The following is a 57,671-nucleotide window of genomic DNA, read 5'->3' as shown; positions in this document are numbered from 1 at the left end:
ATGCCGGTTCCTGGTTCGGCGCTGAATTTAAGGGAGAACGCATTCCTGCCCTGGAAGAGCTGCTGGATTTGCTGCATGATCGAGACACCGTCCTCAATATCGAGCTGAAAAACGGCATCTTCTTCTACCCTGGTATGGAGGAAAAAGTCATCGCCGCCGTGCGGGAGTATGGCATGAGTGAACGTGTTGTGCTGTCAAGCTTCAACCATTATTCACTTGCCCACTGCAAGTCGCTGGCGCCGGAGATTCGCACCGGTATTTTATATGGGGAAGGTTTATACCGCCCTTGGGATTATGCGGCTTCCCTGCAAGCCGATGCGCTGCATGCCTATCATTACGCCGTGCTGCCGGAGTTTGTCACTGAAGCTACGGAGCATGGCATCGTGTATCATCCTTGGACTGTTAATGAGCCTGAGCGTATGAAAGCCTTGATCGAGGCCGGAGTTGCGGGAATTATTACCGATCACCCGGATGTGCTGGCCGGACTGCTGGCAGCCAAGGGAGTGTGATGATGTGAAAAAAGTCTGGCTGCTCGGCTTCGGCTTTTTCAGCATCAGTATTACTTGGAGCTTGTATAACGCGTTTGTTCCATTTTTTCTCGAAAAGTATGTGCACAGCGTAGCTCTAATCAGCTTCATGATGACCATCGACAACTATTTCGCGCTGTTTCTGCAGCCGTGGATCGGCAACCGGAGTGACCGGACGGCAACCCGTTTCGGACGCAGAATGCCTTATCTGATGATCGGAATGCCGCTGGCCGCTGTGCTGACGATGCTGATTCCGCTGCATACCGGACTGTTCACCCTGCTCTTGTTCATGATGCTGATGAACCTGGCTATGAGCCTGTACCGTTCGCCGACCGTTGCGCTGATGCCGGACATTACACCGGATGCCCAGCGTACGAAGGCCAACGGCCTGATTAACTTCATGGGTGGTGTCGGCTCGATTCTGGCTTTTGGCGTCGGTTCGTACCTCTATGATGCCAGTCCGGTGCTGCCGTTCGTCGTGGCCGGGGTGATTACACTGCTCTGCCTGTTCATTGTCTCGCATTTCATCAAGGAGGATCGGGATGGTGTGAATAACGTGGCGGGAAGATCTGATGCTGAGGGTAAAATGCTGCCTGAGGGCAGCGTTCTTCCGCTTGCTAAGCCATCGCGGATCTCCCTAAAGAAGCAGCTTGACCGAACGACTGTATTTCTGCTGGCAGCGATTTTTTTCTGGTTCGTGGCTTATCAGGGCGTGGAAACCCTGTTCACTCTGTACGGCAAACATCATCTCGGGCTCAGTGAAAAAGACGCTTCCTTCTCGCTGACCTTCTTTTCACTGGCCTTCGTGTTGTTCGCGATTCCGAGCGGCTGGCTGGGAGGACGGTTCGGGAAGAAAAAGATCATTATCACCGGTGTCTGCGGGCTAATGGTGGTGTTCTCCCTGGTCGGGTTCGCAGAGCATATAGTCGTTCTTCGTGGCCTGCTGCTGCTTGGAGGAATGTTCTGGGCCTGCATCAATATTAATTCCTATCCTTATGTCGTGGCTACTGGAGGCGAGGAGAGCATCGGCACGCGTACAGGCCTGTACTATCTGGTCTCGTCGCTCGCGGCTATCAGTTCTCCGCCCCTGCTGGGACTGCTTATTGATCTCACGGATTACTCCATCCTGTTCTATGCGGCAACCGTCAGCATGGCCTTCGCCTTGCTGTGCCTGCTCCTGATGAAGGGGCGTACCAGAGCCGTGAACACCGTCCATTCCAATAAAGCGTAGGAAGAAAACGGCGGACGCGGCTTCAACAACGGCATTTCTGCCGTTGTTCCTACGCTAACCTCCCGATGCGGCTTTAACAACGGCATTTCTGCCGTTGTTCCTGCGCTAACTTGCCGCTGCGGCTTCAACAACGGCATTTCTGCCGTTGTTCCTGCGCTAACTTGCCGCTGCGGCTTCAACAACGGCATTTCTGCCGTTGTTCCTGCGCTAACTTGCCGCTGCGGCTTCAACAACGGCATTTCTGCCGTTGTTCCTGCGCTAACTTGCCGCTGCGGCTTCAACAACGGCATTTCTGCCGTTGTTCCTACGCTACCCAGCCTCTGTGGCTTCAATAACGGCATTTCCGCCGTTGTTCCTGCGCTACCCAGCCGCTGCGGCTTTAACAACGGCATTTCTGCCGTTGTTCCTATGCTAACTTGCCGCTGCGGCTTTAACAACGGCATTTCTGCCGTTGTTCCTGCGCCTCCAGAAAGTCTTATCTTTTGTAAAAGCAAACGGCCACCCGCTCGCAGATTATTGCTCAAGCGGGTGGCCGGCTGTTTAGTTGGCTTTGGATCTGCTGACCAATTTGATCTGCTGGGTATGCGGCTCCTGCTTATGCACGGAATAACGGCCTTGCCCTAGCTGCTTCGCATTGTACATAGCTGAATCCGCTTCTTTCAACAGGCGCTGCCGGTCGATTCGGCCATGACTCATAGTAATCCCAATGCTGGCCGAGACGAACAATTCATGCCGCTCCAGCTTGTAATTGCGGGTCGTGCTCTCCAGAATCCGCAGCGCAAGCTGCTCTACTTCCTTGCGGCTGGTGCGCTTGGCAATGATCACAAATTCGTCCCCGCCGATCCGAAAAATATGCCGCTTGCCTTTGCTTGAGAATTGATTCAAGCTGCTGCCAACGGCCTGCAGCAGCAAATCACCCACATGATGCCCAAGCGAGTCGTTGATGGCCTTGAAACGGTTCAGATCGAGAAATAACACGGCGAGCTGCTCGTTTGGCTTGCAATGATCCCAGAAGTGATCCATCCCGTTCTTGTTCAATAATCCGGTCAAGGTATCCCGGTAGGCCAGTTCCTTCAGTTGCTCTCTCTCCGCCAGCAGCTGGCGCAGCCGGAAGATCAGGTACATCATCCCTGCAAGAGTCAGTGCATAAATCCCCAGGGCAAGTGAGGCGCTGCCCTTATCAGGTTCAAGCTCCGGGAGAGACTGCAGCCCCAGAAGGTGCATCACATACAGCCCCGCACCGGCAATAAGAATCATAAAGACCGTGAGCATAGCCTTGGCTTGTAGTGTTCTGCCGCCGAACTTCCGTGCCAGAATGAGAATACTATAGACAGTCAATGCTGCAACAAGCACCGAGAATACGGCCAGCATATAATTTCGCGCTTCCATTGTTCATTCGCACTTCCTTAACATAATCTGAATACCAATTACGCTTATTATCGGCAGGATCGGCGGCTTCTGACATAGAATGTGTGGGAATCTGCCACTTTTAATGTAGAAATCATCCTGGAATTTAGCCCTTCATATGCTCCACACAATTGTACAGCTCACAGGTCCAACCACTGTCTTCCTTGACAATATGGGTAATCGAAGTGTTATCCAGGAACTTGCTTACATCCAGCCCGGGGACAAGCCCTCTAAGGCTGCTGCGCAGAATGGCGCCGTGGCTGACGACAAGTATTCTTTTGCCGGGATGCCGTGCAGCTATTTCTTCGATCGCCTGACTGCCTCTGAGCTGGCCCGATTCGTCGCTTTCCAGCCCCACGTCCATAGTTCTCCACCCGCTGCCCCACCGCTCCACACGTTCGCTTTCGGTAGTCCCCTCAATCATTCCGCCGTACATTTCCCGCATTCCCGGGATCTGTCCCGCTAATGGAAGACCTAGCCGGGCTGCAATAACCTCTGCTGTCTGAACGGCCCTCAGCAGGTCACTAGAGTAAATAAAATCCCAATTCTCCCGGCTCAGACGTTCCGCAATGGCCGCCGCCTGGCGCAGCCCCTCTTCATCCAAAGGGTTATTCGTATGCCCCTGTATCCGGCCTTCTTTATTCCAAGCTGTGCTCCCATGTCTGATTAAGCCTATCGTTGTCATTTCGCTAACCCGCCTTTATAGATCAAGATAATTCACAAGCTGAGCTGTAATTTATACGTATATTCGAAAATTATAAACCATCGGCGAAGCAGATGCATACTGAAAGCTTGCTTTTTGTGATAAACAACATTGCACAGCAGGGCAATTGACGATTTTGGGCACACAGTTATATGATAAGAAAGCTTGAAATTTCTGCCACAAGTAAAAGGAGATTCTGTTCACAATGAAAAAAATGTCTGCACTCTTTCTGGCCTTCTTTACCATGTTTTCCGTTCTACCCGTAGTGCAATCCAGCACAGCTGCAGCGGCAGCGCCCAAAACAGCCGTCTATGTCGATAAGGACAATCACTCCTTCATCCCGCTGCGGTTCCTGAACGGCTTTGCCGGCATCCAGGCAGGAGTGGATGCCGCCGGCAAACAAATACAGATTACAAAAGGCGAGTCCTCACTGCTTCTGACTCCGGGCCAAGCGGCAGCCTCGGTCAATGGCGAATCTGCCACGCTGACCGAGCGGCCTTTTAGCAGCAACGGAACTACATATGTCCCCTTGTCTCTTGTCAGCAAGACACTGGGAATTCAACTAAATTGGAACAGAACTGCCGCTTCTCTCACTCTTGCCGCCGATGATGCCGCAGCCACTTTGCCCGTGTTAACCGGTACGCTTATTCAGTCAAGCACTCCAGCGGTGCTAAATGCTAAGCACACCTACAGGGTGGGCGGCAGATCCTTTTCCGTACAGACGGTAACGGTGTCCCTGCTACACCCTTCCCTTAAGCTGGATGTTGTCCTCGCCGGCAACACGGTCGGCAAGACGGAAGCGCTCGGCAGTATCGCCAAACGCAGCGGCGCTGTAGCCGCCATTAACGGCACCTATTTTAACGCATATACAAACAGTTCCTACAAGGTTCCTTACGGTTATATTATCAGCGGCGGGAAAATGCTGAAGGACAGTCCTGCCGACAAGCGGACAGTGTTTGCTTATGACAGCAATCTTCTCGCCGAGCTGATCCCGGGGAATAAATTCATGGACCGCTTCAACTCCGGTTCTGTTGTCGGAGCGCTTCAGGCCGGTCCCCGGCTATTGGTTGACGGCAAAGTAGCACTGAATGTTGCCGGTGAAGGCTTCAGGGACCCCAAAATTTTGACCGGCGGCGGCTCCCGCAGCGCGCTTGGCCTGACACGTGACCACAAGCTGATCCTCCTGACCTCCGGCGGAGCCACGATTCCGCAATTGGCCCAGATTATGAAGCAGGCCGGAGCGTATCAGGCAATGAACCTGGATGGCGGCGCCTCCAGCGGCCTGTTCTACAGCGGCAAATATTTGACCACGCCGGGACGGCTGATCAGCAACGCGCTGGTGGTCAAAACCAAATAACGGCATCAAGATCAGCAAGCCTCCATGAAACGGTCCTTTTGGCCGGACATGGAGGCTTTTTGCTATGGCAATACCCGATCCATCCGTTTCAGCTTTTGCAAGATTTCCCTTAAGCATGTTACTGTAGTTTGGACAAAGGAGTGAGATTATGGAAACCATCCTGATTGTTGAGGACGACGCCAAGCTGGCAGAACTGCTCGGCGCCTATTTGTCAAAATACGAATTTCATACGGTGGCTGTGGAGGATTTCAACAGGGTGCTGGAGACGTTTGAGCAAGCCGCGCCCAGTCTGGTGCTGCTGGATGTCAACCTCCCAAGATTCGACGGATTCTATTGGTGCCGCCAGCTTCGCAAATCCTCGCTTTGCCCCATTCTATTCATTTCGGCGCGCGACAGCGGCATGGATCAGGTAATGGCGCTGGAGAACGGTGGCGACGATTATATCACCAAGCCTTTTCAATACGAGGTGGTGCTGGCCAAAATCCGCAGCCATCTGCGCAGAGCCTACGGCTCTTATGCCCAAACCCAGGAGGAGCGAAAGGTGCAGACAGGCGATCTTACGCTTTTTCCTGAACGCTATACGATTCAGTATGCCGGACAGTCTGCCGAGCTGACCCAGAAGGAATCGGTTCTCCTCGAGGCGCTGCTGCTGAAGGAAGGGCGGGTTGTCACCCGCGAACAACTGCTGGATCTAATGTGGAAGGATCAGCATTTTATTGATGATAATACACTGAACGTCTACATTACCCGGGTTCGGCGGAAGCTCAAGGAACTGGGGCTGGGAGAGATTGTAGAGACGGTTAGAGGGGCCGGCTACCGGATAAGCCTACCCGGAGAAAACCCATGAAGCTGTTCCTCAAAGACCAGCGTCCGCTGCTGCTCTTCTACTTGGTACAGATGCTTCTGGTTCCGGTCCTGTACTATCTGTCGGGCGAATCCAGGCCTTTGTCTATCATTCTGTATGGAATGGCACTTAGTGCGGCGGTTCTTCTCCTCTATCTGGCGTACCGGTATATCCAGCACTACAAGCTGTATAACCGTCTAAGCCATCCAGACGCCGCTCCTGGTGAGCAGCCAGCGCCTCTCGGCGATGCCCCACTGCCTGAAGCGGTGGGAGAAGTGCTGCAACTTACCCACCGCCACTACCAGGAGCAGCTCCAGGAGCATATCCGCCGGATGGATCAGCATATTGTCTTCATCAACCGCTGGGTGCACCAGATGAAGACGCCGCTCTCCGTGATCCAGCTTACGCTGCAGGATCTGGACGAGAAGGAAGCAGCCAGCATCCAGGAGGAGCTGGAACGGCTGCGCAAGGGGCTTGAAATGGTCATTTACACCTCCCGGCTGGAGAGGTTTGCGGATGACTTCCAGGCTGAGGCCCTGCCGCTGCGCAGAATTGTGAGCGAAACGGTCGCCGAGAACCGCAAGCTGTTCATCCGCCGCGGAATTAAGGCGGACATCCGGGTGGATGCCGAACTCATAGTATACAGCGACACCAAATGGCTGATGTTCATGCTGACGCAAATCCTGGTCAATGCCGTGAACTATACCTCCGGTTCGGGCAAGACCGTTACTGTCTCTGCACAGCGCACAGATAAGGAAATCGTTCTTAGCATTCAAGATCAGGGGATCGGCATCTCGCCTGAAGATCTGAAGCGGGTCTTCAATCCTTATTTCACCGGCGAGCGCGGACGGCAATATCATGAATCGACCGGAATGGGCCTTTATTTGGTCCGCGAGATTTGCAGCCGGCTCGGCCACAAGGTTGAACTGGCATCCCGTCCGGGCGAAGGGACTACGGTTCGGATTACTTTTAGCGCGGTTTCTATATAAGTTGAACAACAGCGGCCGGAAGTCCAAACATTCCCCGCAGTTACGACCAGACCCCAATATGAAAATCTATAGTTCAATTTAAAAGGTTAGCTCAGGGCCGGATGGCTTCGGGCTGGCCTTTTTGTGCTGGCGATCTAAGATAACGCTGCCCCGCAGCCAGAATAAGGAATCAGAGGACAGGGGATAATATCCCCAAAGCACCCAGATTTCAGCAGAACGGAGGCGTTACGATGCCAAAAAAGCAGCAAATTGCCCGCAAGAGCACAAGTGATCCCGGAGAGGAGACCGTGCCTGCGCCGCTTCCTCTTGATCTTTCACTGGAGGTGAATCTGCAGGAGATCGGCAGGCTGATTGGCCAGAGCTCGGACGTTATTTTCCGCAGATTCACCAATGATTCGTTAAGCTCGCTCTCCCTGGTTTTTATATACATTGATGGTTTGGTCAATGCGGATGCGGTCAATCAGGCGGTGCTGCAGCCTTTGATGGAAAGGGCCACACAGAAGCGCACCGACATTACTCCCGAAGCTGCCTTCAGCATGATTAAGGATCAAATGCTGCCGGTTGGGGGCGTGAAAGAAGGCAAAACGCTGGAAGCGCTGCTGTCCATGCTGTTTGATGGCTACACGCTTATCTTGTTCAACGGACTCCAAACGGCACTGGCTGCCGATACCTCGGGCTGGGAGAAACGAAGCATCAATGAGCCGACCTCGCAGGGCGTCATCCGCGGTCCCAAGGAGGGCTTCACGGAGAACCTGCGGACAGGAACCGCTATGCTGCGGCGCAGACTCAAAACCTCTGATCTCAGAATCGAAGAGTATAAAATCGGACAGCGCACCCAAACCGGCATCGCCCTCGTGTATCTGCATGGCATCGCCAGCGAGCAAGTGCTTACGGAAGTCCGCCGGCGGCTGAATGCGATCAATACGGACAGTATTCTGGAGAGCAATTATATTGAGGAGTTCATCCAGGATGGGGGTCTGACACCCTTTCCGACTATCCAGAACACAGAACGCCCGGATGCGCTCGCGGGAGGCATTCTGGAAGGGCAGATTGGGATCATTATTGACGGTACTCCCTTTGCGCTGCTGGCGCCTTCTACCTTCTTCAACTTTTTTCAATCCAGCGAGGACTACTATCAGCGTTATGATATCTCCTCTTTCCTGCGGCTGATCCGGTACTCGGCATTCTTCGTATCCATGCTGCTGCCGGCAATATATATCGCCGTCACCACCTTTCACCAGGAAATGCTGCCGACCACCCTGCTGATCAGCCTCGCCGCCCAGCGTGAAGGCGTGCCGCTGCCAGCGCTTGTTGAGGCGCTGCTCATGGAGCTGACCTTCGATGTGCTGCGTGAAGCCGGGGTCCGCATGCCGCGGACCATCGGTCCGGCCATTTCGATTGTTGGCGCACTGGTGCTGGGCCAATCCGCAGTTCAGGCCGGTCTCGTCAGCGCGGCTATGGTTATTGTCGTTTCTTTTACCGCCATCTCCAATTTTGTTATTCCGTCTCTGGCCATCGCCAACTCGATCCGCTTAATCCGATTTGTCATGATGCTTATTGCCGCGACACTCGGCCTGTTCGGGATCATGTCCTTTTTGATGGTGCTGCTGATTCATATGGCGGGGCTGCGCTCTTTTGGCGTACCCTACCTTTCTCCGGTCGCACCAATGGTTCCTCATTACCTGAAGGATGTATTCGTCCGCGTTCCTCTGTGGAATATGACTATGCGCCCCAAGACCAATTTGGGTCAAGAAACGCGCAGACAAGGATCAGACCAAAAACCGGAAGGAGAGAATCCAGCTTGAACGGAAAAATCGGCACTACCCAGGCAGCCATGCTGGTCGCCAGTATAATCCTGCCGACTGCTGTTATCGTGCTTCCCCTGTCCATCAGCAGCTATGCGGAGCAAGACTCGCCGCTGGCCCTTCTTTTGTCGGCCCTGGTTGGGCTCGTCATTGCCGCGATTGTCGGTACGGCCATCCGGCATAATAAAGGCGCACCATTTCTGGACTGGATCGGCGAGAAAAGCTCGCCCATCATCGCCACTATCCTCGGCCTCTTCATGCTGCAGTTCTATCTGGATGCTACGTCGGTGATCCTGCGTGAATTCGTGAATTTCCTGAAGGATTATGTTCTCATCAATACCCCTGTCACGGTGACGACCCTCCTGATCGTGTTCATCAGCATTTATATGGTCAGACAAGGCCTTGAAGCCATTGCCAGGGTGAACATCCTCATCATACTGCTATATCTGTTCTTTGTGCCGCTGGCCATATTCGGTTTGTCCAATGAAATGAATGTACATCATCTGCTGCCGGTTTTCGACCATTCACTGGCGGAATTGACGCTGGCCAATACGGCATCCATTGCATTGATGTCTGAAGTAGCCGTGCTGCTGTTCCTGGCCCCTTATCTGAAAAATCCGCAGAAAGCCCGCGTTATAGGCTGGACCGGCATTCTCCTATTCTTGGGAATGATGATGTTTGTATTGATTCTAACGCTGATGGTATTTGGAGCAGAAATAATCAAGCTTAGCGTTTATCCGGGATTTTTAGCCGCCAGTATCGTCCATATTGGAAGATTTGTGGAGAATTTGGATATTCTCTTTGTCTCCTACTGGGTGCTTTCCTTCTACCTCAAGTTCTCGATTTTTCTGTTTGTTACCGTAGAGTGCTTCAAGCAAACCTTTCGAGTGAACAACAGCAAGCCATTTATCGGTGCACTGGGTCTGGTTATCGCTTTGGAGTGCCTGTTTACCTGGCAGAGCTCGGCCAAATTAAATCTCTACAACAAGGAAGGACATTTTCTGGTCTTTTGCCTGTTCAATGTGTTCGTTCCACTCGGGGCATTATTGCTAGGCCGGTTACATAAATTCAGATCCAAGGAAAAAGGGTGGAGAACATGAGCTTATGGAAGAAAACACTCTGTCTGCTGCTCTGTCTCCCTCTGTTGTCGACTCTGCTCAGCGGATGCTGGGATGACCGCGAGCTCACTGCGCTCGGTATTGTTTCCGGTACGGCATACGACTGGGAAGATGAGCAATGGAAAGCTACCTATCAGGTAATCACCCCCTCCTCCGGGGCGAGCAGCATGGGGGGCAGTACAAGCGGAAGCACAAGTTCTCCTCCGTTTATTACCTTTACAGTGAAGGGTAGAACGATAATGGAAGCTGTTGAAAAAACCAATCTGACTAGCACACGTGAGATGTTCTTCTCCCACTCCAGAATTACCGTACTGGGAGAAAGCCTGGCCAGGCATGGCGTGAATCAATTAATTGATATGTTTCTCCGCAAGCAGGATGCCCGGGAAACGGTATATGTATTTATTACCAAAGGCGAGGCCGGTAATATTCTGGATCAGCTTATGCAGATGACCAAGAATCAGGGAGCCGGCATTCAGTTAATGATTGAGCAGGAATCCCGGCTGCTCTCTTATTATCCCGGCACCCGGATGTTTGAGCTGGCAATGGCTCTTTCTTCCGATTCGGGAAGCGCGATCCTTCCCGAGATTCTGCTTACAGGGAATGAAATTATGGATAAGTCCGATGAAACCGCCCGTACGGATCTCCCTTCACGGCTGGCTCTAGGCAGGCTAGGCGTACTGAAGGGTGATAAGCTGGTAGGCTGGCTAACGCAGAAGCAAGCCTTCGGCTTATCGTTTCTGACGGGTAAAATTAAAAACGCTACGATTGCTTTCGCTTCCCGCCCCGGTACAAGTGACAAGACCGACGCCTCTTTTGTTCTTCAGCATTCAAGCACCTCCGTTCATCCCAAATGGGAAAAGGACCATTACATCTTGGATGTGGATATTAAGGGCAGCGGAGCGCTCCTCGAGCTTGGAAGCGTCATGGATCTGAATGACCGTGCCTCCATTACGGAAATGGAACAATCCATAGAACAGCAGGTGCTGGGGTTTGTCAACAACTCCTGGACGAAGGTTCGGGAGCTTGGGGCTGATGTCACTGGCTTTGCAGTGACAATTCACCGCAGCGACCGCAAGCGCTGGAAGCAAATCCAGAAGGATAAGAGCTGGGACAGCGTGTTCCAGAATATCGAAATCCGCCCCCATGTCTCAATGAAAATTTTACGGACAGGCCTCAGCAGCAAATCCTTCGAATCAGTTCACAAGAAATAAAGGAGCTGGCCCTATGAAAATAGCTATAATTCTTGGGCTTTATGGTCTCGCTTTCTGGCGGGGCTGCACCCTGCTGAACGGGAAGGGCCTCAGGGCACACAGGCTGTGGTTCGGCTGCATTATGCTCTACTGTGCCTATGTTAACATTTCAGGCATTACCGGAACTCCACATATAGGGGTGTCTACCCTGTATATAGCGTTCTTCCAGCCAGCCGGCAGGGCAATTATCAAATGGTTAGGAGGCTGATCTCCACTCATGCAAAAAAATGAACAGGTGTCTGCCCTGCAAATTTCGTTTATGATCATGCTGTTTGAGATCGGCAGCACGCCGCTGTTTCTGCTTGGCGGCAAAGCCAAGCAGGATTCCTGGCTGGTCATGTGCACCGGCTCTGCAGCCGGCTTCATCCTGCTTCTGCTCCTGATGTGGATTCAGCAGCGGTCTATGGATACCGACCTTATCGGCATGCTTCAATCTCATTTCGGGCGTATTGCTGGCTCCGTTCTCGGCGGAATCTACAGCCTCTATTTTGCCTACGAGTCCATGCGCAATGTCCGCGATTTAGGCGAGATGACGGCGATGACGATGCTGCCGAAGACCCCAATGGCTGTCACCATGCTGATTTTTATATCCATTGCGTTATATGCCATATGGAAAGGGACCGAAGTTATCTTTCGCCTGCCGGAGGTTCTCTTGCCGCTATTGCTTTTCTTTTATGGCCTGCTTATTGTGCTGCTTGGCATCATGGGTTCCTTGGACCTCAATCACCTGACCCCCGTTTTGGATGGCGGACTGCTGCCGATTATAAAGACCGCGCTGCCGGATGTTGTTTCTTTTCCCTTCGGCCAAATGATTGTGTTCTTAATGCTGTGGTCCTTGTGGGATAAGCCCGGTGTGCCTGTTAAAAACACAATAACCGCTTATCTTCTGATCAGTATTTTTCTGATTTTCATGAATGCCCTCAACGTTGCAGTCCTCGGACCGACGGTGGCTGGATTCAGCCAATTGCCCTTTTTGAAAATAGTACGCACCCTATCCAGTCTGAAGTTTATCGAACGCCTTGACATCCTGGTTACGATCCAACTCTTCATCGGCCTGCTGATCAAGATGATGCTATTCTACTTTTGTTCGGTGAAAGCAGTGGCAGAGCTGACCGGAAAACCGGCAAAATGGTGGGTATTTCCCGTGGGTGCGGTCATTTATGGCGCTTCCTTTCTGGAGAGAGACTACACGCAGCATATTGCCATCGGCCTGGGACCAAGCCTTAAGATTGATCCGATATTTCAGGTGGGCATTCCCCTGCTATTGGCGATTTCCATCCTCCTACGGAGCCGGTCTAAGCACTCCTCCTAAGTACGAACGTAACCTTAATCACGCTGTAAGGTAATGTTAAGGTAAAACCATAGCACCCCCAGTGCTCTTCCTGTAAACTCGGTAACAGAAGCGGAAACGGCTGCGGCCTGATAACAAGAATGGCACCCCTCGTTTCCGGCAGGAAGGAATGAATAGAATGAATGTACTTGAGGTTACCGCTCTGAATAAAGTATATCCGGGAAAAGTGCATACACAGGCTCTCACCGATATTCATCTCAGTATAGAGCAAGGTGAGTTCGTCGGGATTATGGGACCTTCGGGCAGCGGCAAAACCACTCTGCTCAACATGGTCTCCACTATTGACCAGCCCTCCTCGGGTGAGGTAAAGATCGGCGGAAGAAATCCCTATCTGATGAACAAGAAGGAACTGGCCCTGTTTCGCCGCAGACAGCTCGGCTTTGTGTTCCAGGACTTTAATCTGCTGGAGACCTTGACTGTGGCGGAAAATATCGTTCTGCCTCTGACCCTGGACAACCGCAAGCTGGCCGAAATGGACGCTCTGCTGCAGAAGGTCGCGTCCCGCCTGAATATCACAGATATCCTGAACAAGCGGACCTACGAAATTTCCGGCGGGCAGCGCCAGCGGACAGCCATTGCCCGGGCTATCATCACTCAGCCGGCAATTCTCCTGGCCGATGAGCCCACCGGTGCGCTGGATTCCAATTCCTCGCGGATTGTGATGGAATCGCTGGAGGATATCAACCGCAAGGAAGGCACTACACTGATGCTGGTTACGCATGATCCGCTGGCGGCGAGCTATTGCCACCGCATCGTCTTCATCAAGGATGGCAAGCTGGCGGCGGAAATTCATCGCGGAGACAACCGCCAGACCTTCTTCCAGAAGATTATCGACACACTTTCATTCTGGGGAGGGAACGGCCATGAGCTTTCCTCAATTCGCGTTTAACAATGTGCGGCGCAATTCGCGCGCGTATATGGCCTTTTTTCTCAGCAGTGCCTTTATGGTAATGATATTCTTTTCATATTCGGTGTTTATCTATCACCCGGGCGTCGCGTCTGTAACAATGGGAGCAAACTCAGCTGTCGGGATGAAGATCGCTTCATACATCGTGTTCATCTTTGCTTTCTTCTTCGTGCTCTACTCGATCAGCGCCTTTCTTAAATCGCGTAATCTGGAATTCGGTATTCTGATGATCCTCGGCGCACGTCCGGAGCAGATCAACCGGCTGATTCTGCTGGAAAATATGCTGATCGGCCTGCTGTCGATCCTGAGCGGGATGGCCGGCGGAATGCTGCTGTCCAAGCTGTTCCTGCTGCTCAGCACCACTGCGATCGGCATTGACGAGCTGCCCTTCTATTGGCCGGTGAAGGCGATGGTCCTTACTTCTGTTTGTTTTATTGCTCTTTTCCTGGTTAGTTCTGTCTTTACCCTGCTGTTCATCCGCAAAAACCAGGTGCTTGAGCTGCTGAAGGGCAGCGTCAAGCCGAAGAAGGAACCGAAGGTCTCCTGGCTGTTGTCGCTGCTCGGACTGGCCCTGCTGACTGCAGGTGCCGTCGCCATCCGCAGCCCGTTATCCCCTGCCTCTCTGCTGGCAGCGGCTGTCACCGGGATTCCCGGAACCTATTTTTTCTATTCGCAGTTGTCCGTGCTGGGCATGCGCCTCTTGAGAAAAAGCCGGAAAAGGCTGTGGCGCGGGACCAATCTGCTATGGATCTCCGAAATGGGCTATAAAATCAAGGACAACGCACGGATGCTGTTTCTTGTCACTGTCGTTACCTCGATGGCCTGTATGGCCGCCGGATTCCTGCTGTCGATCAGTCAAGCGAACAGATCAGCTTATATGAACAATCCCTTTGCAATTGCCTATACGGTTTATGATGGGAAGGATACTGACGCCGGGCTGCAGGAAATCCGCCGCACTCTGGATAAGGCTGGAGTCAAATATACAGAGGACAAGGCCCGGTTCATCTACGACTCGATCAAGGGAGAAGGCGGGAGCAAGCAGAACGGCGTTGAAATGATTCCGCTCACCCGCTTTAATCAACTGGCAGAGCAGTTGGATTATACCGGACTGCCTCCGCTGAGCGATGGTGAAGCTGCACTGTTTTTTGATCCGCAGCTTGTCTCCTTGAACTTTGATGCCGGCCAGAATGTAGTGTTATCCAATTTGAACGGGCAAAAGCTTGTGCTGGTGCAGGTTCAGAAGCCAAAGGTGATGCCGTTTGGCCCATACACCCGACCGTTACTGATTGTGAGCGACAGCTTGTATGACAAAGCTGAGGCCGCGTCGGACAGCTCCGCTCTGGTGGAGAATTACTTCTACACGATCCCGGCATGGGATAATGCACGGCTCAAAGCTGGTGAACCCGAGACTGTCATCTCAAGTGAACTGGCGCAGTGGAGCGTTAACAGAAATACAGCTCTAGACAACTGGGACACCTCAATCAGAGCCCGGGCGGATAGCTACATGGCTTCCAAGCGGAGCACCTCCATGATGAGTTTTATCGGGGTTTTTATAGGCTTGATTTTCTCGCTCTCGTCCGCCAGCTTCCTCTATTTCAAGCTGCATACGGAGCTGAACGCAGATATAAGAATGTATCATGCCCTGTCCAAGATCGGTCTGAGCGTCAGAGAAATGTCAGCCTCCGCCACCCGGCAGATCGCACTGCTATTCTATATTCCCATTCTGGTTGCTGTCATACAGACGCTGGTAGTCATTCGTCCGGTGCTGTACCAGATCCACATCCGGAATGTCGCCATGCCGGTCCTGGTTACGGCGGCTGCATTTTTGACCGTGCAGACCATTTATTTTATCATTGTTAGATCGCGTTATATTCACAGTCTGAAAAAAATGATGGTATAACACAGGAGGGAACTGCTAGAAGTATGTCCAAAGCCGATCATATGTTGTCCATTCTGTGGATGCTGCAGCAGCGCAGAAGAACCGCCGCAGAGCTGGCGGAGGAGCTGGAGCTAAGCGTGCGCTCGATCTACCGCTATATTGACGCGCTCTGCGCCAGCGGCGTTCCCGTGATTGCGGACGCCGGTCCGGGCGGCGGCTATAGCCTGCCGGAGCATTTCAGCGCGGCTCCGCTCTTCTTCGACGACGGGGAACGCCGGGCGCTTGTTCAGGCCTCCGCTTTCGCCCGGGGCAGCGGGTATCCTTATGTGGATGCCCTTGAAGGTGCGCTTGCCAAGCTCAAACGTTACAGCAATGCCGAACAGCAGCTACAGATGGAGCGCCACGGCAGCGGCCTGGAGACGCTGCATTCACCGGCTGCACCGCTTGAGCAGCTGCTGGAAGAGCTTGAGAGCTCCACTGCGGACAGCCTGACGCTAGAGATGGAGTACCGCAAAGGAAACGGCGATGCTCCTTCCACCCGCTGCATTGATCCTTACGGGCTGGTGCTGTGGAAGGGCCAGTGGTACTTGGCAGGCTTCTGCCATCAGCGCCAGCAGATTCGCAGCTTCCGTGTGGACCGGATCACCGGGCTGCAGCGGACAGGCGCAAGCTTCCTCCGCCCCGCCGGCTTCTCGGCGCGTGAATTTCTGCTGCAGAGCCTTCTGCCGGCCCAGGATAGAACGGAAGAGCTGATTCCCGTTGTCATCGAGGCTGCAGAGAGAGTACTAAATGAGCTATGCAGCCACTGGCTGTTCGGTCACACGCTGGAGCAGCGCAGCAGTGGAACGGCGCGGTTCCTGCTGGATGAAGCCACTGTGTACAGCTACGCTCCATACTTCCTCCTGCCTTACGGGAAGTCGCTGACAATCATTGAACCGGCAGCCTTGAAGCAGAAAATTGCTGCCGTAGCCACAGATATTGCAGCACATTATTCGGAATAATCCTCTTCCTAAGGATCACTGACCGTATCTGTCAGTGATCCTTTTGTATAGTGTAGACAGGTCTGAGACATACATGAAAAAGACACTTCCAGAGAGGAATGATTGAGATGAAAGAATTGAAATATGAGTTCTATATTGGCGGTACCCCAGCGCAGGTATGGAACAGTCTGGTTGCACCGGAGCAAGTTAAGCAAATCTATTACGGCAGCGTAATCCGCTCCAGCTTCAAAACAGGAGAACTGCTGGAATATGTCGGCCCGGGAGCAGACGGAGACGAAACCGTACATGTCTATGGCACGCTGCTGGAGTATGTTCCAGAGCAAGTCTTAAGCTTCATACACAAGGCTGGCCCTTCCTACCTTAAGGGGGAGGAGCCTTATGAATCCCGCATCACCTGGCAGCTCGAACCCGCTGGCGGCTGCACCAGGCTGACGCTGATTCACGATGACTGGCACCCGGACGACCCCTTATATGCAGCCAGCGACAGTGCCTGGTGGCAGATTCTGAGCAACATCAAAACACTGGTGGAGACCGGCCGAACGCTGGATTTTGGCAGCGGGGAATAGCAGGATGGTACTGATTTAACTTTTTTCCAAATATATTAAATTTAATTTATATTTTTAATATAGCGTGATATTAGCCGATAATCAGGTTTACAATCAAAAAAACAGTACATTAAAGCGTTTTTTTATACACGTTATATATTTGACATAAAACATGACACATAAATATAATCCCATTAATAATTATTTAAATATGTTAGGTTTAATGACGTATATGAATAATTATACATACTTAGGGGGGTTGAATTTATGTCATTATCCAAATCAATATGGCTAAAAACTGCTTTAACTGCTGGACTGGCTTTAGGTTCGCTTTTTCCAACTGTCACCATGTTTCCGGTCTCAAGCACCTATGCAGCAGAGGCTGTAGTCCAGGGAACCGTCGTATCTACTCAATCCGCAATCCAACTGCCCAAGGTACAGGTTATTGCAACCGGGGGCACCATCGCGGGCCAATCTGTTGATGAAACAAGCTTTCAAAATTACAAGGCAGGCACTTTATTAATCGAAGATATGGTTAAAGCGCTGCCCAATAAAGATCAAATCGCTGAAGTCTCCAGCTATCAATTTGGCAATGCGGGTTCCGGCTCCTACTCAATGCAGCAATTATATAGTCTTTCCTTAAAAGTCGATGAGGCGCTTAAGACACAGGATGGAGTCGTTGTAACTACAGGTACAGACACGATGGAGGAAATAGCTTATTTTCTTGATCTCACCGTACGCAGCCCCAAACCCGTTGTAATTACAGGCTCAATGCGCCCATGGACAGTTATCGGCAGTGACGCTCAGGCGAATTTATACAATGCCATCAAGCTGGCTGCAAGTGGAAAAACAAAGTATTTCGGAACCGTTCTGATGCTGAATGATGAATTCCATGCGGCAAGAGAAGTTACTAAAAGCAATGCTTACCGGACTGATACTTTTGAAACACCTAAGCTTGGGATGCTGGGATATATCGACGAAAAAAATATCCGCATCTACCGCTCCAATGCCAGATCACTCATGAGTGAAGATAAGTGGGCAACACCCTTTGATTTGAGTAAAATTTCACCATCCAGCCTGGCGAAGGTGGAAATTGCCTATGCTTATCAAGATGCCGGGGCTGGAGCAATCACAGGTTTTGTCGCGGACGGGGCAAAGGGAATTGTTACTGCCGGCACAGGCGCCGGGGGAATTTCCAAAGCAATGGGAGAAGCCCGGACGAAGGCGATTAAAGAGAAAGGTGTTATCTTTGTTGCAACAACCCGTACGGGTTCCGGCAGCAACTACACAAGCGCCGATGGCATTATTGCCGGAGACAACTTAAACGCCGCACATGCCCGCATTCTACTGATGTTAAGCCTTTCTTTCAGCAGCGATTTCAACACGATAAAAGGCTGGTTTGACACTTATGGGTCAGGTCAAATCGACACTGCGGGAAAATAACAGATTTTGAAACTATATGAAGAAAAACAAGCACCAGGCCCCTTAGAGGTCTGAGTGCTTGTTTTTTTCTTTCGCTATTATTCTTAATTTATTTTTCCCTAGGGAAACTTTTTTGTTGCCAGGACAAATTTATTCACGTATACTACTATTGTGGAATACTACAATAATCTAACCCTAGTGCACAATATATACTTATTTCTAAATATGAAAGTAGGAGATGTTATGGCTGGAGCTTCTATTCCGTTGTCGGAAGCGCTGAATGGCAACAAGCTTGTGATCACTGGCATCGAAGTGCAGGGGGTGCTGCGGAGAAGGCTGCTTGATCTCGGATTTGTGGTCGGCAATGCCGTTGAGGTTCTGCGGCGCAGCCCGCTCGGAGACCCTACGGCCTTTCGGGTAAGCAATACGACCATTGCCCTGCGCCGGGAGGAAAGTTCGCTGATCTACGGAGAAATCATTGGAGGTGAAGAAGGATGAGTCAATTCACTGTCGCTTTTGCAGGCAACCCCAATACAGGAAAAAGCACGCTCTTCAACCTGCTGACCGGCCTGCGCCAGCACACGGGCAACTGGGCGGGCAAAACCGTCATTACCGCCGAAGGCGAATTCACGCACAAGGGCCACGCCTACCGGGCGGTCGACCTTCCCGGCACTTATTCACTGTACTCCAATTCTGCCGATGAGGAGGCCGCGCGGGATTACATTATTTTCGAGCAGCCGGATGTGACGCTAGTAGTACTGGACGCAACTTCGCTGGAGCGCAATCTTAACCTTGCATTGCAAGTGCTGGAGATTACCGGGCGGACCGTGATCTGCGTCAATCTGATTGATGAGGCCCAAAGGCTGGGCATCACCATTAACCTGAAGGCCATTGCGAAGCGGCTGGGCGTCCCCGTTGTGGCGATTTCGGCCCGGAACAAAATTGGCATTGAAGCTCTGCTGGACCAGATCGAGCGTGTTGCCACCGGAGCATTCACAGCACCGCCGCTGCGCATCGCTTACAGCGATGAGATCGAACAGAGCATTGCCGAGCTTGCGCCTGTCGTGGAGCAGACGTTTGGTTCCAAATATCCGGCGCGCTGGATTGCCCTGCGGCTATTGGACGGTGATGACAGCCTGCTGGCCTCACTCAAAGCTAACATGAACCGCAAACCTATTCCCGAAGCAAAGGAGGCCATAAGTCATGGAGTCACCGCATGCCATTAAAGGAACGGACGCTATAGATTCCCTGCTGTCGGCAGCGAAAAAACTGGCGGACAAGGGCGCAATCCGGGATGAGATCGTCAGCGGCATTTATGGCGTATCGACGGAAATCTGCCGTGATGCCGTCACCTATCAGGACCAAAAGAAGCTCACCAGCACTTACAAGCTGGACAATATCGTAACCTCAAAAATATGGGGCTTCCCCATTATGCTTGCCGGTCTCGGCCTGGTGTTCTGGATTACGATTGCCGGAGCGAACTACCCTTCGAGCTGGCTCGCTTCCCTCTTCGGCTGGATCGAGGGTTATCTGAACGCCGGCTTTGAAGCGGTGAATGCCCCCTCCTGGCTGCATGGCGTGCTTGTGCTGGGACTGTACCGCGGAACCTCCTGGGTGATCAGCGTCATGCTGCCCCCTATGATGATTTTCTTCCCGGTGTTCGCGCTGCTGGAGAATTTCGGCTATCTGCCGCGCGTGGCGTTTAACATGGACCGGTTGTTCAAAAAATCCGGCGGCCACGGCAAACAGGCCTTAACGATGTCGATGGGCTTTGGCTGCAATGCCGCCGCCATTCTCTCCACCCGCATTATCGAATCGCCCCGGGAACGGATGCTGGCCATTCTGACCAATAATTTTGTTCCCTGCAACGGACGCTGGCCGACGCTGATTCTGCTATCCTCCCTGTTCATGGCCTCTGGTGCTGCAGCAGGTGCAATGCAAACTTTATCGACCGCCCTGGTGCTGATGGGAATCGTGCTTATCGGGATAGTCGTAACCTTGACTGTCTCCTGGGTGATGTCCAAGACCGCGCTGCGGGGAGTGCCGACCCATTACACTCTAGAGCTTCCGCCATACCGCCGCCCGCAAATCTGGAAGACCATACTTATCTCCTCCAAGGAAAAATCCCTGAACGTACTGACCAGGGCTATCGTTGTTGCCGCTCCTGCCGGAATTATCACCTGGATTCTCGGCAACGTATTCATTGGCGGGGACAGTGTACTTAATCATATGGCGGCTTTCTTTGATCCTTTTGCCGGGCTGCTCGGGCTGGACGGCTTCATTATTATGGCCTTTATCCTAGGGCTGCCGGCCAATGAAATTGTGCTGCCGATTCTCCTGATGGGCTATATGTCCTCCGGTGCAATGGTTGATGTCGACGGTCTGGGCAGCATTAAGGACATCTTTGTGAGCCACGGCTGGACCTGGCTGACCGCGCTTAACATGATGCTCTTCTCCCTGCTCCACTATCCTTGCGGCACCACGCTTATTAATATCTACAAGGAGACCCGCAGCATGAAATGGGCTGTGCTCTCCGCCGTCATTCCGCTTGCAATCGCTATTTCCGTAACCTTTGCCATTGCACAGGCGGCCCGCTTGTTCGGCTGGGTGTGATGCACAAAAAACTCCTTCGCAGCTCTTACTGTGAAGGAGTTTTTCATTTGCCCGATCAAAGCAGCCTCTCAATTTTACATCCCCTGCAGTCTGTTCGCAGAATCCTCATAATGCCCTGCCAGCCTTAACCTGAAAGTGGTTCTAACGCTTGGCGACAAGGCCTCCACCTGTAAAATAGCCGTGAGCAGCTCTTTATTCCGTATATCCTTATACATAGCGTCATTGACCATCGCAATAGAGATTTGCGCGGGATGGGATTTGGAGCGAACGAATGGACTCTCAATGCTAACCCACCCTTCCTGCAGAACACGCATGAGAAAACCGGTTCTTCCTGAATTTTGGAAAAGGAGCGGCAGCCCAGGGCTACCAAATTTTTTGGCCAGCTTATGACATGGGGGGCGGGGCTGGGTAACCTCAATCAATGCCTCCCCCCACATGAAAATATCGCCGATATGTATTTCCGATTCCCTCATCCCTTGTACTGTCAGGTTTTCTCCGAAGGAACCCAAGGGAAGCTCCCGGCATAACTCCTGCTCCCAGTCACCGTAATATTCTTCCGGATAAACGCAAATTGCTTTGTCCGGTCCGCCATGTCTGACTTTGTTAGCCTGTTCGTCCCCTTGCAAACCCAGAGCAGATAAGAACACCCGGTCTTGGGTTGATTTCTTCGTTATTGCAGACAAGACGCGTTTTCCTTCAAATTCAATCCACTCGGATTTTCCAATGTTCACAGAACAGATCCGCATTCCCATTCCACTCTCCTTACACCGCTGTATCCGCCTGCAGCTCCTTTTGCGCCAGAGCGACCTTCTGATTCTGTGCATTACGGATAAGCTGATAGATGGCCACGCCGCAGAGGACAAGCAAACCGGAGATGAGTGCAAACATTGCGCCCCCGCCGAACTGTTCAAAGATCACTCCGAAACAAATGGGGCCGAGAATTTTGGGAATCTGCATGTATAACCCAAAAATTGAATTGTATCTTCCTCTCATGCCTGCGGGAGCAGCGATAGAAACATACTTTTGCAAATGGATGATGCCGATAATTTCACCCACGGTGAAGATCAGCTCCGTTACCACCAATACGAGAAAAGATGTCGCAAATCCATAGCCCAGACTTACGATGGCAAACAGCACATAGCTGATCAATATCATGGACTGTGGCGATTTATTCTCCGTCTTCTTGGGAAGCCAAACCATCAGCAGAATAACAACAACAGAATTAATCGTCATCAGCCCGGCAAAGACGGAGGACGCATTGGAAAAGTTTGTTTTCAAATGCAGAGGAAGGGTTGTTTCCACCTGCGAATACAATAACCCCACAGGAATCGCGAGCAAGGTCAACAGGTACAGCAATCGGTGCTCCCGGTATGGAAGTCTGGCAGAATGGGCTGCAGGCTTATCCGCCAGAAAGGTATCCTTCGGGCGTGTCTCCGGCACCTTCCACCAAATGAGCAGAGCGAACAGAACGAATGAGGCCGAGCAAATGACGAAGATAACATTCTGGTTCAACAAATACACGGCCAGGCCCAGCAAAGGCCCCAGCGCACCGCCAACATTAACCGCGCCATGAATAAGGGCAAAGACCTCCGCACGTTTCTCCTCGGGAACAATATCAGAAATCTGCGCATTGGCTGCAGGCAAAAACATCGGCATGCCCATGCCTCCAAGCACAGAAATCAGAATAAGCATCCACAGCGTATCGGCAAATATGAAACCAAGCATGGACAAGGCCTGAATCGCAAGCGATACAAGCATAACCGGCTTGCGTCCGTAACGGTCAGCCAACCCTCCCCCCCAGAAGCTCAGCATAATTCCCGCCAGCGGCTGAAGACCTACAACCAGCAGAGGCATCAGCACAGTTCCGCCAAGCTTATCCGAGATATAGAAAATGAGAAAAGGCCGGATCATAAATGTAGTTAGCGCACACAATCCGGTTCCAAACACTCGAATCCATAGAATGGGGTCATGTCGTCTAAAATAAGAAAAAGTAAGCCGCATGGAAGAATCAACCTCTCTTCATTCTATTCAACGATGCCCATATGTCCGTTGCTCTCAAGCGACAGCTCCCAGGTGCGCAATTCATAATTCTCTTTGCCCGACAGGACGTAAGGGTCACGCTCTGCAATCTGCACAGCTTCTTCTCTGGACGTTGCGCGGATAATGACCATACCGCCGGCATAATCCGTAAACGGCCCGCACATTACCAGTTTGCCCTCCCGGTCAAGCTCCCGCAAATGGTTCACATGAGCGCGAATGAGCTCAATATCCATTTTTTCGTTCGTTGCATGGCTGAGCAAAATAACATAACGAATATCTTCATCTCTGGTAATATAGCTCATTTGTAACATTCCCCTTTTTTTTATTAAACTGTGATCCGGTCAGCAGATACTGGTGCAGAATGCAGCCAGCAGTGCGTATCTTCAGCCAAGTAGTCGTTATACAGGCCATAAGCCACTCCGCGGCAGCCCCCGCATTTTTCCCGGATTCCGCAGCTTCCGCAGTTTCCGCCCAGATTGCTCCGGTCACGCAATTGCTGGATGACAGGAGAGTTGTCCCAAATCTCCTTCAAGGGACGTTCCTTTACATTGCCTAAATGGACCGGAAGCATAACACAGGGAGTAACCCAGCCATCCGCAGAGATATAGCCTTGTGCCATCCCGGCCTGGCAGCCGCGAAAGCCCTCCTGGCAGGCCAAATCCGGATCGACCAGAGCCATTTGCGCCAAGTGGCTGCTGAACTTCATACGCCCTTTAAGCTGCTCTCTTTTATTCACCCATAACTCAGCCAAAGACTTCCACTGATCAGGAGGCAGATCCATGCTCTGGCTTCCCCGGCCTACCGGAACAAACTGGGAAAGGTTGAATAGATGTACGCCTTTGGATAGAGCAAATTCAATGACCTGTTCTGTGTGATGCACATTCTCCTTGTGGGGAGTAAAACAAAGATGCGTCTGGAGCCCTGACTCAAGCGAAGCATCAATGGCCCGCTCCACCCGGTTGAACAACCCCTTCAGCCCCCGCACTTCATCATGCGTCCGGCCTATGCCATCGAGGCTGATCTGAATGCGCTGAAGCCCTAGTGCTCTTAATTCCTTCGCTCTTTTCAGATCCAGATGCCAGCCATTGGTTCCCAGACCCACCTGCATATTATGATGAACGGCGAGTTTAAGGATGCTTTCGATATCCGGCCGAAGCAGCGGCTCCCCGCCCGATAAGGCCAAATCAATACAACCTATATCCGCCAGTTCTTCTATCAGGTGCAAGGCCCGTGCCGTATCCAGTTCGCCCGGAAGACAGGTTCCAGAGCTTGACGAGCAATGAATACAGTGGGCATTACACAGATTAGTAACCGACCAGACCATATGCACAGGATAGCGGAACCATTCCTCTACCATTTTTAGACCAGCTCCGTTTCTTGTAATTATCCGTATATTTCAAAGCATTCCCGGTTGCTAAAGTACAACGCGATTATATTCTGAACGTCTTCTACGCTTACCTGATCAATGAAGGTTAGAAGCTCTTCGAGAGGAATCATACGTCTATGGCGCATCCAGGCTTGGGCAATCGAGACCGAACGGCTGTGGGAGACGGAGGCATCCAGGGCCATTTGTGTTTTTACTTTTTGCTTGGCTCGGTTGAATTCGCGTGGTGTGATATTTCCATTCTCCATCTGGCTCAGCTCGGCCAGCAGCTTTTCCTTGATCCCTTCCAGCTCGGCAGTCTTTGCCAGCCCATAGATTTTGAACAGCCCCTTGCCTCCCAATACGGAGTAGACACAGGTGAGCTGCTGGGCGATTCCAGGGGCGACGATCACATTATAGAGCCTTGAGCCGATGTAATTATCGTCACCCAGCAGGGTACACAGCAAATGGACTGCATAATGCTCTTTATCTTCAAGCGGCGGGAGACTCCAGGCCCATACCGAGTAACCTAGCTCCGCACGCGCCCGCGAGAGGTTCACAACCGCAGGTTGTGCCATTTGAGTCTGTTCCAGACCAGCCGGAAGATTTGGCTCCTCCCAATTCTGTAACGCTTGCAGGCAGGATTCTAGTCCGCTGCATTTTTCCAGGCTGCCGGCAATCACCAGCAGAATATTGGAAGGGATATAATGCTGCCGGTGAAATTGTCTAAGCTCCAGAGAGCTAAGTTTTAGAATGTCCTCATCAAGGCCGATCAGCAGCTTGCCCAAGCGCCCGGGATACACAGATTGATGAAGCGCATGGGTGATTCTGCTCCTTGGTTCCTCTAACTGTCTTGATAATTCTTTGCGGATAATATTCTGCTCCAGACCAAAATCCTCTTCCCGCAAAAGCGGCTGCCGGATCATATCCATCAATGGAAAAAAGATTCCCGGCAACTCCTCAGGTGTGGAACGGCTGTAGTAGCAGGTATATTCCCACGTTGTAAAGGCATTCATAGTCCCTGCCATTTGAGTAAATTCGGGACTCAGGGTTCCCTTCGGATAAAGCAGCGATCCCCGAAACAGCAAATGCTCCAGCGCATGTGCGATCCCTGTCTGTTCCTCAGCCTCATGCCTTGCCCCGCTCAGTACAAAAAATCCGGCCGTCACACTTGCCATTGAAGGCATATCCTCCGTGATTACGTTCAGACCATTTGGATACTTCCACTGCGAATAGGCCATAACGTCCCCCTAATGATTCATTACTAGCGCTGAAGCGGATACCGGACCAAGCGTCACCACACCTATGTCTGCAGCCGGGGCGGCGTTCTGTAAAGCGGACTGAATAGCCTCCGGGGTAACCGAACTTATGGCTTCCTTCATGGCGGTTAATGTCCCGGGGTATCCCGGATACCATGCAGCGGTCAATAGTGTGTTCATCCTGGAAGCTGTGCTCTCCGATCTTAATACCATCTGGTTTAAAAGCTGGTTCTGGGCGGCCTTGACCTCCTCCCCGTTTATACCGTTGTTCCTGATTTGCTCCACTTCTTGAACGATGGCAGATGCCGCCCAGGATACGTTATTCGGTCCGGTGGCCAGATAAAAGGTCATGAGTCCCGTGTCCCGGAAGGACATTAAACTGCTGCGCACTTGATAGGCCAGCCCTTTTCGCTGCCGGATACTCTCAAAAAGTCTGGAGCCGTCTCCTCCGCCCAAGGCTTGCGACAACACAGCAAATGCGAAAAAATCAGGATGTCTGCACGATACACAGGGCAGCGCCGCCCCCAGATGAACGAGTCTGCCTTCCTGTTCTATGGAATACGCGCAGGATTGCCAATAAGGAGGTTCTTCCCGGGGAATACACAAGGAGTCTTGTACGGTAACGGCTTCTTCGAACGCATCCAGCAGCTTTTCCAGTCTGTCCTCTGAAATGCCTCCAACCACAGCAAGCACACAATTATTCGGAACGTATAGCCGTTTATAGACGCTTTTCACCTTGGGGAAATCCAGCTTCACTATATCTTCAACTAGGCCTACAGCTGACCGGCCGATGGTCTTGCCCCCGGACATTCGCTCACGCAATACATCCATTACGTACGCATTCGGTTCCTTCCGGCGTTTGCTTGAAAGAACTGCTGCATACTCCTTGCTGGCCGCAAAGGTCTCAGGGCTGGGTTCAAACTCCAGAATATCCTGCATAAACAGTCTGAAGACCGGCTCAAATTGATCACAAAGCACTGTAGTCCAGTGGCGTGTCCATTCTATATTGGAAGAGGTTTTCACATTAGCCCCGTAATCTGCCAAAATCTCAGCGCGATCCTCTTCCTTCTGTTCCCTTCGCCATATCCAATGTTCGAGAATCCGCGAGCTGCCTATTTCATCCTCCGCTTCAAGCCTTGCACCCGCACCCGCAAGCAGACCCAGCGATACTGTGTTCATCCCTGCTAACGGAAGATGAATAATGTTCAGTCCACTGCTTAACCTTCGGCAGGATGCTCTGCTCTGATCCATTGGCTGCCTCCTTTTTAAAAAGAACCTCCGGCAGCGCCCGAGGCTCCTTTCTTACTAAATTACTCTCCAGGCAATAACAGATAATTCCCCTAAATCTACAATATCCAGTTCTTGAATGGCTGCCAGCAAATCAGCGTCTTCCATCTCCGCCATGTTATCACGGGCGATGTCCCACAGCATTTCTCTGGTTGCTTCCATTTCCTCACCTCCTCTCCATAGAACTGATCAAGCTACCTTCAATAAGCCCCGTTTCAGCAGCTTCTGAAGTAATCCGTCCACTTCCCCGCGTCCCTCTTCACACTGGAAGGCTGGAATGGATTCCTCCACAAGCCCTGTAATTTCGGCAACCCGGGCAGGCTGCTCACACAGCTTCAGTATGGTATAGGCCAGACGGGACAACACATGGAGCTCGTCCGTAGCCGGGTTGTACACCACATACTTGCGGTTTTCCTCTTTGCGGGTAACAATACCTGCTGCGAGTGCTAGAACCGTATCCGAGGTTAAATTTGGCATCATCTTATCCCTCTCCTTCTACACTTGAACTGCTTCAGGAACTACCCAGCAATAAGGATCGCCCATTGAAGCATCGTTATGATAAGCCAATGCCGCCGAGCGGCATCCTCCGCAGATGAACTTATGCTCACAAGTGCCGCAGTTCCCTTCGTTTCTTGTCGTTCTGTCCCGGATATTCGCCAGAACCGGCGAGTGGCTCCATATTTCCTGGAAGCTCTTCTCACGCAAATTGCCTGCTGTGAGCGGTAAAGTCACGCAAGGGGTGACATCACCGTTAACCGTGATACGGGCCGTAACATAACCTGCGCCGCAGCCGATATATTGCGCTGCCTGCTCTGGCGGGAGCATCAAGGCTACACGGCAGTCATGCCAATATATTTTCAGCTTTCCGGCATATTCCTGCTGCATGGAGATCCACTCCACAATCACATCGCGAAGCTCATTCGGCGTAAGCGCCAATGCCTGATCCCCTCGTCCTGTGGGAATAAATTCGGAAAGGTTTACTCCATTTGCACCGAGTCTCGCGGCCAATTCTACGACCTTACGGCCATCCTTGAAATTAAGCCGGGTCGGCGTATACCCGACGGTTACATTAATTCCGTGCTTCACCAATGTTTCTATGGCTCTAACAGCTTTGTCAAACAGCCCTTTGACACCGCGCACCTGCTCATGCACCTCCGCCGTTGCTCCATCAATACTGACGCAAATCCCGGACACTCCCGCCTCGATGATCTTGCGGCACATTTCATCATCAATCACAGCTCCATTGGTGCCGATCGAAACCATCATTCCCTGTGACGAAGCACGGGAGGCGATGTCCATCCAGTCGGGCCTAAGCAGAGCTTCTCCCCCGGAGAGTCCAAGCAGAAGAACTCCGGCTTCAGCTAATTGATCGACTACGGAAAGAGCTTCTGCTGTGTCCAGTTCATCCGGGTGCCGGCGGCCTGCGCCTGAATAGCAATGCACACAAGTGGCGTTGCATAGAAGCGTAATCTCCCAAACCAGGTAGAACGGAGCTTTGAACTGATCCTGTATCGCTGCAATATTACTCATATTTTCCTCCCTCACCGGGTTCACTTGCTCCCGGCTTTCAATATGTGATCCTAAATTAACATATACTAGGAGTGGGAGAATCGTACATTTGAGGTATTTTTGAAAAAAATTAGGATATTAAGTCGCAAAAAGGATCATCCCCTCAGTCAACTACCGGGAGATGATCCTTTTCTTTGCCTATTAAATATTATTTAAGCAGCTCGGCAAAAAAGAGAGACACTGCTTCCTTCTGAGTGTGTACTCCAAGCTTGCTCAACAGATTACGGATATGGGTTCGGACCGTAGTATAAGAAATGTGCAGATCCATAGCAATCTGCTGCGCCGTCTGTCCTTTGGATAATAAGTCCAGCACTCTATTTTCTTGTGAGGTCAGCTTTTCGGTCAGGGAAAAAACCGCAGCCTGTTCAAGGGTTACCCAAATTAGCCGTTTATCGTAGCTGCTGGCCCGGATGCTTTTCAGTAAAGGAAACCTTACCGAACCTCGTTGAACATATACCCTGCGTGATCCATTGCAATTCTTCATATGCTGTGCAGCACTCAGAACCTGGCAGGTTTTACAGAGGCTGTTCCCGGTACAATCACTGAATAGATCGAGGGAACGGCAAGTCTCACCAACCGCTTGTGCGGCCGAAATACCAAGCAGCGTACCAATCTCCGAGCTCCATTGTAAGATATGACCCGTCTCATCAATGATAAAATAGCAGTCAGAAGTACGCTTGATCCAGCTCATATCCTCTACATCGGTGATGAAAGGCGCCTTGAGCTCACCCATCCCATTACCCCCAATCTCCAAAAAAATGGTTAGTGAAGTCCGTCTGGATGCAGATCCCATAAAGAAAAATTAATTGCATAATTTTCTATTTATTTGATTATAGCATTGCTTGCCAGCCTGTCAATTCTGATAGGGTTATGTAATTAAAAAGAAAGAGCCGGCCGGAGATCCGGCCAGCCCCATAGGCAAGAGAGGAGATTTCTCCTCTGGCCTGCCCTATTATTTTTTCACTTTGAAGCCATAAGCCTGCATAAGCTTGTCGAACACGGCAGTGTTTTCAAATACTCCAGTAAAGAGCTGGGCGTTTTTGCCCATAGCGGTAACCGGAATGTCAACTGCAGTATGGCCGGAGGTTGTCCAATCCACGACAAAGTTAGCTTTGGAATTGGCAATCGCAAAAGGACCGTCCTCTTTGGAGATGCCATCTCCTGATTCATCCTCAGCGTCTACCGGTTCAATGGAGAGTCCGCCTGTTTCATGATCGGCAAGCACCAGAACCAGGGTGTCCGGGTTCTTTTTGGCGAAATTTTTGGCGACCTGAACTGCTTTATCCAGCTCCTGGCCGGATTTGATCGTCATTTTGGCATTGTTTTTGTGGGCAAATTCATCCGTGCCTTCTTCCTCTACCATCAGGAAAAAGCCCTTTTTGTTCGTTGACAGCGTGTCAATCGCCTTCTGGGTCATCTCTGCGAGGGAAACTACAGGGTTGTAGATATCCCCTTTACCTTCTTCGTTCTGCTGGAACATTTCTTCGTTGGCGAACAGTCCGAGCAGCTTGCCGTTCTTGGCCTGCTTCAGACCATCCTTGGTCGATACGTAGTTGTATCCAAGCGATTTTGCTTTTTCAACCAGATTGCCCTGTGTTCCCTTGCTCTTCTCCGAAGGATCTTCAGCCGGTGCGTCCGGGAACTTGCCTGCTTCTCCGGCCGGATACCAGAAATCCTCGCCGCCGCCGAGCAGAACATCCACTTTACTCTTCGTCAAAAGCTGCAGCGCGATGTCGCTTTGCTTCGAGCGGTCTTCCACGTGTGCGCCAAAAGCGGCACCTGTAGCATCCGTAATCTGGCTGGTCGTTACCACGCCTGTGGATTTGCCGGCATTTTTGGCGTATTCCGCAATGGTGGCTACCGATTTTTTGTCGGCATCCATGCCGATTGCGCCGTTATATGTTTTCACCCCACTGGCATATGCCGTGGCTGATGCAGCCGAATCTGTAACAGGTACTGTAGAGCTCGTATGAATCAGACCCGCGTAAGGCATATCGTCCATAGCCAATGTGCCTTTTTCGCCTACAGTTGCCAGCCGAATCGCATTGCGTGCCGCCGTCCCCATCCCATCGCCAACGAAGAGAACAACATTCTTCGTCTGTGAGGTCGCTGCTTCTGCCTGTTTTGCAGGCTGTGTACTCACTACACCCGTAGCCAAAAGCGCACCTGCCGCAGTTACGGTTAACGCAGTCTTGAATCTATTCTTTTTCTGAGAACTCATATATACCCTCCTTAAGTTTGTTTTACTACCTCATACTAGAGTAAAAATATTAGGGGGATATTTTCTGGAAATCTATCTAATGTTAAACAGAGTGCGATATATGCAATGTTTGTAAAATGAATGCAAAATCTTACTTTTGCCGATGCGGATGTGCATCGGGGGATGGGGATTCCAGTTGTTCGGGAACGGAGGCGGGTTGGCGAGCGGAGGGGCCAAGGCTGGAGTGGGCTGGGATGTGGGGAAGCTGCGGCCGGAGGCGCTGGGGCGCTGGGAGGCTAAGGCCAGTGCGGGCTTGGACGTGGGGGAGCTGCGGCTGGAGAACGCTGGGACGCGCAGAGGCTGTAAACCAGAGCATGCTAGGACGCGGGGAAGCTGGGAACGGTGCGGGGTTGGGACGCGAATAGGCTGAGGCGGGAGCAGGCTGAGAGCAGGTAGACTAAGGCCAGAGCGGGATGAGGTGCGAGTAGGCTGAGACCGGTACGGGCTGGGACATGGGGAAGCTGCGGCTGGTGCGGGCTGGGACGTGGGGAAGCTGCGGCTGGAGAACGCTGGGACGTGCAAAGGCTATAAACCAGAACATGCTAGGACGCGGGGAAGCTGGGGACGGTGCGGGGTTGGGACGCAGATGAGCCAGGAGACACCCGGTAGACATCTGTTGTGAAAAATCTGACGGCTCACCCCGTTCTCCCTGCTCCCCCGCTGCTTAATTGCACTCTGTACACTTAAAATCAGCATTTGAAGACTAATATTACTTTTAATTGCAGTTCGTACAGCTAATGCACCGAAATATCGCCATACACCTGAGTTTAGGAGATTCTAGTTGCACAGAATACAATTAAAGCCCTGTTGGGCGCAGAATTGAGCAAAATAGTTGTACGAAGTACAGTTAAGCTTCTGAGAGAGCTGTTGATTCAGTCTGTATTACTAATCTATTGTATTTGATACATTAGATTGATCATCACAAGTTGTGAATATAGCTTCTGATGTATTTTGTGCAGTAGATTTTCGAGGAATCCTCACAAAATGGCTGTTTTCCGGAATTCTGCTGTATAAAGTGCAGTAGAATCGCTTTCAGCCCCCATTTGGCCTGATTCTGCTGTACAAAGTGCAGTAGAATTGGAGCTGAAAGAATATTGGGGGGCTTGGGGGGCTTGGGGGGCTTGGGGGGCTTGGGGGGCTTGGGCGACTTGGGCGGCTTGGGCGGCTTGGGCGACTTAGCCGCTTAGGTGCTTTGCACCCTTTACGCTCCTCCCACGCTTACGAAGCACAACCCTTCCGCCTGTCAAAACTCCCGCGCGAGCGCTGCAAGACGGCGCACCCCTTCGCGCAGCACGCCTTCGCTGGCGAAGGAGTAGCTGAGGCGCAGCCAGGACTTCATTTCCCCCAGCGGATCGAGAATTTCCCCCGGGACAAAGGAAATAGACTCCTCCATACAGCGGGCAAGCAGCGCGGTCGCGGAAATATGCTCCGGCAGCTTCACCCACAGGTTCAGCCCGCCTTGCGGCGGCATCCATTCCCAGCCGGTGGCAGCCAGCTCCTCCTCCACGATCTCCTTATGCACCTGGAGCGCGATCCGCAGCTTGCCGAGATGCTGCTGCAGGCGCGGCGTGGTGTAATAGTGCAGGAAGATTTTCTGATTCAGAATCGGCGTGCCGTTGTCCGCCAGCGATTTGGCGGTAATCAGCCGCTCCATAAAAGGATAGCGGCAGCCCACTGCACAGATCCGCAGGCCCGGAGCGACGTATTTGCTGAAGCTGCCGATATAGATCACCCAGCCCTCCGTATCATAGGCAAAAAAAGGCGGCGGCGGCTCCTCCTCAAAATACATATCGCGGAACGGATCATCCTCCACCAGCAGGCAGCGGTAGCGCTCCGCCAATTCGACCAGAAGCTTACGCTGCTGCGCCGGAACCGTGTAGCCGGTCGGATTGTGATGTGTCGGATTCATGTAGAACATCCGCGGCCGGTGCCTGCGCATCAGCTCCTCGACCTGCTGCAGATCATAGCCCTGCGGGGTGATCTCCACCGGCACCAGCCGCGCCCCAAGGTGCCGAAAGATATCCATAGCCACGCTGTACGTCGGCCGCTCCACCAGCACAGCATCCATCGGACCGAGCACAACGCCCGCGATCAAATTGATCGCCTGCTGACCACCCGAGGTAATCAGCAGCTCGCGCGGCGATAGCTGCAGCCGGTGCTGCTTCTGAAAATGGAGGCTAAGCGTCTCCCGAAGTTCTTCATCACCCTGCACGGAGGAATAGGTTCCCATCACCTTCGGGTAGAGGTCAAATACTTTTTTTACATACTCGGACAGGAACAGGTTGGGCAGCAGACCCGGATCAATCAGCGCCTGCGAGAACTGATAGCTTACGGGCATCCGCTGAATATCGGACATCGGGTTCGCCAGCACGTATGAGGCTACATTCGCCCCCTCTGCCGCCATGTCCGCCGTACTGCTGCCTTGGGCCACGTAATAACCGGATTTGTCTTTTACATACACCTTGCCGTCTTCGGTCAGCTCCCGGTAAGCCTTGAATACCGTAAGCCTATGGACCTTCAGCTCCTCGGCCAGCAGCCGGATCGACGGCAGCTTGTCATGAGGCTTCCATTCCCCGCGCTCCATCCGGTTCTGCATATACTGGTACACCTGGCGGAACAAAGGGTGGCTCTGTTCTGCACCTGCCGCTTTTTTCATAATTCTGCCGCTCCCTTCCACAATGACTGCACCTAGCAGATCCAAGTTCCGTCTTCATCAGCTTCTTCATAGTCCTATTGTACACCATATCGTATTTTAACTGTTCTGTTACCTGCAATCTGTTCTGTGTCCACCCCTATATGATGATTAACAAAATACTTCAACGACTGTCACACTACCATTACAAAGGGGAACTGAACATGATTATGCTCGCTTACTCGCTCGTCTGTCTTATTTTTGGCACCACCTTCCTGGCTATCAAAATCGGCGTGGACGCCGGTGCGCCTCCATTCTTCTCGGCGGGGTTGCGTTTTTTCATTGCAGGTGTCGTCCTCTTCCTCTTCATGGTTCTGAGAGGCAAAGCCAGCTTCGCACTGCTCCTGCGTAAAGAAATGCTCCTCACCGGCGCGACTCTGACCTTCGGAACGTTCTCCGCGCTGTATTGGTCCGAGCAATATGTCTCCTCGGGGTTCGCCGCCGTGCTGTCGGCTACCGGTCCGATGATGATTCTGCTGATGCAGACCGCTTTTCTCCGGCAAAAAGCTCCCGCCTACTCACTGATCGGCTGCATCATCGGCTTCGCCGGCGTATTGCTGCTGGTTCTGCCGGGCCTTGCAATGGACGTCTCCCCTCTGTGGGTTATCGGCTGCGCTGTCATCCTGATTGGTGAATGCGGCTACTCGGCGGGAGCGATCTACTCCAAAAAAGTAACCAGTACATTTTCCAGCGAGTCGCCCGTCGCCCTGAATGCCGCGCAGATGATGTACGGGGGAGCGTTGTTGTTCATTCTGTCCCTTTTCACAGAAAAGGTGCATCCTGAAGTGCTTCTGTCCTTCAAAACAGCCGGCTCCCTGCTCTACCTGACGGTTGTCGGCTCCATGGTTGCGCATACGCTATTTTACTGGCTGGTTGCAAAGACCAATCCCGTCTTTCCGTCCACCTGGCTCTATATCTCCCCGCCGATTGCGGTAGGTGTAGGTTTCCTGTTCTACGGGGAGACTGTTACCTGGATTAGTGTGCTTGGCGTCTTCACCATCATTGCCGGCACCATTCTTGTGAACGCTGGCGCACTGAAGCAACTGCTGTTCAAATCGAAGCGGAGCACCCCGATGGCACAACCAGCGGCAGATGCAGCTATTCCACGGAAACAGGTTTTGTAGGGCTGAGGCTGGTGCGGGGGTAGGGGGATGGCGCTGAAGGCTAGTGACCATGGGGCTCGCGCTAACAACGGTAGTTCTGCCGTTATTTTTGCGCAAACTGGCCTCTCTGCCTCTAACAACGGCGTTTCTGCCGTTATTTCCGAGTAAACTACCTCTCTGCCTCTAACAACCGCACTTCTGCCGTTAATTTTGGGCAAACTACCTGAAGATCCTTTAACAACGGCAGAAATGCCGTTATTTTCGAGTAAACCGGCCTCTCTACCTCTAACAACGGCGTTTCTGCCGTTACTTCAGTGAAAACCGACCATAGCCCTTCCAACAGCGGCACTTCTGCCGTTATTTCCCTGCAAACTGGTCTCAGCCCCTCCAACAACGGCAGTTCTGCCGTTGTTTTGGCCTGCGCCCCCAAGCGCGGTGCTATCGTAGCCTTCCCCGACTGCGGTATCCGCGACAACGGTAAAGTACTCTTTTACAAATAAGGTCCCTCGTATTCGCAGTGCACAGCATTTCCCCCGAAGCCAGCAACGGCTAATCCTCACCTGAGCATAGGCTGCTCGCTAAATATGGAATCCGTCTATTTTTCATCAAATAAATATATATGACGTATTATATGTTGCATTAGTGATCATTATTGCGTATTATATAAGCAAGTTAAGGGTTGTTAATCCTATTAAGACGTACGAATGAGAGGGGGAATCCGCGCACGGTGCTCCTTTTCTCTAGAAGGGCAGCCTGAATGTATTCGGAAAGTGGAGGGAACCTGTGATCGAACTGACATCCCGTCAACTGCAAATTATTGATATCGTGAAAAAAAGAGCGCCGATTACCGCCGAGCAAATTGCGGAACAGCTCAACCTCAGCAAGCCGACGATCCGCTCGGACTTGTCCGTGCTCGTTATGCTGGAGTACATTGACGCCAAACCGAAGGTCGGATATTTTCCCGGCAAAAAAGCCTCAGAACGCCTTGGTAACGGCTATCTGCTGCAGGAAACCAAGGTCAAGGACATTCAGAGCATTCCAATTATAATCCGCGAGACTACAACGATTCAGGATGCCGTGGTTACGTTGTTCCTGCAGGATGTCGGCACGCTGATCATCTGCGATAGCGAGGGCAAGCTGACCGGAGTGGCTTCGCGCAAGGATTTTTTGAAGGTTACACTGGGTAATCCCGGCGCGGTGTCCATGCCTGTGAGCATGGTGATGACCCGCCAGCCCAAGGTGGTGACGGTTTCTCCCGAAGATACGGTGCTTGATGCCGCGCAAAAAATGATTTTTCATGAGGTAGACAGTTTGCCTGTGGTCATTCCCGGCACTGTGGAAGAAGCAGGTCTGCGGCTGGATGTGGTAGGCCGGCTGACGAAAACTTCCATCGTCAAACTTCTCCTCGATCTCGAAGCCAAAGGATAACGGGAGGAATTCAAAAAGCATGGAGCCATCCTCACATTTCATTACAATATGCTCTGATTCTATAGGGGATACAGCGGAGGCTGTCGTGCAGGCCGTCATCCACCAATTCCAGAATCAGCGTGTCACGATCAGAAGATACGGCAATGTAAGACATGAAGACGAACTGCGGAAGCTGATGGAGGAGACTGCACAGTTGCAAGGCTTTGTCGCCTATACGCTGGTCCAGCCCGAGCTTCGGGAGATGATCCGTGAGGAAGCGGTGCGCCTCGACCTGCGGATTGTCGATATTATGGGCCCGATGATGCAAGCCTTCATTGACACCTTCGACGATGCGCCGCAGGCGCGGCCCGGGCTGCTGCACCAGCTCGACGAAGACTATTTCCGCCGGATCGAGGCGATTGAATTCACCGTCGCCTGTGACGACGGGCGTGATCTTGGCGCAATGCTGAAGGCGGATATTGTGCTGCTGGGCATGTCCCGCACCTCCAAGACTCCGCTCAGCATTTTCCTGGCCCACCGGGGCAAAAAGGTCGTAAACTATCCGATAGTCCCTGAGATCGGCCCACCCCAGCAGCTCATGAGCCTGCCGCCGAACCGGCTGATCGGACTTACCATGAAACCCGAGTACATGCTGACAATCCGCTCCGAACGGCTGAAGCAGCTCGGCCTTCCGGCTGGCTCACAGTACGCCAGTATGGAGCGCATTACAGAGGAGATGGAATACGCTGCGGCGCTCTTCGCCAAGCTGGGCTGTCCGGTCATTGACATCACCAACAAAGCCATTGAAGAAACAGCAGGCATAATTATGGGGCATATTTCCGATTCTCCGTAAGATTCGATTATTGTGGACTTGAACCAGCACAAAAAACATACTGGAGGGAAATCATATGGAACGCGAATTGGCACTGGAAATTGTACGGGTAACTGAATTAGGCGCCTTATCCTCCGCCCGCTGGATTGGCCGGGGCGATAAAAATGCTGCGGATGATGCAGCCACAACTGCCATCCGTTCCATGTTTGATTCCGTCTCCATTGACGGGACTGTGGTCATTGGCGAAGGCGAGATGGATGAAGCGCCGATGCTCTATATCGGGGAGCGCGTCGGGAACCGGAACGGCCCTTCGGTCGATGTTGCCGTTGATCCGCTGGAAGGCACAGAGGTGGTGGCCTGCGGTCTGCACAATGCGCAGTCTGTTATCGCTATTGCGGACCGGGGCAGCCTGCTGCATGCGCCCGACATTTACATGGAGAAGCTGGCCTGCGGGCCCGAGCTGGCCGGCAGGCTCAGCATCGAAGACCCGGCTGAGGTCACGCTGCGCAAAGCCAGCCTCATTACCGGCAAAGCGCTCTCCGAGCTGACGGTGATGGTCCTGGACCGCAAGCGGCATGAGAAGCTGATCGCCAGCCTGCGCGGGCTCGGCGTGCGCGTCAAGCTGATCGGCCACGGCGATGTGGCCGGAGCTATCGCTGCGGCGCTGCCGGACAGCGATGTTGATCTGTACATGGGCTCCGGCGGAGCACCCGAAGGCGTGCTCGCTGCCGCCGCGCTGAAATGCCTCGGCGGAGAGCTGCAGGGTAAGCTGCTGCCGGAGGGTCCCTTCGAGCTGCAGCGCTGCCTGATGATGGGGCTCGACAATCCGACACGCGTGCTGTCGATGGAGGATATGGTCGGCACCGGCGACGTCATCTTTGCGGCGACCGGTGTAACCTCCGGCGAATTCCTGAACGGAGTTCGCTTCATCGGCAAGGACCGCGCCGAGACCCATTCTGTCATTATGCGGGCGCAGAGCCGTACCATCCGTTACATCCGCAGCATTCATTTTCTGCCGGGCAAGGAAATCCCGCAAGTGGCTGCCAGCCATCAGAATGCCGCTCTGATCTGATCCAGCTCCGCTGAAAGCATGATATAGCTACTGCCAGAAAATCCAGCAAAGGGTTTCCCGGCGTCCGTCAAGACGCGGGAAGCCCTTTGTTTTATTTTCCATCCTCCATCCGCCCATCTGGCATTAAATAAAGACACATTTTTATCAAAAATCCCGAATTGAAGTCAGGTAATCTGACACTAATTTCACGATTTTTTTCCATTTGTTAAGCCTTTAGGAACATTGCACACAACCTCATTACAGAAGCTGCAAAAGGGACTATACTCCTCGTAAGATGTGTAAACAATATTCACACTAACAAGGAGGTACAGCGATGAATATGCGCTTGAAGGTGCTTAAAAAACACCTGCTGTTCTGCTGCAGCGAGCACTGCAATAATCAGGATGTGGAAGATGTCATACAGGAATTCAAGGAACAGCTCGTGGAGCAAGGCATCAATAAAACGGTCAAACTCAATAAAACAAGCTGTCTCGGACTGTGCGGCAACGGACCATTTGTGATTGTGTATCCCGACGGCATCTGGTATTACAATGTGACCACAGACGATGTGGCGCGGATTGTTGAAGAGCATCTGGTGAACGGTGAGCCGGTGGAAGAGCTGGTTATGCTGAAGATGGAAGCCTAAATTGGAAGCCTAGAACTGCCTCAAAAAATGCTCTTCCTCGCACAAAACCCATCTGCGTTAAACGCATTCTGCGCCAAGTCCCTCCCCGGCCCGCTCCTCCTGCTACTCCTTCCATTAAGTCCCATCCTCTGCCTGGGGGCCGGGACTTTTTGCAGACTTTGTATACTGCCCACCATAATGGTCCTGTTTCCCGCTCAAATGCTGCCGCCCTTTGATTAGAATGGCAGCGTTTGGGTTAATCAGCCTTGAAGATTCTATTGTATAATGGGGTATATGCGCATCTTGCGGAAGAACAACCTTATACCGAAAAGAGGCTGAAGCATGGCCATATTCAAATATAATTCAGAACGCCCCTTCCGGGGCAATCCCGATCTGCATCTGCATTATTGGGGACGTGAGCAGTGCGCTCCCGGACACAGCGTTGGCCCCGGCGTGCGCGACATTTACAAAATCCACTTCATTCACGAAGGAACCGGCAAAGTGGCTGTCGGAGAAGAAACCCACATTTTACAGCCTGGACAGGCCTTCCTGACTTATCCTCATATCGTCACCCATTATGCAGCGGACACGGATCAGCCCTGGACGTATTCATGGATTGCTTTTACGGGAGAAGAAATTGGTTACCTGCTGTCCAAAACCTCTCTCACACCCGAGCACCCCATATTCCCGATGGATGATCAGCTCATGCCCACTTTGTACGACCGGCTTACCCTTGCGGCAGACAACACGGACAGCCTTGATTTTCCGCTGAAAGCAATTATGTATGAGTTCTTTGCTCTGCTGCTGCGCACGGTTCCGGCGACGGCGGATATTTTCCCTATTCCTCGCCAAAAGAGCATCTACGTCGAGCAATGCCTCCACTATCTGCATGCCCATTACTGTGAAAATGTCACCGTGGAGATGATGTCCTCCTCCCTGAAGCTGGACCGCAAATATTTATCCGCGCTGTTCAAAAAGACCGTCGGCCTGCCGCCGCAGCAATATCTGCTCAATTTCCGTATCGCCAAAGCATGCGAACTGCTGACGGAGACGAGCTGTACGATCGGTGAAATCTCGCGGTCTGTCGGCTATCAGGACCCGCTGCTTTTTTCGCGCATGTTCAAGAAGGTCAAGGGCTGCTCCCCCAAGGAATACCGCATCCGCCATGCCAATAACGACATTGTTCTATAAAAATCTTCCTTGCTGACATACGTTTGCCGCCGCGCATCCGCTACAATAAGAGCGTAACCAGGATGTAAGCAGCGGGCGCTTTCGCGTGATTACTCTTGGTGATTACAACCTTTCATCTAGGAGGTAAAAAAATGTACAACGCTAATCCTGAACGTTATGCGAATATGAAATACAACCGTACCGGCCGCAGCGGCCTGCTCCTGCCGGCGATTTCGCTTGGCCTCTGGCATAACTTTGGCGGCAATGATGTGTTCGAGAACGGCCGCGCCATGATCAGACGCGCCTTCGATCTGGGCATCACCCACTTCGACCTTGCCAACAATTACGGACCTCCTGCTGGCTCCGCCGAAGAGAACTTCGGGCAGATTCTCCGAAAAGACTTCGCCGCATACCGCGACGAGCTGATCATCTCCAGCAAAGCCGGTTACTACATGTGGCCGGGCCCTTACGGTGAGTGGGGCTCCAAGAAATATCTCGTCGCAAGTCTCGACCAGAGCCTGAAGCGGATGGGGCTGGACTATGTGGATATTTTTTACCATCACCGCCCTGACCCGAATACACCGCTGGAAGAAACAATGGCCGCGCTGGATCTGCTTGTGCGCCAAGGCAAAGCGCTATATGTCGGCATCTCCAACTACAAGGCCGAGGAAGCGCGGGAAGCGGCACAGATTCTTCGCCGTCTCGGCACGCCTTGCCTGATCCATCAGCCGAATTATTCCATGATGTCACGCTGGATTGAAGACGGGCTGCAGGATGTGCTGGCTGAGGAAGGCATCGGCACCATCGCCTTCTCCCCGCTGCAAAAAGGCATCCTGACCGACCGCTACCTGAACGGAATCAGCCCTGATTCCCGCGCAGCCGGACCAAGCGTGTTCCTCTCCGAGAAGGAAATCACCCCCGAGGTTATCGGCAAGGTAAGCAAGCTGAATGAGCTGGCTGCCGCACGCGGACAGAAGATGTCACAGCTAGCCTTATCGTGGGTGCTGCGCGGCAGCAAGGTCACTTCGGCCCTGATCGGCGCGAGCAAGGTCAGCCAGATCGAAGACGCCGTGGCTTCCTTGAACGCACCGGAGCTCAGCGCGGACGAGCTGGAGCAAATCGAGACTATTTTGCGGGGATAAGCTGAACGATACACAGACAACGACGGCAATAGCGTCCGCACGGCTAACAAGCTGTAGCGGTACGCTATTGCCGTCTTTTGCTACGGATATAGACAGTAGGAAATTCCGATTCGTAATCTGGATCATATTGTTTTTCTCTATCTTTTTTGAATTATTTACACAATATGTTAAATATGGTACTATATAATTGAATGCGCTTACATTTTCATAACTGCCGCACGGCTTTGATTCTCAAGTGTGGTGCTGCAGTGCGGGAGAGGGGGAACTCACTCAGTTTTGAAAGGGGATACAAGGCCAAGAGAATTCACAAATCCAATCTAGGAGGAGAAGAAGAAATGATAAAAGGTTTAACTCGTATTGTAAGTCTGGCTTTGGCCGCTGCGCTGCTGGTGCCGACGATGTCCTATGCTGCACCCGAGACACAAGAGCAGAACAGCGCTGTTGTTGCGGCCGCCAGCGGCGCGGTAACCCCGGCTCCACAGGGATATGATGCTTACCGCCAAAATATTCCGCACGGGAACGTACAGCAGATCTCCTATTATTCCACAACAGTAGGCAAGTCAAGGAACGCGATGGTGTATACACCTCCGGGCTATACGCCTTCGAAAACCTATAACGTCCTCTACTTACTACATGGTATTGGCGGGGATCAGTATGAATGGCTCAATGGTATGAACCCCAAGAATATTCTGGACAACCTGTACTCCGAGAACAAACTGGAGCCGATGATTGTGGTATTCCCGAACGGCCGGGCCATGTGGGATGATCGTCCGATAGGCGATATTTATGCGCCGGACAAGGTAGCCGCCTTCGAGAAGTTTGAGTTCGATCTGATCAATGACCTCATTCCTTACATTGACTCCCATTTTCCAGTGTATACTGATCGGCAGCATCGCGCGCTGGCCGGCTTGTCGATGGGCGGCGGACAAACGCTGAACTTCGGATTGACCCATCTGGACAAATTCTCTTGGATCGGCGCGTTCTCGTCCGCTCCTAATACGAAGTCAGCATCGCAGCTCATCTCCAATCCGTCCCAGGTTACCAGCCAGCTGAAGCTGCTGTGGCTGTCATGCGGTGCTTCGGACGGTCTGCTGTGGGTCAGCCAAAATTTCCATAATAGCTTGAACAGCATGAACGTCCCCCACATGTGGTATCTGGATGTAGGCGGACACGAAGGAAAAGTATGGAGCAGCGGGCTGTATCAGTTCTCGCAGCGCATCTTTAAGTAAATATTACTCCCTTCGGCCTTGCCAACGACTACGGCCGCCCGCAGGCTCTGCTGATCATCTCCAGCAAAGACGGCAATAGAGTCCACACAGCTAACAAGCTGTAGCGCCGCTCTATTGCCGTCTTTTACTGCGGGAATGCTATAATATACCCAAAACTATATAAGATGAGCTTAAAAAGTTCATGAAAAGGGCAGAAGTGACGGAGGGAAGCAGATGAACAAGAACCGTTTAGGAAATTCCGATTTATATGTAAGTGCTATGGGTCTCGGCTGCATGTCCCTGGGGACTGACGAGGCTAAGGCAATTCCGATTATTCATGAAGCGCTTGAGCTTGGCGTCAACTTTCTGGATACCGCCGACCTCTATGATAGCGGGCGGAATGAAGAAATTATCGGGCAGGCGCTGCGCCGCCGCCGGGCGGACGTTATCCTCGCCACCAAAGTCGGCAACCGCAGAGTTCCCGGGCAGGATGGCTGGATCTGGGACCCTTCCAAAGCCTATATTAAATCGGCAGTGAAAGAGAGCCTGCGCAGACTGCAGACGGATTATATCGACCTGTACCAGCTGCATGGCGGTACGCTCGAAGATCCGATTGACGAGACCATTGAAGCCTTCGAAGAGCTGAAGCGGGAGGGACTGATCCGTTATTACGGCATCTCCTCCATCCGCCCGAATGTGATCAGGGAGTATGTATCCCGTTCCAATATTATCAGTGTTATGAGCCAGTACAGCATACTGGACCGGCGGCCTGAAGAAGAGGTTCTGCCCCTACTGGAACAGAAGGGCATCAGTGTCATTGCCCGGGGACCGCTGGCAAGCGGAATATTAACCGAACATGGCGCCAGTAAAGCTAACCGGGAGTATCTTGGCTACAGCAGTGAAGAGCTGGCAGGGCTACATCAACAACTTCTGCAGATGACCAGCGGCTCCCGTACCCTGACGGAGACCGCGCTGCATTATCCGCTGGCGAATCCGGCGGTTGCTTCCATCATTCCGGGCGCAAGCAGCCTGGAGCAGCTGCGGCTGAATGCAGCTGCGGCTGAAGCCGCCCCGCTCTCTCCCGCAGAGCTGGCCGCTGTTCGTGCTGCCAGCAAGAGCAACCGGTATACGCAGCACCGGTAAGAATATACATGACGAAGAGGCTGTCCCTGTAGCTGTTAGATTATAACAGTTCAGGAGCAGCCTATTCGTATATTTTCACTCCAGCTCACCCAAAAACCTGTGTAATATACACCATCGCCAGCAGGCCGAAGATAAATGAATACGTTGAGGGGCGTTCATACCCGTGTCCGTGGCTCTCCGGGATCAGCTCCTTGTAGACGATGAAGAGCATCGCGCCTGCGGCAAAGGCCAGACCGTAACCGACCACATTTTGCACATAACTGGCTGTAAAATAGCCAATCCCCGCCGACACCATCTCCATAAGGCCGGTTAGTGCAGCCATAGACAGCGCCTTTCGCCGTGTAGCCTGGGAGTTCATCAGAAAGACGGCCAGAATGAGGCCTTCAGGCATATTTTGTGCCCCGATGGCAATCGCCACCATAGGCCCAAGGCTCGTCTGCTCACTGGCATAGCTGAAGCCTGTACTAAGCCCTTCGGGAATGTTGTGAATGAACAGCGCGATCAGCACAAGCAGCGCTTTGGAATCCATGTTGGTGTAGCCCGGTTTATTCTCGACATCAATATGCGGGATATTATTCTCAATCAGATCAAGCAGCAGCACACCGGTAATCAGCCCAAGGGTGAGCCCGATGATTCCCGATTCCTTGATGGCCTGCGGCATTAAGCCGAAAGTGGACGCGGATACCATGATTCCGGCGGTGAAGGCGACCAGCACATCCTTCCAGAGCTCGGATAATCTTTTGACAAACAGAATGGGAACCACTCCAAGCACTGTAGCCATAGCGGATAAAAAGCTCCCCAGAAGCGCAGTTGCCAAGTTTTCAACCCCTTTTGCGGACAGGTCGTATAGACCAAGCTTATGCTTCCGGGAGCGGCAAATATGTCTGTATTTTCCAAACCCAGTACTGGGCTACAGCTCCAAACACATCAGATCCTCGTCCAGATAGTGGATAGATTTACTTATAATTATACGCCGCGTTACTTTACAACGGGCTATGGATCACACAGCTCAGGATTTAAATAGTTGCATAAATGCGCATTTTTCTCGATCTATCATCCTATTATTTTACAAAATTCTACTTTATTCTTCACTAAATGCTACATATTGAGTAGACGAAATTAACTATCTGTAGTAGTATAATATTTCCAAAGGAGGGTTAAGCGCTTCACATTATCAATTTCTAGGAGAACATTACTATATGAAGGCTGGTGTTGTTGTGAGAAAAAAGAATAGGCTTCGAAAGAGCACTCTGGTTGTACTGTTGTGTATTTGCATGAATCTAATGTCATTTGGTCAGGTTTTTGCTGCCCCCGGAACTTCCGTTTCAGCAAATGATACTTCTGGCCATTGGGCTGAAAGCGTCCTCAAAGAGTGGCAGGAGCAAGGGCTTCTTACAGGCTATCAGGATGGATCGCTTCAGCCAGATCTCAAAATTACCCGTGCAGAATTTGCAGCCTTGATCAATAAGTCCTTTGGTTATACGGATACGGCTACAATCTCTTATACGGATGTTAAATCATCCAATTGGTTTTATGCGGACATTGCCAAAGCAACCGCCGCAGGATACATAAACGGATTTCCCGATCAATCATTCCGGCCTAATCAGCCCCTCACCCGCGAACAAATGGCGGTGATTGTAGGTTCTATTCTCAAGCTTTCCGAAACAACTGCTCCTTCCGCATTCAGCGATACAGCAGCAGGCCATGAATGGAGCAAGAAGCAGATTAATGCCATTGCTCAAGCAGGACTTATGCTCGGCAACGGCCAACAATTCAGACCACTGGCCACCGCCACCAGAGCAGAAGCAGTCAGTGTGCTAGACCGGGCATTGAAGCTACAATCCGCCAGTTCTTCCGAGAAGGTCGTTTACGACAAAACTGGAAACTACGGCCCAGAGACAGGTCTTGCTACAGTTAAGGGTTCGGTATATATTGAAGCGCCTGGAGTTGTACTAAGCAACACAATTATCACAGGCAATCTGGTAATTGGCGAAGGCGTCGGCAAAGGTGACGTTTCGCTCAAGAATGTCACTGTCAAAGGCACCACAACCATTGCCGGGGGCGGGAAAAATAGTATTCATGTAGTAGATTCCACCTTGGTAACCGTTATCGTGAATAAAAAAGACGGAAGTATCCGGATCATCACGGAAGGTGCCAGCTCGGTTGAACAGATCACACTGCAATCCGGAGCTTTGCTTGAAGAGGGCAGCGGCACAGGCAGAGGTTTTGGCAAGGTTGATCTCTCCGCAGCTATTCCGGCGAATGCACAGGTATCCTTAGCCGGAACCTTTGAGACTGTGGATGTGTTTGCAGCCTCCATCCAGGTCAACCTGACTTCGGGTTCGATCTCAGAGCTTCAAGTAGCTCCGGGAGCTGGAAATACAGGAGTTGATATCACAGGCGGAGCCAGTATCAACTCCTTGATTCTAAATGCCATTTCCAGAATAACCGGTACCGGTTCTATTGGCACTGCCTTTATCAATGTCAGTGGCTCAACTCTTGCCCAGACTCCGGGACATGTAACTTATGGCAATAATGCTACGGCTACCATTGGCACCCCTAGTGCTGCCGGAGGCAGTGCACCGGTTAGCGCGCCTGGCAGCACACCCGGTAGTAACCCAGGCAATAATCCTAATCCTGTAACGGAAACCGTATATGGTTTCGAAGGTACCATTACAGATGTCGATAATAAGCCGGTAGCGGATATGACCATTCATTTCCGTAAAGGTCTGGGAACAACTACAGGCGAGATTGCTGCAACCGTGGTGACGAACTCAGATGGTAAATATTTCGCAAATCTGAATCCCGGCATCTACACTGGCGAATTGTCAAAACCCGGTTTCATAACTACTTATGTGATTGGTGCTTCTCTTACCACACATAAGAATACAGGACAAGATGCCACGGCCATTAAGATTCCTGTTGGCGACGAAATCCGGATTGTACTAACCTGGGATTTATTGCCGCTGGATGAAGATTCACATCTACTTGGCCCGACGCCAAACAACAAGTCCTTCCATACCTGGTTTGGGAATAAACAATATCATAATAATGGTGTTCTCTATGCCGATCTGGATCATGATGACGTGGATTCCTACGGTCCGGAGACCACTACCATCCGCAAACGTGTCGATGGCAAATATACTTTCTATATTCACAATTTCAGTGGTAACGGACGAGACCAGGCGAACACTTTAGCCGCATCTGGAGCCAAAGTAGAAATTTACAACGGCAATAACGCCGTTCCAGTCAAGACCTATCATATTCCCGTTGCAAACAGCAAACAATTATACTGGTATGTCTTTGATATGAATGTATCCGGCGGCGAGCTTACGTTTGTCGATAAGAATATGCTTACGGATACCGAACCAAAATCCGACCTTCAACTAGATCCCGGAAACGAAGGAAATACGAGTCCGCATATTAATCCAAACTCCGTTAGAGTTGAAAACCATGACGGTGCAAATGACATTGTACATGTGGGAGATCTTGAACCTGGTGACAAGATTTCTATCTACTCCAATGAGGATGATATTGAACCGCTGAAGACAGCAACCGTAGCCGAAAATTCTACCGAAGTTAATATTGCCGGTTTGGATTTTGGTGTGAACGGCACTACCACCTACATTTCTTTAAAGAAACCGGACCTATTGGAAAGCCATCCAGTACCGATATCCGTATCCTCGGAAGCATTCTATGCTGAACTGGTTGCAACGGTTGACCAAGCGTTCCATGACCAGACTGTGCCTGGCACAATGATTGCGGGCACCCCATTACAATTGGCCGCTCCTGAAGTATTGCAAGATCTGCGAGTGACTGTATTGAATCATGAGGCCCCCTCAAGCGTCACCGATGATGTCTACATCTTAAGAGACTATTATGTATGGTATATGAATTATAACGGTACTGATGCCCCGGTTAGCTATAAAGTCAGTCTGGATGTGAGACCATACTCCACATCTTCCGCAGTAATCAAAGAAATTACCATTACCGTTCCAAGCGTATTAACAGCGCTGCCTGATTCTGTTGCACTTGCTGAAAAAATGCTGCAAGATGGCTCAACTGCAAACGGTCTTATGGAGGCTGTTGATAAAGCAAAGGCAGTAATTAACAACCCGGATGCAACAACAAAGGAATACCTTGAAGCTTTAAAAGCGCTCCACCAAATTTTTATCCAAATTGGCTTAAGTAAAGAATAGTCGTCAAGCGAATTACAAATCCTTGGAACTGCCTCAACCTGGTATGCTCCCCATATAGTAGACAGGTGTAATAATAAAAACCTGTTACTGTAGGGGGAGTATTTTTATGGGACAACGGAAGTTTACAGCACTCGAGAAACTGACGATCCTCCAAGAAATCAAACAGGGGTTTACCGAAGTGAAGGCATTTAACAGAACTTAAACTCCAAGCTGTCAGGGATTATCTGAGGGAGGATTAACGTAGATCAAATTATAGAGAAGTACCGAATTGCGGGCCTTCCGGGAGCGGCAATTATGTCTGTATTCTCCAGACTTAGTGCTGGGGCAACAGCTCCAAACACATCAGGTCCTCGTCCAGATATTCCTCCCCTAGCTTCATTGCCTTCGGCTCCGTTCCATAACAGATGAAACCGAGAGATTCGTACAGCTTTTTGGCAGGAAGATTGGTGGAGGTTAAAGTTAGAGTAAGGATTTCCAGCCCCGGCATCGCCTTGGCCCGGCCAATCAGCTCGAGCATCAGCAGACGGCCCAGCCCCTGCTTCCGGGCATCGGGGTGAGTGTATACGGAATATACATGGGCTTTGTGATTGATTTTGGGCCTGCTCTCGCGGAAAAAGGTTACCATGCCCACAAGCTTCTCCTTGTCATCGAAAGCGCCCAGCGTGAAGCGTTCCTCCGACGGCTCCAGCCTGATTCTAGTGGTAACTATAGATAGCTTCGACTCCGATTCATAGGAGCTGAGAAAAGCTTCCGGGGATTTCCGCAGCGACAGCAGCCGGAGCTGCCGGTAGATCTCCGCGTCGGCGGCAATCAGCGTTCTTATGTACATAGGTCCGTGCCTCCTCCCAGGATTCTTTTGGAAATATTGTGTCTGCTAACATTATACCGGGTTACCCTGTATACTGGTCTTATCTATTCCAAATTTTATTCAATGAGGAGGACAATTCTTGTGAATTCACTCTTATAATAATTAATATCCATTTCCATCAGCAAATCCAACTGTTTCTCCAGTATATCTATATCCTCTATAATAGCTGGTTTCATGAAAATTTGGTCAAAAAGGGCCCATTGGGAAATTTCATCCCAGTAAGGCGCGTTTCATTCAGCCCACAAGAAGGGCACAGGTCTGGTGAATCCAAGCCCAACTCATCGTTCTAGAATTGTGGTTCTATGAGAACGTTTATTCAAGAAAAAACTCCTTCAGTAACTGTGCAATTTCTTGAGGAGCATGCCTATTCTCAGGTGCAAGATGATCAAGTTTGGGAAAAACCCGGGATTGAACGTGCAAGATCGTCTGCTCCAATACTCGAATCATTTGATGCACTGCTTGCGGGCTTTTTCCACCTTCCATCAACAACACTTTTGCGTCGATCGATTCATATTTGGAGTAAGTCGACTCCAACCGTCTTACCTCCTTATGTTCATTTAAACAAGCGGGTAACAACCGCTCAATCCTCTCCCATTTTTGTCCACGGATCACCAATCGCAGAATAAATTTTGCATACCAATTCGGAAAATTTTTTAGAGGAGTATGCCCTGCACCTCGTACAAAGCTAGTAAATGCTCCTCTGGAATCCTTTGCTTTCAAAGCTTCCTCATATTCATGGATCCATTCCCACTCCTTAGGCTTCGATTCAATTGAAACCCCAGGCTCGTAGACAGCAACCTTCTTAAACGATGAATTTGTGCTCGCAAACTCTAAAGCTGCAAGTCCGCCAAAACTGTGCCCAAAAATGTTAGTCGCGCCTGTCACTTCTTGGACGACCTTAATATCCTCACACTCTTTGACTATCGAGTAATCTGATCCTTGCTGACCGCTCCTGCCACGTCCTCGTCGATCTATGATATGGAGGGTCAATGCCTCCGATAGCTCATAAGCTATATTGGTAAAATCATCTGAAGTACTCAGTGCCCCAGGAATGATTAAGACACCCGGACCTTGCCCAATACTTTGAAATCCTATCTTAGTCCCATCATGCGAAACAACGTTTGAATGAGTAAATGAACCAAGTTGCTTCATCTTTTTTGTGACACTTGACATAAGCAATCCTCCTTCTAAGTTACATCGAAGTGTTTTTTTGATTGAAATTTAATTCAATAATAATCCTGAAAAATCTGACAGTCAACATAAACATTTACAAACTGATGCAATAAAATTATGATTGAATATATATTCAATAAAAGGAGTCTTCCTGTGCCAAGAACAAAAGATAAATTTGACGAGATGAGACTAGTCACGATAGAAAAAATAAAACAATCAGGACTGCATCTTTTCGCACGGAAAGGGTTAGCCGCAACCAATATTAAAGAGATTGCCAAAAACGCTAATGTAAGTCTCGGTCTCATCTACCATTATTATGAATCTAAAGATGACTTATATCTCGCTCTTACCAATGAAGCTATGGATAAATCTGCTCACGTTGCAGAAGAACTCAATAGAATGAATGTGGGTGCCGGAGAGAAGCTCAAAGCGTTCACTGAAATCTTCTTGAATGCGGTCAACAAAGAAGATGGCATTTACTATTTCATTCTAATTTCTCAATTATCTGAAACAAATAACGATGAAGAAAACAAAAAACTATTGGATAGAAAACTTCAATCCATACAAAACTTAGCTTTAATTGTACAGGAGGGGCAAGGTTCAGGGGAGTGTGTAGACGGAGATGCGTTCCAATTGGCAGCAACATTCATTTCTGCTACACAAGGCATAGCCTCTTTCAAGCTCATGTTCGGAGACAAATTTCAGATTCCAACCAAGGAAATTCTTATGAGAACCTTGTTGAAATGAGCTCTCATGAGTACTACAAGAGCAGAAATCCATCAGCGCGCTGGCTGAATAGGCAAGTACTAAAGAAAGACCATCCTGGGGTATGAATGGTCTTTCTTTGAATTTTTATAACCGTCTTAACCAGTCCATTATTCTATCTACTACCTCAATATATCTTTGTCCTACAAGCAAGCCGGTATGGGTTGTGTTGGGCAGCCCTGTATATTCGGCATTGAATTGTTCCGCGGTCGCCCTGCCTCTTTTTTCATCCTCTTCTTCCAATATTGCTTTAATAACCAGGCATGGGCAAGTTATCAAACTGCCATTTATAGAAATTCCCTTTGTTCCTCTGATCCAACAACCACAAGCGCGAATGGCTTTTAATGATTCCATAGACAGATACTTCTTTTGAAAAGCAATGTCATCCGCTGATTCATCAATACTTGAAAGTTCTTCACGTACTGGGGCTGGCAAAATGGTTGACGATGTAATTTCAACTGTTTCTTTATATGGCGCGATTTCATTTACTTCCTTGCTTATACTGGTATCAATTAATATCAGCCCAGCGAGCTTAACTGTTTCGGCCAGCTTTTGACTAAGTATTCCCCCCATGCTGAACGCGATGACTATGGGAGGTTCATTGCACTCGGCAATAACCTCTTTTATGTCCTCCAAATAATCCTCGAAGGTTACCTTCGTCATGTCCATCGCCCTGCTTTTATAATGGCTTCTCATATTCATTACATAGCATTTCCACCCCTCACTTACAAAATGGGGAATGTACTTGCTCCACATCCAGCTTCCCGTGTAAGCACCGTGTACGAACAGCAGCGGGGGTCTTTTTGCAGTTACTTCTGCCTCACCCTCAAATACCTCTAAAAACAAATCATTTTCTCCGATATATTTTTCAATATGCTGCGGCAATATTTTTGTGTAATCCTTCATGATTTGTTCCTCCTCATCGGATATAGTTTGACATCAAACTATATAACTAAAAAAATTAGAAATTCATATAAATCTTATTTAAAATTCTCGTCAGTTCCTTCTTTTCATTTTCTGAGATATGCATGTAAAAAACACCCAGTACCTTTGCAGATATAGCTTCAAATATGGGTTTCAATTCATCCCCCTTGCCGGTTAAAGTTACATAGACAACCCTTGTATCCTTGGTATCTCTTTCTTTTGCCACATATCCAAGCTTCACCAATTTGTCTACAAGGGCTGTAATGGTGGACTTATCCCTGCCAATCTTGTCAGCAATCTCTGCCATAGTCATTTTCGGCTTATTATGCAGAGAATATATGATGTCCCCATGCGAAGTTACAATGCCATCTATGCCGTTCGCGGACAATTCTTCTACAAAAAGCCGGTTTACCTTTTCTCTAATCTTTGATATCAATGATATCGCATCTCTTGTTTTCATAATCCCATTATAGTTTGATGTCAAACTAATTTCAACTCCGCACTCTTCGTTAATCCTCTGATTTAGTGAATGTCATAAACTTTACTCAAATTTGTCTTAAAATAGGTAGTAAAGTACCAGTCTTGATACATTTTCGGTACTGAGATTTCATCAATGCTTTTCTTGCTTTGAACGGTTTCGGCCACTATTGCCATTATATCGGTTATGTAGCCTTTCACTTCGTGAAGCTCCTTCAATGAACCCACGTCGCCATGCCCTGGTACGATAGTTTCTACATCCAGCAGTTCGACTTGCTCCAAAATATTCAGCCATTCCTGAGGATTGGCATACGTCAAAACCGGGTGATGCTTAGAGAGCACCAGATCCCCTATTACGGCAACTTTGTCTTCGGGAATGTACACGAATGCATCACTTTGCGTGTGCCCCCCGCCAAATGTAATGAGCTGCACGCTGCGTTTGCTGCCATGAATGGTCATCTGCTGATCAAAAGTTATCGTCGGCAGCGTATGCACCAGACTAGGGAGCATCTTCATAAACTCACGGTCACTGGCATTTTCCCAGGCCATTTCCCTTTTTAGCTTTTCATCCGTCTCTTGTTGTATTTTCTCTTCGAGTTCATCAATAGCCTGATAGAGCTGTTCCGGTTTTGACTTATATTGGGCTAACCTGTCTCTAGCAAAGGTATTCATAATCTCACGGGTAGCTGATGTAGAAATAATCTGAGCCGCAGGGGTAAACACTTGATTTCCAGATGTATGGTCACTGTGCCAATGCGTGTTGATAACGTAGGATACCGGGTTTCCCGTGAGGTGCTCAGCGGCTGCTTTCAAATCCTCTGCCGCCTGTATTGTAGAGAATGTATCCACGACAAGAGTTATATCACCCAGATCAATGATTGCTGCATTCCCCAAAGAACCGGTACCTGGAACTGCAACCGCTGCAATCACGCTATTAGCGACGTACTTCAGCGTAAAATGCTTTGAGCCCTTGAATGTTTCGATTTTATTTTTCATTGTCACCTCTCCCTTCCTACATAAAAATACATTATATGCCTGGTTGGTACGGCAGACAATGATTTTCTTCTGGCTAATTCGCTGTCTCGTGGTCACAGCTTCCAACGGCACGTCATCGTTAAGTTGCCTCCGTGCAGCTCCGCTGTCAGCGTACCGTTCATCTTGTCCATCAGACTTTTGGCGATGGAAAGACCAAGTCCCGATCCTTGGGCGGATCGGGTGCGGTCGACCGTATAGAAGCGATCGAATAGCAATCTCACATCAATGTCGGATAATTCCTTCGCTTCGTTCACGATCCGCAATTCGGCTGTCTTTCCCCGTTGTTCGAAGCAAATCTCCACATGGCCGGCCGCATGTTTGGCAGTATTGATAATCAGATTCTCAACGACCCTCCGCACGGCTGATTCATCAGCATATACAACTACGGCGTCCTGCGGCAGCCGGATGTCCGGCGTGATGTTCCGTTCGTTGAACTGATCGTAGAAACCGACCAGAATGTCTGACAGGAGGACAGTCATTCCGATCCGCTCGGTCTTAAGCTGATAATCCGAAGCTTCGATTAGGGACAACTCAAAGAAATCGTTCAATAACGCTTGAAGCCGTCTCGTACGATTTTTAACGATTGCGAGGTATTCGAGCTTCTCCTCAGGCGTTATAGGCTCATCTTCCAGCAGTTGTATATAGCCAAATATAGAGGTTAGCGGAGTACGGATATCATGGGAAATGTTCGCAATCGCCTGCCGCAGCTCATTCTCGGTTCGTCTTCTGCGGGCCTCAGCGTCGACTACGAGATCAGATTGGCGATTAATTTGATCCGCAAGCGCTTCGAGCCTCCGGTCGAATAGAGTCACGTCTATTTTTTTACCGGTTGTCCGTTTATTATAAAGGCGCAGTTGCTCCGTCATCCGCCCCAGCTCCCGCCTCAGCAGCAGCAGATGGGCTAGCAGGAGAGCCGCCACCGTAACCGATATGAGCGTTATGATAAGCAAATCTCCTCCGCCCCTCTCATTATTATTTAATTTCCTTTCTGCGGAACACGAGAATCCCGAGTAGAGCTGCTACGACAATCGTCAGCAATGGCACGAGCAGGAGCGCTGGCAGATCGCCGCTGTCGATAGTGGCCTTGCCGATATCGCCCAGCAGCTTGAAGATAGAATAATCGTTTACCGTAGTAAAGAATGGCACGTACTCACCCAAGCCCCCCAAAATTGTATCAATCATTAGGAAGAAAATCATTGAGAAGCCGATCGTCTTGCCGCTTTCGGTGAACACGGCAGTGAACAGCGCCCCGATCGCTGCGTAGCCTGAAGTGTACAGCAGTGTTAGTCCGAGGGTCCGCGGTATGAAATACGTGTCAACGCCCTCCGGCAGATGACCGAAACCTGCAAGCAGCGAAACTTCGGTCGTACTTACGATCGGAAATACTAGAGAGAGAGCCATGGCTCCGACCGAGAATCCGATGAGCTTCGCGATGAACAGCCGTCCTCTATCGTTGCCCGACGATGCGATCGTCTTCATAACACCTGTTGAATATTCGCTGGCGATGAAGAATCCGGCCAGTGCTGCTACGCCGAATTTGATCAGATAGGCATTGCCTGCAATAAATCTGATCAGAAACTCGGCTCCTGTGAACTGCGGATTTCCATTCGACCTATTGTCAAAATAGTAGAGCAGTGGATACGCCAGTGAAAGAACGGCAGTTACGAGCAGCAGTACCCGGAATGACCTGTCCTTGCGCAGCTTGAACAGCTCGGATCTGATCAGATTATACATGCCCGGCACCCCCGATCCGCTTCATGAAATAGCTCTCCAGGTCTTCGCCCATCGGCATGAACTGCTCAATCTCCAGTCCTGCGGAGAATAGCGCCGACGATACTTTGCCTGGCTGTTCGATGCAGCCATACAGCTTGATGGCGCCATCCGGCATCACTTCGAAATCGTTGGTACCCAATTTGTTCTGAATAACCGTTGCCGCCTTGTCCGGATTATCCGCTTTTATATACACGTATTGCTGGCATTTATCATTCAGTTCCTGTGCAGTGAGCTGCTCCAGCAACCTGCCCTGATGAATGATGCCGTAATGGCTTGCCAGCAAATGCAGCTCGCTCAGAATGTGGCTGGAGATCAGAATCGTTATCCCCCGTTCGTGGTTGAGCTGCTTGAGCAGCTCGCGCATCTCGATGACACTCATCGGATCGAGCCCGTTGGTCGGCTCGTCCAGAATCAGAAATTCCGGATCGCCCAGCAAGGCGATCGCCAGACCCAGCCGCTGTTTCATGCCAAGCGAGAAATTCTTCACTTTCTTCCTGCCTGTTCCCTGCAGTCCGACCAATTCCAGCATCCTTGGGACACAGTCTTTGCCGGGGATGCCCCGGAGGAGCCGGTTCACCTCCAGATTCTCTCCAGCGGTCATGTGGGGGAACAGCGAGGGGCTCTCGATGATCAAGCCCATCCGCTTACGGGCCTGGGTCAACGCCTGCTCGTCGCTGGCGCCGAACAGCTCGATCGTTCCGCCGGACGGAAAAGCAAGTCCGGTAACAATGCGCATCAGCGTCGATTTCCCGGCTCCATTCTGCCCAATAAAGCCATATATGGAGCCTTTGCGGATAGACAAATTCACTTTATCCAGCGCTACGCTGCCTTTGAACTTCTTAGACAATTGATTCGTTTGTAATACATATTCACTCATCGTAGTCTTGGCCTCCCTTATGTGATAGACCAAGTATAGAAACGAAAACTTAAGAGGAGCTAAAGCCAATTCTTAAGAATGTCTTAAGGCTTTAGCCGATAGCCCATGCCCCATACTGTCTCAATAAATTCGCTGCCAGGCGCAGCCTTCGCAAGCTTGCTCCGCAAATTGCTCATATGGACGTTGACCGTATTATCGTCTCCGTAGTATGGTTCATCCCATACACCTTCGTATAGATTTGCTTTTGTGAATACCTTTTTCGGTGCCGATAGCAGCAATGTGAGAATCTCATACTCCCGGGCGGTCAGTGCAACCTCTGTCCCCTCTGCCGTCACCGTTTTGGATTCGTGGTCGAGCACAAGTCCCTTATGCTGCAGTACGTTCGGCCCAGCCGGCGGAGCAATCCGCGCATACCGGCGCAGATGGGAATCAATTCGCGCCGATACCTCCTCGATATCGAAAGGCTTCGTAATGAAGTCGTCCGCACCTCCGCGCAGCGCTGACACCTTGGTCTGCTGCTCACCCTTGGCCGAAATGATAATGACTGGCACACCTCCCCGCGAGCGGATCCATGTGAGCAGCTCCTCGCCCGTCATTCCCGGCAGCATCAAATCTAGCAGCACCATGCTCCACTGCCGTTGCTCCAGATAGAGCAGCGCCTCCGTTCCGGAGAAGGCAGGCTGCGGCACGTAACCGCTTTTTCTTATAATACTGCACAGCAGCCGGCTGATGTCACTATCGTCCTCGGCTACGAGAATATTTATCGAATTATCCATCTAATCTCCTTGTACTATCTGTAGTCAGCTATCAATCAAATAATCTTTAGCATATATGATAGACTGTTTTTGCCTCTAATTCCAGATAGGCTATAATCAAACTAACCTGTACAGCCGGAGGCTCAAGATGAATATTAAAAGAATCAAATATTTCATTGATCTCGTCGAATGCAGAAATTTTACGGAAACCGCAAAGAAGAGTTTTGTATCGCAGACTACGATCCAGCCAGCAAATCGCCGCGCTCGAAGACGAGTTCGGCGTCCAATTGATTGACCGAAAACAAATTCCGATTGAGCCGACCAAGGCGGGATGGCTATTTTATGGAGAAGCCGTGGTGCTCTGGAAACAATATAATCATATGAAAACAAATATGGATAATTTCCAAAAGTATAACTCCCAAGTCTTGAGCATTGAATACGCCGCAATGACGGATATCCAGAGCTTGTTGAAGCTGATCCCTTCATTTAAAGAAAACCATCCGAACATTAAGCTTGAACTGGATAAAGTATTGCTGAAGGATGTTGCGGCGTATTTGCAAAAAGGCATCTATGACGTCGCCATCGCCTTTGATTCGGAGTTTGCAGGACAAGAGGAGATTCGAACCTATACCCTATACAGCGGCCGGTATTGCGTAGCTGTGAGTAATCAGCACCCTCTGTTCCATCATGAATCCATCTCAAAGGATGAATTATATGAATATCCGCTTGTCATGCTGAATCCGGCTGCTATCGGCAATTCCTATTATTTGATGCTGCAGCATGCGATTGAAGACGGCTATCAGCCGGAGGGTGTAATCAATTGAACAAGGAGTGACGACAATCATGGGTAAGCTATTGTTAACAGGTGTGGACGGCAATCTGGGGCAGCAAGCCGCCAAATATTTATTGGAATTAGTAGACAAAGACCAAATTATCTTTTGTGCCTATAGTCCGGCAGCTCTTGAAGCGTATGCAGGGCAAGGAATTGAAACGCATGTAACCAACTTTAATTCACCGGACGGGCTTGCTGAAGCTTTTGCCAATGCAGATAAAGTCGCTTTGATCTCCATGCCTTTTGTTGGGGAGAAACGCCAGAATGCGCACAAAAACGTGGTCGATGCCGCAAAAAAAGCCGGAGTACAGCAAGTCATCTATACTTCGCTTGTAAACGCCGCTGACGAATCCAATCCAAGTATCGAGAAAATCGACCATGCTTATACGGAAGAGTACATCCGCAGCACCGGTCTGGACTATATCGCCCTTCGCAACTCCCAATACGCGGAAGCCATGATTACCAACTATTTTACCTTTGTGAAGGCCGGCGGAGTGCTTAAGAACAACCAGGCTGACGGCAACATGGCTTACATTTCACGAAAAGATTGCGCCAAAGCCGTAGCCTACGCACTGGCCTCAAGCGATTATCATGAAGCGGTGCTAAATATTAACGGTCCTGAATTAATGACCATCACCGATTTTATCGAAATCGGAAATGCAGCAACAGGCAATCATGTCACCTATGAGCCGATCACGGATGAAGAAAACTACGCCATTTTTGACGCCTTAGGGGTTCCCAGAACAACAGATGGTGTATGTGAATACTCCCACGGCCTATAGAGGCGGGGGCTTCTTGTTTCGACGATCGCTGCCTTTTTGTAGAAAGGTCTTACATGATCTCCACAAGCGTTCGATGCAGTATGCATCCCGTTCGGGGCAAACCCTCCCTAC

Annotated in this window: 56 protein-coding genes (1 of these 56 running past the window's edge); 31 read left to right on the top strand and 25 right to left on the bottom strand. The window is 50.8% G+C overall.

Annotated elements, in window-relative coordinates; translation table 11 throughout:
* A protein-coding gene (locus tag ACX1DY_RS28975) for a glycerophosphodiester phosphodiesterase (RefSeq protein ID WP_458967593.1) crosses the window boundary here: on the top strand, positions 1-509 show its 3' portion. 229 nt of this gene lie to the left of the window's left edge; only the last 509 of its 738 coding nucleotides appear in the window; the start codon falls outside the window, past its left edge; its stop codon occupies positions 507-509.
* A gap of 4 nt (positions 510-513) precedes the next feature.
* Positions 514-1,758, top strand: a complete 1,245-nt coding sequence (locus tag ACX1DY_RS28970; protein ID WP_458967592.1) for an SLC45 family MFS transporter — start codon at positions 514-516, stop codon at positions 1,756-1,758.
* On the opposite strand, the gene ACX1DY_RS28965 is transcribed toward ACX1DY_RS28970, so the two are convergent.
* From ACX1DY_RS28965 to ACX1DY_RS28955, 3 genes are all read right to left on the bottom strand, one after another.
* Entirely contained in the window at positions 1,659-2,201 is a 543-nt protein-coding gene (locus ACX1DY_RS28965; protein ID WP_458967591.1) for a hypothetical protein, read from the bottom strand. The two genes, ACX1DY_RS28970 and ACX1DY_RS28965, sit on opposite strands and share 100 nt — an antisense overlap.
* A 97-nt stretch (positions 2,202-2,298) precedes the next feature.
* On the bottom strand, positions 2,299-3,147 hold the full coding sequence (locus ACX1DY_RS28960) for a diguanylate cyclase domain-containing protein (RefSeq protein WP_458967590.1): 849 nt from the start codon (positions 3,145-3,147) through the stop codon (positions 2,299-2,301).
* Positions 3,148-3,271: 124 nt separating this feature from the next.
* Positions 3,272-3,850 (bottom strand): histidine phosphatase family protein, encoded by a 579-nt coding sequence (locus ACX1DY_RS28955; protein ID WP_458967589.1) that lies wholly within the window; start codon positions 3,848-3,850, stop codon positions 3,272-3,274.
* Positions 3,851-4,073: 223 nt separating this feature from the next.
* On the opposite strand from ACX1DY_RS28955, the gene ACX1DY_RS28950 reads away from it, so the two are divergent.
* The 16 genes from ACX1DY_RS28950 (at position 4,074) to ACX1DY_RS28875 (ending at position 20,949) form a co-directional block, all read left to right on the top strand.
* Positions 4,074-5,225, top strand: coding sequence for a phosphodiester glycosidase family protein (locus ACX1DY_RS28950; RefSeq protein WP_458967588.1), 1,152 nt, complete (start codon positions 4,074-4,076; stop codon positions 5,223-5,225).
* A gap of 148 nt (positions 5,226-5,373) precedes the next feature.
* Complete coding sequence (locus tag ACX1DY_RS28945) at positions 5,374-6,072, top strand: response regulator transcription factor (protein ID WP_458967587.1); 699 nt, start codon at positions 5,374-5,376, stop codon at positions 6,070-6,072.
* Positions 6,069-7,058, top strand: coding sequence for a sensor histidine kinase (locus ACX1DY_RS28940; RefSeq protein WP_458967586.1), 990 nt, complete (start codon positions 6,069-6,071; stop codon positions 7,056-7,058). Before ACX1DY_RS28945 ends, ACX1DY_RS28940 begins: the two co-directional genes overlap by 4 nt.
* Before the next feature lie 230 nt (positions 7,059-7,288).
* Positions 7,289-8,863, top strand: coding sequence for a spore germination protein (locus tag ACX1DY_RS28935; protein ID WP_458967585.1), 1,575 nt, complete (start codon positions 7,289-7,291; stop codon positions 8,861-8,863).
* On the top strand, positions 8,860-9,963 hold the full coding sequence (locus ACX1DY_RS28930; protein WP_458967584.1) for a GerAB/ArcD/ProY family transporter: 1,104 nt from the start codon (positions 8,860-8,862) through the stop codon (positions 9,961-9,963). Before ACX1DY_RS28935 ends, ACX1DY_RS28930 begins: the two co-directional genes overlap by 4 nt.
* The gene (locus tag ACX1DY_RS28925) at positions 9,960-11,192 is read left to right on the top strand and encodes a Ger(x)C family spore germination protein (RefSeq protein WP_458967583.1); all 1,233 of its coding nucleotides are present in this window, start codon (positions 9,960-9,962) and stop codon (positions 11,190-11,192) included. Before ACX1DY_RS28930 ends, ACX1DY_RS28925 begins: the two co-directional genes overlap by 4 nt.
* A 13-nt stretch (positions 11,193-11,205) precedes the next feature.
* Positions 11,206-11,439, top strand: coding sequence for a hypothetical protein (locus ACX1DY_RS28920; RefSeq protein WP_458967582.1), 234 nt, complete (start codon positions 11,206-11,208; stop codon positions 11,437-11,439).
* Positions 11,440-11,448: 9 nt separating this feature from the next.
* Positions 11,449-12,543, top strand: coding sequence for a GerAB/ArcD/ProY family transporter (locus ACX1DY_RS28915; protein ID WP_458967581.1), 1,095 nt, complete (start codon positions 11,449-11,451; stop codon positions 12,541-12,543).
* A 157-nt stretch (positions 12,544-12,700) separates the two neighbouring features.
* Complete coding sequence (locus ACX1DY_RS28910) at positions 12,701-13,471, top strand: ABC transporter ATP-binding protein (protein ID WP_458967580.1); 771 nt, start codon at positions 12,701-12,703, stop codon at positions 13,469-13,471.
* Positions 13,446-15,389, top strand: a complete 1,944-nt coding sequence (locus ACX1DY_RS28905; protein WP_458967579.1) for an FtsX-like permease family protein — start codon at positions 13,446-13,448, stop codon at positions 15,387-15,389. The genes ACX1DY_RS28910 and ACX1DY_RS28905 overlap by 26 nt, the downstream gene beginning before the upstream one ends.
* A gap of 23 nt (positions 15,390-15,412) precedes the next feature.
* A complete protein-coding gene (locus ACX1DY_RS28900) occupies positions 15,413-16,369 on the top strand; it encodes a helix-turn-helix transcriptional regulator (RefSeq protein ID WP_458967578.1) in 957 nt (318 codons plus the stop codon).
* A 107-nt stretch (positions 16,370-16,476) separates the two neighbouring features.
* A complete protein-coding gene (locus tag ACX1DY_RS28895; RefSeq protein WP_458967577.1) occupies positions 16,477-16,935 on the top strand; it encodes an SRPBCC domain-containing protein in 459 nt (152 codons plus the stop codon).
* Positions 16,936-17,181: 246 nt separating this feature from the next.
* Entirely contained in the window at positions 17,182-18,357 is a 1,176-nt protein-coding gene (locus ACX1DY_RS28890) for an asparaginase (protein ID WP_458967576.1), read from the top strand.
* 222 nt (positions 18,358-18,579) lie between these two features.
* Positions 18,580-18,834, top strand: a complete 255-nt coding sequence (locus ACX1DY_RS28885) for a FeoA family protein (protein ID WP_458967575.1) — start codon at positions 18,580-18,582, stop codon at positions 18,832-18,834.
* Positions 18,831-19,562 carry a FeoB small GTPase domain-containing protein gene (locus ACX1DY_RS28880; protein WP_458967574.1) on the top strand — a complete coding sequence of 244 codons (732 nt, stop codon included), beginning with the start codon at positions 18,831-18,833 and terminating at the stop codon, positions 19,560-19,562. Before ACX1DY_RS28885 ends, ACX1DY_RS28880 begins: the two co-directional genes overlap by 4 nt.
* Complete coding sequence (locus tag ACX1DY_RS28875) at positions 19,540-20,949, top strand: nucleoside recognition domain-containing protein (protein ID WP_458967573.1); 1,410 nt, start codon at positions 19,540-19,542, stop codon at positions 20,947-20,949. The genes ACX1DY_RS28880 and ACX1DY_RS28875 overlap by 23 nt, the downstream gene beginning before the upstream one ends.
* A 74-nt stretch (positions 20,950-21,023) precedes the next feature.
* Here the strand turns inward: ACX1DY_RS28875 and ACX1DY_RS28870 are convergent, their stop codons facing one another.
* The 12 genes from ACX1DY_RS28870 to ACX1DY_RS28815 all read right to left on the bottom strand — a co-directional run bounded on the left by ACX1DY_RS28870 (position 21,024) and on the right by ACX1DY_RS28815 (position 33,383).
* The gene (locus tag ACX1DY_RS28870) at positions 21,024-21,695 is read right to left on the bottom strand and encodes an MOSC domain-containing protein (RefSeq protein ID WP_458967572.1); all 672 of its coding nucleotides are present in this window, start codon (positions 21,693-21,695) and stop codon (positions 21,024-21,026) included.
* Between the two features lie 16 nt (positions 21,696-21,711).
* On the bottom strand, positions 21,712-22,950 hold the full coding sequence (locus ACX1DY_RS28865; protein ID WP_458967571.1) for an MDR family MFS transporter: 1,239 nt from the start codon (positions 22,948-22,950) through the stop codon (positions 21,712-21,714).
* Between the two features lie 23 nt (positions 22,951-22,973).
* Positions 22,974-23,291 carry a YciI family protein gene (locus ACX1DY_RS28860; protein ID WP_458967570.1) on the bottom strand — a complete coding sequence of 106 codons (318 nt, stop codon included), beginning with the start codon at positions 23,289-23,291 and terminating at the stop codon, positions 22,974-22,976.
* 23 nt (positions 23,292-23,314) lie between these two features.
* Positions 23,315-24,346, bottom strand: coding sequence for a radical SAM protein (locus tag ACX1DY_RS28855; RefSeq protein WP_458967569.1), 1,032 nt, complete (start codon positions 24,344-24,346; stop codon positions 23,315-23,317).
* Between the two features lie 26 nt (positions 24,347-24,372).
* Complete coding sequence (locus ACX1DY_RS28850; RefSeq protein ID WP_458967568.1) at positions 24,373-25,593, bottom strand: M16 family metallopeptidase; 1,221 nt, start codon at positions 25,591-25,593, stop codon at positions 24,373-24,375.
* Between the two features lie 9 nt (positions 25,594-25,602).
* Entirely contained in the window at positions 25,603-26,862 is a 1,260-nt protein-coding gene (locus ACX1DY_RS28845) for a M16 family metallopeptidase (protein ID WP_458967567.1), read from the bottom strand.
* 54 nt (positions 26,863-26,916) lie between these two features.
* Positions 26,917-27,060: a hypothetical protein gene (locus ACX1DY_RS28840; protein WP_458967566.1), complete on the bottom strand. Its 144-nt coding sequence runs from the start codon at positions 27,058-27,060 to the stop codon at positions 26,917-26,919.
* Positions 27,061-27,087: 27 nt separating this feature from the next.
* Positions 27,088-27,378 (bottom strand): PqqD family protein, encoded by a 291-nt coding sequence (locus tag ACX1DY_RS28835; protein ID WP_458967565.1) that lies wholly within the window; start codon positions 27,376-27,378, stop codon positions 27,088-27,090.
* Positions 27,379-27,393: 15 nt separating this feature from the next.
* Complete coding sequence (locus ACX1DY_RS28830) at positions 27,394-28,428, bottom strand: radical SAM protein (protein ID WP_458967564.1); 1,035 nt, start codon at positions 28,426-28,428, stop codon at positions 27,394-27,396.
* A gap of 187 nt (positions 28,429-28,615) precedes the next feature.
* Positions 28,616-29,200, bottom strand: a complete 585-nt coding sequence (locus ACX1DY_RS28825; RefSeq protein WP_458967563.1) for a response regulator transcription factor — start codon at positions 29,198-29,200, stop codon at positions 28,616-28,618.
* Positions 29,201-29,419: 219 nt separating this feature from the next.
* Positions 29,420-30,688: an alkaline phosphatase gene (locus tag ACX1DY_RS28820; protein ID WP_458967562.1), complete on the bottom strand. Its 1,269-nt coding sequence runs from the start codon at positions 30,686-30,688 to the stop codon at positions 29,420-29,422.
* A gap of 1,282 nt (positions 30,689-31,970) precedes the next feature.
* On the bottom strand, positions 31,971-33,383 hold the full coding sequence (locus ACX1DY_RS28815) for an aminotransferase-like domain-containing protein (protein WP_458967561.1): 1,413 nt from the start codon (positions 33,381-33,383) through the stop codon (positions 31,971-31,973).
* A 200-nt stretch (positions 33,384-33,583) separates the two neighbouring features.
* Between ACX1DY_RS28815 and ACX1DY_RS28810 the strand changes: the two genes are divergently transcribed.
* The 9 genes from ACX1DY_RS28810 to ACX1DY_RS28770 all read left to right on the top strand — a co-directional run bounded on the left by ACX1DY_RS28810 (position 33,584) and on the right by ACX1DY_RS28770 (position 43,100).
* The gene (locus tag ACX1DY_RS28810) at positions 33,584-34,543 is read left to right on the top strand and encodes a DMT family transporter (protein ID WP_458967560.1); all 960 of its coding nucleotides are present in this window, start codon (positions 33,584-33,586) and stop codon (positions 34,541-34,543) included.
* 762 nt (positions 34,544-35,305) lie between these two features.
* Positions 35,306-35,950: a helix-turn-helix transcriptional regulator gene (locus tag ACX1DY_RS28805; RefSeq protein ID WP_458967559.1), complete on the top strand. Its 645-nt coding sequence runs from the start codon at positions 35,306-35,308 to the stop codon at positions 35,948-35,950.
* Between the two features lie 19 nt (positions 35,951-35,969).
* Positions 35,970-36,782 carry a pyruvate, water dikinase regulatory protein gene (locus ACX1DY_RS28800; protein WP_458967558.1) on the top strand — a complete coding sequence of 271 codons (813 nt, stop codon included), beginning with the start codon at positions 35,970-35,972 and terminating at the stop codon, positions 36,780-36,782.
* A 55-nt stretch (positions 36,783-36,837) separates the two neighbouring features.
* Positions 36,838-37,833: a class II fructose-bisphosphatase gene (gene glpX / locus ACX1DY_RS28795; protein WP_458967557.1), complete on the top strand. Its 996-nt coding sequence runs from the start codon at positions 36,838-36,840 to the stop codon at positions 37,831-37,833.
* A 313-nt stretch (positions 37,834-38,146) separates the two neighbouring features.
* Positions 38,147-38,458 (top strand): (2Fe-2S) ferredoxin domain-containing protein, encoded by a 312-nt coding sequence (locus ACX1DY_RS28790; RefSeq protein ID WP_458967556.1) that lies wholly within the window; start codon positions 38,147-38,149, stop codon positions 38,456-38,458.
* 321 nt (positions 38,459-38,779) lie between these two features.
* Positions 38,780-39,628 (top strand): AraC family transcriptional regulator, encoded by an 849-nt coding sequence (locus ACX1DY_RS28785; RefSeq protein ID WP_458967555.1) that lies wholly within the window; start codon positions 38,780-38,782, stop codon positions 39,626-39,628.
* Between the two features lie 131 nt (positions 39,629-39,759).
* Positions 39,760-40,749: an aldo/keto reductase gene (locus ACX1DY_RS28780; RefSeq protein WP_458967554.1), complete on the top strand. Its 990-nt coding sequence runs from the start codon at positions 39,760-39,762 to the stop codon at positions 40,747-40,749.
* Between the two features lie 335 nt (positions 40,750-41,084).
* Positions 41,085-41,978 (top strand): alpha/beta hydrolase, encoded by an 894-nt coding sequence (locus ACX1DY_RS28775; RefSeq protein WP_458967553.1) that lies wholly within the window; start codon positions 41,085-41,087, stop codon positions 41,976-41,978.
* Positions 41,979-42,191: 213 nt separating this feature from the next.
* Positions 42,192-43,100, top strand: coding sequence for an aldo/keto reductase (locus tag ACX1DY_RS28770; RefSeq protein WP_458967552.1), 909 nt, complete (start codon positions 42,192-42,194; stop codon positions 43,098-43,100).
* A gap of 85 nt (positions 43,101-43,185) precedes the next feature.
* Here the strand turns inward: ACX1DY_RS28770 and ACX1DY_RS28765 are convergent, their stop codons facing one another.
* A complete protein-coding gene (locus ACX1DY_RS28765) occupies positions 43,186-43,917 on the bottom strand; it encodes a ZIP family metal transporter (RefSeq protein ID WP_458967551.1) in 732 nt (243 codons plus the stop codon).
* Positions 43,918-44,383: 466 nt separating this feature from the next.
* On the opposite strand from ACX1DY_RS28765, the gene ACX1DY_RS28760 reads away from it, so the two are divergent.
* Positions 44,384-47,299, top strand: a complete 2,916-nt coding sequence (locus tag ACX1DY_RS28760) for an S-layer homology domain-containing protein (RefSeq protein WP_458967550.1) — start codon at positions 44,384-44,386, stop codon at positions 47,297-47,299.
* A gap of 313 nt (positions 47,300-47,612) precedes the next feature.
* Here ACX1DY_RS28760 and ACX1DY_RS28755 read toward each other — a convergent pair whose 3' ends face one another.
* Positions 47,613-48,128, bottom strand: a complete 516-nt coding sequence (locus ACX1DY_RS28755) for a GNAT family N-acetyltransferase (protein ID WP_458967549.1) — start codon at positions 48,126-48,128, stop codon at positions 47,613-47,615.
* 351 nt (positions 48,129-48,479) lie between these two features.
* The gene (locus ACX1DY_RS28750) at positions 48,480-49,340 is read right to left on the bottom strand and encodes an alpha/beta fold hydrolase (protein WP_458967548.1); all 861 of its coding nucleotides are present in this window, start codon (positions 49,338-49,340) and stop codon (positions 48,480-48,482) included.
* Positions 49,341-49,493: 153 nt separating this feature from the next.
* On the opposite strand from ACX1DY_RS28750, the gene ACX1DY_RS28745 reads away from it, so the two are divergent.
* A complete protein-coding gene (locus ACX1DY_RS28745) occupies positions 49,494-50,087 on the top strand; it encodes a TetR/AcrR family transcriptional regulator (RefSeq protein WP_458967547.1) in 594 nt (197 codons plus the stop codon).
* Positions 50,088-50,192: 105 nt separating this feature from the next.
* Here the strand turns inward: ACX1DY_RS28745 and ACX1DY_RS28740 are convergent, their stop codons facing one another.
* From ACX1DY_RS28740 to ACX1DY_RS28710, 7 genes are all read right to left on the bottom strand, one after another.
* Entirely contained in the window at positions 50,193-51,011 is an 819-nt protein-coding gene (locus ACX1DY_RS28740) for an alpha/beta fold hydrolase (protein WP_458967546.1), read from the bottom strand.
* A gap of 55 nt (positions 51,012-51,066) precedes the next feature.
* Positions 51,067-51,513 carry a MarR family winged helix-turn-helix transcriptional regulator gene (locus tag ACX1DY_RS28735; protein ID WP_458967545.1) on the bottom strand — a complete coding sequence of 149 codons (447 nt, stop codon included), beginning with the start codon at positions 51,511-51,513 and terminating at the stop codon, positions 51,067-51,069.
* Between the two features lie 38 nt (positions 51,514-51,551).
* Positions 51,552-52,502, bottom strand: a complete 951-nt coding sequence (locus ACX1DY_RS28730) for an MBL fold metallo-hydrolase (RefSeq protein WP_458967544.1) — start codon at positions 52,500-52,502, stop codon at positions 51,552-51,554.
* A gap of 92 nt (positions 52,503-52,594) precedes the next feature.
* On the bottom strand, positions 52,595-53,491 hold the full coding sequence (locus ACX1DY_RS28725; protein ID WP_458967543.1) for a sensor histidine kinase: 897 nt from the start codon (positions 53,489-53,491) through the stop codon (positions 52,595-52,597).
* Between the two features lie 22 nt (positions 53,492-53,513).
* Positions 53,514-54,275, bottom strand: a complete 762-nt coding sequence (locus ACX1DY_RS28720) for an ABC transporter permease (protein ID WP_458967542.1) — start codon at positions 54,273-54,275, stop codon at positions 53,514-53,516.
* Entirely contained in the window at positions 54,268-55,191 is a 924-nt protein-coding gene (locus tag ACX1DY_RS28715) for an ABC transporter ATP-binding protein (protein ID WP_458967541.1), read from the bottom strand. Before ACX1DY_RS28715 ends, ACX1DY_RS28720 begins: the two co-directional genes overlap by 8 nt.
* 83 nt (positions 55,192-55,274) lie before the next feature.
* The gene (locus ACX1DY_RS28710; protein WP_458967540.1) at positions 55,275-55,967 is read right to left on the bottom strand and encodes a response regulator transcription factor; all 693 of its coding nucleotides are present in this window, start codon (positions 55,965-55,967) and stop codon (positions 55,275-55,277) included.
* A gap of 203 nt (positions 55,968-56,170) precedes the next feature.
* Between ACX1DY_RS28710 and ACX1DY_RS28705 the strand changes: the two genes are divergently transcribed.
* Together ACX1DY_RS28705 and ACX1DY_RS28700 are read left to right on the top strand one after the other, a co-directional pair.
* Positions 56,171-56,770, top strand: a complete 600-nt coding sequence (locus tag ACX1DY_RS28705; protein WP_458967539.1) for a LysR family transcriptional regulator — start codon at positions 56,171-56,173, stop codon at positions 56,768-56,770.
* 19 nt (positions 56,771-56,789) lie between these two features.
* Positions 56,790-57,560 carry an NAD(P)H-binding protein gene (locus ACX1DY_RS28700; protein ID WP_458967538.1) on the top strand — a complete coding sequence of 257 codons (771 nt, stop codon included), beginning with the start codon at positions 56,790-56,792 and terminating at the stop codon, positions 57,558-57,560.
* Positions 57,561-57,671: the final 111 nt, after the last annotated feature.

The sequence above is a fragment of the Paenibacillus sp. BAC0078 genome (assembly GCF_054483875.1).
This window is presented reverse-complemented; position numbering and strand designations above follow the sequence as displayed.

Bases quoted from the DNA above. Each gene is read 5' to 3' on its own strand.
- ACX1DY_RS28965 (WP_458967591.1), bottom strand. From the start codon at position 2,201: ATGCCGTTGTTAAAGCCGCAGCGGCAAGTTAGCATAGGAACAACGGCA.
- ACX1DY_RS28960 (WP_458967590.1), bottom strand. From the start codon at position 3,147: ATGGAAGCGCGAAATTATATGCTGGCCGTATTCTCGGTGCTTGTTGCA.
- ACX1DY_RS28955 (WP_458967589.1), bottom strand. From the start codon at position 3,850: ATGACAACGATAGGCTTAATCAGACATGGGAGCACAGCTTGGAATAAA.
- ACX1DY_RS28950 (WP_458967588.1), top strand. From the start codon at position 4,074: ATGAAAAAAATGTCTGCACTCTTTCTGGCCTTCTTTACCATGTTTTCC.
- ACX1DY_RS28945 (WP_458967587.1), top strand. From the start codon at position 5,374: ATGGAAACCATCCTGATTGTTGAGGACGACGCCAAGCTGGCAGAACTG.
- ACX1DY_RS28940 (WP_458967586.1), top strand. From the start codon at position 6,069: ATGAAGCTGTTCCTCAAAGACCAGCGTCCGCTGCTGCTCTTCTACTTG.
- ACX1DY_RS28935 (WP_458967585.1), top strand. From the start codon at position 7,289: ATGCCAAAAAAGCAGCAAATTGCCCGCAAGAGCACAAGTGATCCCGGA.
- ACX1DY_RS28925 (WP_458967583.1), top strand. From the start codon at position 9,960: ATGAGCTTATGGAAGAAAACACTCTGTCTGCTGCTCTGTCTCCCTCTG.
- ACX1DY_RS28920 (WP_458967582.1), top strand. From the start codon at position 11,206: ATGAAAATAGCTATAATTCTTGGGCTTTATGGTCTCGCTTTCTGGCGG.
- ACX1DY_RS28915 (WP_458967581.1), top strand. From the start codon at position 11,449: ATGCAAAAAAATGAACAGGTGTCTGCCCTGCAAATTTCGTTTATGATC.
- ACX1DY_RS28910 (WP_458967580.1), top strand. From the start codon at position 12,701: ATGAATGTACTTGAGGTTACCGCTCTGAATAAAGTATATCCGGGAAAA.
- ACX1DY_RS28905 (WP_458967579.1), top strand. From the start codon at position 13,446: ATGAGCTTTCCTCAATTCGCGTTTAACAATGTGCGGCGCAATTCGCGC.
- ACX1DY_RS28900 (WP_458967578.1), top strand. From the start codon at position 15,413: ATGTCCAAAGCCGATCATATGTTGTCCATTCTGTGGATGCTGCAGCAG.
- ACX1DY_RS28895 (WP_458967577.1), top strand. From the start codon at position 16,477: ATGAAAGAATTGAAATATGAGTTCTATATTGGCGGTACCCCAGCGCAG.
- ACX1DY_RS28890 (WP_458967576.1), top strand. From the start codon at position 17,182: ATGTCATTATCCAAATCAATATGGCTAAAAACTGCTTTAACTGCTGGA.
- ACX1DY_RS28885 (WP_458967575.1), top strand. From the start codon at position 18,580: ATGGCTGGAGCTTCTATTCCGTTGTCGGAAGCGCTGAATGGCAACAAG.
- ACX1DY_RS28880 (WP_458967574.1), top strand. From the start codon at position 18,831: ATGAGTCAATTCACTGTCGCTTTTGCAGGCAACCCCAATACAGGAAAA.
- ACX1DY_RS28875 (WP_458967573.1), top strand. From the start codon at position 19,540: ATGGAGTCACCGCATGCCATTAAAGGAACGGACGCTATAGATTCCCTG.
- ACX1DY_RS28870 (WP_458967572.1), bottom strand. From the start codon at position 21,695: ATGCGGATCTGTTCTGTGAACATTGGAAAATCCGAGTGGATTGAATTT.
- ACX1DY_RS28865 (WP_458967571.1), bottom strand. From the start codon at position 22,950: ATGCGGCTTACTTTTTCTTATTTTAGACGACATGACCCCATTCTATGG.
- ACX1DY_RS28860 (WP_458967570.1), bottom strand. From the start codon at position 23,291: ATGAGCTATATTACCAGAGATGAAGATATTCGTTATGTTATTTTGCTC.
- ACX1DY_RS28855 (WP_458967569.1), bottom strand. From the start codon at position 24,346: ATGGTAGAGGAATGGTTCCGCTATCCTGTGCATATGGTCTGGTCGGTT.
- ACX1DY_RS28850 (WP_458967568.1), bottom strand. From the start codon at position 25,593: ATGGCCTATTCGCAGTGGAAGTATCCAAATGGTCTGAACGTAATCACG.
- ACX1DY_RS28845 (WP_458967567.1), bottom strand. From the start codon at position 26,862: ATGGATCAGAGCAGAGCATCCTGCCGAAGGTTAAGCAGTGGACTGAAC.
- ACX1DY_RS28840 (WP_458967566.1), bottom strand. From the start codon at position 27,060: ATGGAAGCAACCAGAGAAATGCTGTGGGACATCGCCCGTGATAACATG.
- ACX1DY_RS28835 (WP_458967565.1), bottom strand. From the start codon at position 27,378: ATGATGCCAAATTTAACCTCGGATACGGTTCTAGCACTCGCAGCAGGT.
- ACX1DY_RS28830 (WP_458967564.1), bottom strand. From the start codon at position 28,428: ATGAGTAATATTGCAGCGATACAGGATCAGTTCAAAGCTCCGTTCTAC.
- ACX1DY_RS28825 (WP_458967563.1), bottom strand. From the start codon at position 29,200: ATGGGTGAGCTCAAGGCGCCTTTCATCACCGATGTAGAGGATATGAGC.
- ACX1DY_RS28820 (WP_458967562.1), bottom strand. From the start codon at position 30,688: ATGAGTTCTCAGAAAAAGAATAGATTCAAGACTGCGTTAACCGTAACT.
- ACX1DY_RS28815 (WP_458967561.1), bottom strand. From the start codon at position 33,383: ATGAAAAAAGCGGCAGGTGCAGAACAGAGCCACCCTTTGTTCCGCCAG.
- ACX1DY_RS28810 (WP_458967560.1), top strand. From the start codon at position 33,584: ATGATTATGCTCGCTTACTCGCTCGTCTGTCTTATTTTTGGCACCACC.
- ACX1DY_RS28800 (WP_458967558.1), top strand. From the start codon at position 35,970: ATGGAGCCATCCTCACATTTCATTACAATATGCTCTGATTCTATAGGG.
- glpX (WP_458967557.1), top strand. From the start codon at position 36,838: ATGGAACGCGAATTGGCACTGGAAATTGTACGGGTAACTGAATTAGGC.
- ACX1DY_RS28790 (WP_458967556.1), top strand. From the start codon at position 38,147: ATGAATATGCGCTTGAAGGTGCTTAAAAAACACCTGCTGTTCTGCTGC.
- ACX1DY_RS28785 (WP_458967555.1), top strand. From the start codon at position 38,780: ATGGCCATATTCAAATATAATTCAGAACGCCCCTTCCGGGGCAATCCC.
- ACX1DY_RS28780 (WP_458967554.1), top strand. From the start codon at position 39,760: ATGTACAACGCTAATCCTGAACGTTATGCGAATATGAAATACAACCGT.
- ACX1DY_RS28775 (WP_458967553.1), top strand. From the start codon at position 41,085: ATGATAAAAGGTTTAACTCGTATTGTAAGTCTGGCTTTGGCCGCTGCG.
- ACX1DY_RS28770 (WP_458967552.1), top strand. From the start codon at position 42,192: ATGAACAAGAACCGTTTAGGAAATTCCGATTTATATGTAAGTGCTATG.
- ACX1DY_RS28760 (WP_458967550.1), top strand. From the start codon at position 44,384: ATGTCATTTGGTCAGGTTTTTGCTGCCCCCGGAACTTCCGTTTCAGCA.
- ACX1DY_RS28755 (WP_458967549.1), bottom strand. From the start codon at position 48,128: ATGTACATAAGAACGCTGATTGCCGCCGACGCGGAGATCTACCGGCAG.
- ACX1DY_RS28750 (WP_458967548.1), bottom strand. From the start codon at position 49,340: ATGTCAAGTGTCACAAAAAAGATGAAGCAACTTGGTTCATTTACTCAT.
- ACX1DY_RS28740 (WP_458967546.1), bottom strand. From the start codon at position 51,011: ATGAAGGATTACACAAAAATATTGCCGCAGCATATTGAAAAATATATC.
- ACX1DY_RS28730 (WP_458967544.1), bottom strand. From the start codon at position 52,502: ATGAAAAATAAAATCGAAACATTCAAGGGCTCAAAGCATTTTACGCTG.
- ACX1DY_RS28720 (WP_458967542.1), bottom strand. From the start codon at position 54,275: ATGTATAATCTGATCAGATCCGAGCTGTTCAAGCTGCGCAAGGACAGG.
- ACX1DY_RS28715 (WP_458967541.1), bottom strand. From the start codon at position 55,191: ATGAGTGAATATGTATTACAAACGAATCAATTGTCTAAGAAGTTCAAA.
- ACX1DY_RS28710 (WP_458967540.1), bottom strand. From the start codon at position 55,967: ATGGATAATTCGATAAATATTCTCGTAGCCGAGGACGATAGTGACATC.
- ACX1DY_RS28700 (WP_458967538.1), top strand. From the start codon at position 56,790: ATGGGTAAGCTATTGTTAACAGGTGTGGACGGCAATCTGGGGCAGCAA.